This window comes from Exiguobacterium sp. s16 (assembly GCF_018618115.1).
Classification (GTDB): domain Bacteria; phylum Bacillota; class Bacilli; order Exiguobacteriales; family Exiguobacteriaceae; genus Exiguobacterium; species Exiguobacterium mexicanum_A.
Genome location: NZ_JACSLM010000002.1, coordinates 345,486 through 400,220, shown reverse-complemented (window position 1 = coordinate 400,220; position 54,735 = coordinate 345,486). Strand labels below are relative to the sequence as shown.

The following is a 54,735-nucleotide window of genomic DNA, read 5'->3' as shown; positions in this document are numbered from 1 at the left end:
GTCGCCCGGGCTTCCATTAAAGGCGTAGACCCAGCCCGACGATTGACCGGCCGACTTCTCTTGAATGCCGTCGATCGCCGTCACGTATGTCATCTCTCCGCTACCGACCGATTCGATGTCGAGTTCAGTCGCTTCAAGGGCATCGAGCACTGTCGCCCCGTCCTCTAAACAGACGCTCTTCTCATGGAACAACGTCTCCTCGGTCGCAGCATCATAAACGGAAATCGTCGGTTCGACGTCACAGGCCGCATCTCCGTTCGTCGTTTCTTCCCCGCCGCATGCGGTCAAAAGTGGGACGAGTAAACTCATCAGGAGCAGTTTTTTCATTGGTCGGTCAAATCCTCTCGTTGATGGATAGAATAATTGTATAGAATCGTATATTTTTCACCAGTCGTCCGGCCTTCTTGACTGAGCCCAGACAATTGGATGCTGTTGGCGAGCACAGGTTCTCGTTGCAACCAGAACTTGACGAGCCGGCGATCACGATTGATCATGAGCATCGACTCGTTCTCGAACGTGTACATGTCGTACAGGCCGTCAAACGAGAACTGGAGAAGCGGCGCGTCGACTCGGTCCGCAAATTCAGACCAAGGCGTGTCGCGTACGGCATCGAGCATATGTTCAAAGTCGACGAGCTTCTCGAAAAACGCACTTCCCGAATCCATGTTCAGTTCGTCGACTTGGCGATACGACAACTCACCGGACTCGTCATAGTTGATTCGAATCTGTTGAAACGAGTTCGAGCGCTCGACCATGAGCAAATATTCGAGCGAGCGGAGTTCCCCGTCCTCGGTGAACACCATCTTGCTTCGGTCGAGTTTAATCGAGTCACTATTGATGCGACGTAAGATATTGTCCGTCATCCGGTCAAATGTCTCGTCTTGAATCGACACCGCCCCGATTTGTTGCGACTCGGCCCGGAACTCAGATTGATCAAACAACGGGACGAACAACAAGACGATGAAGAAAAAGAAGCCGACGAGCGCACCGTACCATTTATAGCGGCTATTTCGTTTCGGAAAAAACAAGAATGACATGAGAAAACCGATGGGGATATGGAACCCGCCAATCGGGAACGACACGATTCCGAGCAAAGAGAAAAATAAAAATTTAAAGAAAAAGTTCGGTTCGGGTTCTTTCAGTTGATTCAAGCGTAAACCTAGCAACGTACTGATGACAAAAAATCCAAGCCATACGTATAGTTGTACTGTCACGTTAATCCCCCACTGTAAACTCGAAGAAGTCGCTGGCGACAAAACTGTCTTTGAAGACGGCTCGGACTTCGTCTAAAAATTCATCATCTCGACCTTGATAGCGGGCCGAGATATGGGTGACAATCAAGCGTCCGGCTTGAACCGTCTTCGCGAGCGTCGCCGCCTCGACCGTCGTCGAGTGACCATATTGACGGGCGAGCTTTGCCTCTTCGTCCATGAACGTCGCCTCGTGGACGAGCACATCGACGCCTTCGGCGAGGACGACCGCGTTCGGACAAGGAATCGTATCCCCCAGAATCGCCACGATCGGTCCACGGACCGCGTCAGTGACGTATTCTTTAGAGAGATAGGTTTCTCCTTCAAACTCGAACGTCTCCTCTTGCTTGATCGTCCGATAGATCGGTCCGCTCGGAATCCCGAGCGCCTTCACTTTATCGACGAGAAGCGCACCCGGCCGTGCCGGTGCCTCGATCCGGAATCCGTACGATGGAAAACGATGGTCCAATCGTTTGACCTTGACGAGATGACCGTCCTGTTCGAACGTATCGCCGTCCTCATACTCGACGATCGACAAGTCATAACCGAGATACGACCCGGTCACTTTCATCGTCAACTCGAGCCACTTCTTGATGCCTTTCGGTCCGTAAAGCGTGAGCGGGCTCGACCCATCGAGCGCTGAACGCGTCGACAAGAAACCGGGCAGGCCGAACACGTGGTCACCGTGGAGGTGGGTCACCCAAACGGCCGAGACTTTGCGCGGTTTGACTTTTGTGTGGAGCATTTGGTGCTGGGTCGCTTCCCCGCAATCGATGAGCCACGTCTGTTTCGAAAGCGTGAGCGCCAGACCGGAAACGTTCCGCTGTTTCGAGGGCATGCCAGATCCGGTTCCTAAAAATTGTAACTTCATAAATAATTTTGTCCTTTCTTCTAGTGCATTCCATGCTATACTGTAGGCAATCGTTGATAAAGGATGTGATCCGTGATGAATAAAGTTGAACATTCCGACTCGATCTATGAACTGATCCGGGAACGGGCGACTTCAATGAATCGCAAACACCAACAAGAACTAGGCACCTCAATCCACATTCACGACATAGCGATGGAACTTCACTGTTCAGACGAACTCGTCTTGGAATCATTGGAATTCGCCGCATAATCACTCGAACACATAGGAAGAGCCGACATCGCGTCGGCTCTTTTTCACTTCGTTTTCGGTGTCGCGACGTGCTCGACAATTTGAACGACATATTCAACCAACTTGTATAGCTCGACGAGCGGCATGCGCTCGTTCGTCGTATGAATCTCTTCATAACCGACAGCGAGGTTAACGGTCGGAATCCCGCCCCCAGCGATGACGTTCGCATCTGACCCTCCACCTGAATGTAAGATTCGTGTCGGGCGTCCGATGGCCGCTGCCGCCGCTTTCGCGACTTCGACGACTTCGTCGCCTTCTTCGAACTTGAAGCCCGGGTACATGATGTCGATGTCGACTTCGGCTCGGCCACCATGTGCCGCTGCCGCCTCGACGTAAGCTTGTTTCATCGACTCGGCTTGGGCTTCCATCTTCTCGTGGATGAGCGAGCGCGCTTCGGCGAGCACCTCGACGTAATCGCAGACGATGTTCGTGGCACGTCCGCCTTCGAACCGTCCGATATTCGCTGTCGTCTCGTCATCGATTCGTCCAAGCTTCATCTTCGCGATCGCTTTCGCCGCGATTTGAATGGCCGAGACCCCTTTCTCAGGCGCGACACCGGCATGCGCCGTCTTACCGTAAATTCTAGCGTTCACTTTCGCTTGTGTCGGGGCAGCGACGATGATATCGCCGACCGGGCCGTCCGAGTCGAGCGCGAAACCGAACTTCGCATCAATTTTCGACAAGTCGAGTACTTTCGCCCCGACGAGACCTGACTCTTCGCCGACCGTGATGACGAATTGGATTTGACCGTGCGGAATCGCTTGTTCCGTCAAAACACGGACCAGCTCAATCATCGCCGTCAAACCAGTTTTATCATCAGCGCCGAGGATGGTCGTCCCATCCGTCACGACGTAGCCATCTTGAATACTCGTCTTGATCGCTTTACCTGGTGTGACCGTATCCATATGCGCCGTGAAATAAATCGGGTCGACGCCTTGTTTCGTAGCAGGTAGCGTGATGATGAGGTTGTTACCTGAATGAGCCGTTTTCGTCGATGCGTCGTCCTCGTAGACGTCACATCCGAGCTCAGTGAAGACCGCCTTTAAATGCTCACAGATGACTGCCTCTTCTTTCGTCTCCGAATCGATGCCGACCAACTGTAAAAATGTGTCAAGCACCCGTTTCTCGTTTACCATGAAAACATCCCTCCATCCAAACATTTCTAGGTTATTATAACAAACTCGTGCCGTTTGCACGAACCTTTTCCATTCTGTACAATGAGGACAAACACATTTGGAGGAACGTCATGAGTAAGAAACAGAAAAAGCGACAACGCATCATTCAAATCGGTGTCGTCGTCATCGTATCCATCTTTTTATTGAGCACGTTTTTGTCGGGGATGGCCATGTTCCTGTAACAATAGGATATAGCGCTCTTTCAAAATCAAGTAGCTCTTCACATCAGACAAAATATTGAGCAACGATGAACGTACCTCAAATTCCTCACGTGACGTGGGGAGGGGTACGTTTTTTCGATAATGCTCAATCGTCTCCTCGAGCTCCCGCAAGAACGTCGAGGCGTCGGCTTGTTGGTTGACGTTGTCGCCGACGAGTCGAAGGAACGTCGCGACCGGTTTGGCTTCATTGACGACGAGTGTGATTTCCCGTGAGTTCTCAGCGATGCGTTTCAAGATGTCATATTGCCGCTCCCGCATTCGGAAGTACAAGTAATCCATGTCCTCGTTCCGCTTCCCGATCGAATTCCCCATCCGGCGGAGCGCAAGATCTTTTCCTTGCTTCAAATAATCGCGTGTCTTCAACAGCATCATCGAATGGTCGTTATAGACGCCGGTCTCGACACATGCGGCCACATCATAAAAATGTACGGCGAGCGCCCGGTCGATATTGTCCTTGATGCGTTCGATCTCTTTATCGAGCGTCGGCATATACATGTTGACGACGAGCCCGACCCCGACCCCGATGGCGATCAACAACAACTCGTTCACGAACAAATCGAGTGAGAACTGTCCTTCCGTATACAGATGGGTCAGGATGACGACACTTGTGATCATGCCATCTTGCAGTTTGAGCTGTTGTACGAGCGGGATGAACATGACAAAATAAAGTGTGAGCGTCGCTGGCGAATAGCCGAGCAAGGTGAACATCAACGCACCCATGCCGATGGCAATCAAGCTGGCCATGACCCGTTCATAGGAGGCCCGAAACGACTTTTTCCGCGTCTCCTGAATACTGAGGATGGCGATGATGGCCGCGAAGACGTAATAGTCGAGATGGATCGTCTCCGAGATAAGCATGGCAATCCCGGCGGCTGCCGCCGTCTTGAGCGTACGTGATCCGATTTTCATAATATCTCCTCCTCTCTCACAAAATTGTTCACTAGTTTCTTCCGTTTGGCAATCCATATGTTTGGAAGTGATCGTATTGAAAAGAAAGAAACGCGGCGTGATCCCGACGATTCTCACGCTCGCTCTCGCCATATCCGGTTTCCTTTGGCTCCAAGATCGTCCGAGCGGGTCGTATACCGTTCAGACCTATGACAACGGGGACGTCTCGACCCGGTCGTTCGAGTCGCTCGATGAGGCGCGCGCCTACATGGAACGCGGGGGCAATCGCGCCCTACTCGATGCGTCGGGAGACGTCATCGATTTCACGGGTACTGGAATCGCGGTCACCCCGACCGACCGAATCACAAACCTATATCAGGACGCCGAGTTTAAGAAACGGCAGTCCTATGTCGCCGGTGGAACACGTCTCCGTCTCATGCAAACGGGCGACAAGCATTTGTTGGTAAATATCTCTGGGGCCGATGTCTACGTGAAGCCGGCCGACATGACGCTTTACCCGGACGCTGTCGTCGAGCGGCGCGGCTTCTATCAGATACAGGACGGACAAGTGTTCCATACCGTCGAGGCGAACGGCAATTTGGCCGGGACGTTTCTCGTCGGACCGGCACCGCAACAGTCGTCCGACCGATATTACACGGAGGACGTACGCGACGTGTTCGATTCGCCATACCAATTCGCTTCAATCGCGTCGAAGGCACCGTATTCGGCTCGCGAGCTCGACGCATTCCTCGAATCACTCGACGATAGCCCGCTCGCTGGGAAAGGCGACGCCTTCAAGGACGCCGAGGCCGAATTCGGCATCAACGCCTTGTTCCTCATGGCTGTAGCCGGACACGAGTCCGGTTTCGGTACGTCTGCCATCGCCCGTGAAAAAAATAACTTGTTCGGCTTCCAAGCGACCGACAACGATCCGAGCGGAAATGCGGCCTCTTATCCATCCGTCGAGGCGAGCATCGATGCGGCGGCTCGTTTATTCGCCGAGAAGTACGTGACCGGAGATTACGACCGCGGTCCGTTTCCGGGCAATAAACAAGAAGGCGTCAACGTCTTTTACGCCTCGGACCCATATTGGGGCGAGAAAGTCGCCGGGACGATGTATCGCATCGATCGTGAACTCGGATTGACCTATTTCAAACAGCTAAAATGACGGCCACGGCGGCCGTCATTTTTTTTGCAGGAATCCCCCCTTCGCTGAGCGAATACCTAAATGAACGACCATTCATTCCAAAGGGGGATTTGTATGAAAACGATTTGGATCACAGGTGGCTCATCGGGGATGGGCAAGGCGATGGCGCTAAAATTCAAAACCGAGGGTTGGAACGTCGCCATCAGCGGCCGCAACGAAGAGCGGCTACAAGAAGCGATGGGCGAACTGGAGGCCATCGGGGCCGGAGCAGCGATGGCCGTGCAACACGATGTGCGTGACTACGAGGCGTGTTCACAAGCACTCGATCAAATCAGCCAACGGTTCGGACCGGTGCATGCGCTCGTCAATAACGCAGCCGGCAACTTCGTCTGTCCGACGCTCGACTTGACGCCGAACGGCTGGACGAGCGTCATCGACATCGTCTTGAACGGGACGTTCAATTGTACCCACGTCCTCGGCAAACATTGGGAACGGGAGCAACTGCGGGACGGCTCCATCATCAACATGGTCGCCTCCTACGCCTGGCAAGCGGGCGCCGGTGTCGCCCCGAGCGCCGCCGCCAAGGCCGGGGTGCTCAATTTGACGCGGACGCTCGCCGTCGAATGGGGGTATCAGTTCGGGGCACGCGTGAACGCGATCAGCCCGGGCCCAATCGAGCGGACCGGTGGTGCCGACAAACTCGCCGTCCACGTCATAGAAGTCGAGCGCATCCGTCGTAACGTGCCGCTCGGACGGTTCGGCACACCCGAAGAGATTGCCGACCTCACCTATTGGATGGCGTCGGACGAGATGCGCTATTTGAACGGAGAATGTATCTCGCTCGACGGCGGCCATTGGCTCAATAAACATCCGTTCTAACCGAAAACGGCCGAGGAGATTCCTCGGCCGTTTCATATGTCTTGTCCCGTCCATTCCGCTTCGAACCTGTCCAAAAATGAGACCATGAATGCGTGGCGTTCCCGAGCAATCTGTCGTGCCCGTTCCGTATGCATCCCATCCGCGAGCCGGAGCAACTTATCATCGAAGTGGGCGACCGCACTTGTCGCATCGTTCGGGTCATATAAAGCCGTTCCGCGTGACCCCGCGAATTGGAACGTGCGGGCGATGCCGATCGCCCCAATCGCGTCGAGTCGATCCGCATCTTGCAGGATGGCACTTTCCAACGTCGATGGACTTCTATGTTTCGAGAACGATGTCTCGCCGATGATCGTCAGGACGTGCGCCCGTCGATTCGGGTCGAGCGCTAACGTGTCCAAGTGACGCGCGACGAGCCCCGCCTCGCGACCGAGCTTCTCATCCTCGACGTCGTGCAAGAGCGCCGCAAGCGTCAAGACAAGCCGATCGACGTCTCCCCCTTCGGCGAGATGCATGGCTAAGCGGCGCACCCGCTCGAGGTGGGCCATGTCATGACCGGTATAGTCCCCGGCATGCAGCGCCGCCACGTACCGTTCGGTCTCGAGCACCGCTGGATGACTCATCAAATCTCGATCGTCGTGTTCGGCTCGATCAAGAGGCCGCGTTGGTGCAGTTGATCGCAGAAAGCCTGTGCGTCTTGTTTGATGGGTGGGAACGTGTCGAAGTGAATCGGTACGACCCGTTTCGCTTGGAGCCAGTGCGCGGCATCGAGTGCGTCGACCGGTCCCATCGTGAAGTTGTCACCGATCGGGAGGAACGCGACGTCGATATCGAACCGCTCCCCGTACAGTTTCATGTCCGAGAACAGGGCCGTGTCCCCGGCGTGATACACCGTGAGCGCCTCTGTCTCGATGATGAACCCGCCCGGCATACCCATGTAGATCGGGACGTCCCCCATATCAAGACTCGAGCTATGGAACGCCTGCGTCATCGTGACGCGACCGAACGAAAACGAATGTCCGCCCCCGATGTTCATGCCGTGGACCGAATAGCCTTTTTTCTCATAATATGTCGCCAGTTCGTGCGTCGCGACGATTGTCGCACCCGTCTGTTTCGCAATCAGTTCCACGTCTTCGATATGGTCGAAATGAGCGTGGGTGAGCAGGATATAGTCTGCTTTGACGCTCGCCGGATCGACGTCCGTGTGCGGATTGCTCGTCAGGAACGGGTCAATCAAAACGGACGTCCCGTCGATATCGAGTTGTACGGTTGCATGGCCATAGTATGTGATCTTCATAGAAATCCTCCCTTTCTGTTATCAGATGGAATCTTTCACTTATAATACTTTTTCTAAGAAGCGTTTTGCGCGGTCGGTCTGCGGATTGAGGAGCAGGTCGGCCGGTTTGCCTTCTTCCATCAAGATACCTTCGTCGAGGAAGAGGACGCGGTCCGCCACTTCGCGGGCAAAGCCCATCTCGTGCGTGACGACGACCATCGTCATCCCTGAATCGGCGAGTCCTTTCATGACGTCGAGCACTTCGTTGACCATCTCTGGGTCGAGCGCCGACGTCGGCTCATCGAACAACATGACGTTCGGCTCCATGGCGAGCGCCCGGGCGATCGCGACCCGTTGCTTCTGTCCACCCGACAGTTGGCTCGGGTAAGCGTCAATCTTCTCCGATAATCCGACGCGTTCGAGGAGCTTTTTAGCTCGTTCGATCGCTTCGGCCTTGCTCACTTTCAAGACGTTAATCGGCGCGTACGTCAAGTTGTCGAGTACGTTCATATGCGGGAACAAGTTGAACTGTTGGAACACCATGCCGATGTTTTGACGAGCCTTCGAGACGTTCGCCCCTTTTTTCGTGAGCTCATAGCCGGCGACGCTGACCGTGCCGGACGTCGGCACTTCAAGCATGTTCAAGCAACGGAGGAACGTCGATTTCCCGGAACCGGACGGACCGATGACGGCGACGACTTCCCCTTTCTCAATCGATGTCGTAATTCCTTTGAGGACCTCGAGGTCACCAAATTGTTTGTATAAATCCTTTACTTGTATCATCTGCCATCACTCTTTCTAAGCCGTTTTTCTAGACGTTGACCAAGATACGTCAACACCATCACTATTGTAAAGTATATCACACCGGCAAACAGGAGCGGTTCAAAGTAGATCGCCTTTTGCCCACCGACGATTTGCGCCCGACGCATGATGTCGAGCACACCGACCGTCGAGACGAGCGCCGATTCTTTCGTGAGCGTGATCATCTCGTTGACGAGGGCCGGCAAGATATTTTTGAACGCCTGCGGCAAGATGATTGACCGCAGTTGTTTGACGTACGGGACGCCGAGGGCATCCGACGCTTCCCACTGTCCTTTATCGACCGCTTGAATCCCGGCCCGAATGATTTCCGAGATATACGCCGCCGAGTTGAGTGAGAAGGCGATGACGGCCGATTGGTACGGCGTCGTGATATAACCGGTCAATTGCGGCAACCCGAAGTGGATGATCGCGAGTTGCAAGATGAGCGGTGTCCCGCGGAACACGGCCGTGTAGGCGTGCCCGATGAAGTTGACGAGACGGTTTGGGACGATCTTGAATGTGGCGACGACGACCCCGAGCGTGATCCCGAGCAAGGCCGAGACGAGCACGACTTGAAACATGACCGGGATCCCTTCGAGAATATACGGTATAGAATCATAAATCCGACTAAAATCCATTGTGAGTTCCTCCTAAAAAAAGGCTGACTGATATTTTCAGTCAGCCTTCTTCAATCTTTATTCAGCTGGTGCTGCTTCTTGTTCGAACCATTTTTGTGCCAACTTCTCGATGTCTCCTGAATCGATCATCTTGTTCAATTCTTCATTGAATTGATCGCGAAGCTCATCGTCCTTACGGAAGGCGGCGGCAGAACCGGCCTCTTCTTCATCGACGATTTCAAACGTTGAAAGTTCGCTGTCTTGGTCGAGGTATTTCTTCGCGACCGTGTCCTCGATGACCATTGCATCGATGCGACCAGTCTTGATTTCCTGGATGATCTCCGGGATCTTGTTCAAGGCGACAATTTCAGCGCCCGGGATTTGTTCTTTAGCGATCCCTTCTTGAATCGAACCAAGTTGGACCCCGACTTGTTTCCCGTCTAAATCTTCAAGCGACTGGACGGCATCCCCTTTTGACAAGATCAAGTTTTTCGCAGTGAAGTAGATGTCTGAGAAATCAGCGTTCTCTTTTCGTTCTTCTGTCGGTGTCATACCTGCCATGACGAAATCGACACGGCCAGCGTTCAGCGCCCCGAGTAGGCTACCGAAATCCATGTCTTCAATTTTCAATTCATAGCCCATATTCTCGGCCACTTGCTTGGCGATGTCGATATCGAAACCGACGATCTCGTCGCCGTTCGCCGTATCGACGAACTCATATGGGAAGTAGTCCGCACTCGTCCCCATGACGATGACTTTATCCTCCTCATCGGTCGACGTCGAACCTCCTTCGTTCACGTCTGCCCCACAAGCTACCGTGAAAGCGGCAAGACTTGCGATACATAATGCTAAAAAACCTTTTTTCATGTTCATCGTCCCTTTCTTCTATATAGGATAAAATTATCAGAACTTTAACAAAATTATGACATATATGTGAATAGTGCTCAACTGTTCTTCGACTCATCATATGTCCGACTTGTTCTTCAACCACTATATACACATAATTATTACTTGTAAAGTATATTCATGCATAAAATATAAAAAAATACGGTCACATTCGCTCGTAAGCAAAATAAGTGACCGTACCGTTGTCGCGAGAGCCGTAGGGCTGCACCCGTTTGACCGACGCGATCGGGATGGCGCTATACACGTGGGGATAGCGTTCCCCGTCCTCGTCAAACTCGTAGTGGAGCAGGCTGCCGAGACGTCCGACATGGAACGAGACGAGCACGACTCGCTCCCCATGATAATGTCGACGCACGAATTTGCCGATCTGTTGCGGGGTGCAACAACGAATATAACCTTCCGTCTGGAGGGTTGGTTCATTGATCTCGCCGCGCGACAAAGCAATCGTATATTCGGCCTCGCTCATGATTTTGACGACTGGTTCCATCTCATCGATCCCTTCTTAAGGAAAAGCGCAAAGGCAAGGCCTCTGCGCTCACTTCTTAGGCGTAGTAAATATCGAACAACGTCTGTAACTGCTCGACGAGCTCTTCGGCCGTCGATGACTCGATCGTGCTCCGTTCGACCATCGTGACGATATTGCCGTCTTCTAACAGCGCGATCGATGGTGACGACGGGGCGTAACCTTCGAAGTATTCACGGGCCCGGTCCGTCGCTTCACGGTCTTGACCCGCGAACACAGTCACGAACTGGTCCGGTTTGACGCCTTCCATCTTGTTCACGTACGCTGCTGCCGGACGAGCGATGCCACCAGCACAGCCACATACCGAGTTGACGAGCACGAGCGTTTTGCCTTCTTTTGTTAACGCCGCGTCGACTTCTTCCGGTGTCGTGAGTTCTGTGTACCCTGCAGCGCGTACCTCATTGCGAGCTTGTTCGACTACATCTTGAAAGTATAATTGAAAATCCATATTGTTTCCCCTTTCGACTTGCGTCTGTTCTTTCTTATTTTACGTCTAGTGGATCGGTTAGGACAAGTCTATCGCTCAATTGTCCTTCGAGGAACGGTGTCGCGTTCAACAGCGTCTTGAAGGCCACATAACGGGCCCGCGCTTCAGCGGTCGCTTCCCGGTTCGTCAAATAGGCCCGGATGAGGATGTTCTTCGGCGTGTGCTCCATATCGATGAACTCGAGCAGTTGCGCCTCATAGCCGACGAGTCCAAGTAATTCGGCCCGAATCGAATCGGTGGCGAGCGCCGCGAACCGTTCTTTGATGAGCCCATGCTGCAACATGACGTCGAGGCTCGGCGCCTCGAGTTGACGATTCAATTCTTTTTGACAACAAGGGACGCTCAAGATGACTTTAGCTCCCCAGCGAACGGCCCGGGCGAGCGCCATGTCCGTCGCGACGTCACAGGCATGAAGCGTGACGACCATATCGACCGCCGTCTCGCCTTCGAACTCGTTGATGTCCCCGACGAGAAACTCGAGGCGCTCATAGCCGAGGTCACGGGCAATCCCGGCACATTCTTCGATGACTTCTTTCTTCAAATCGAGCCCTGTGATATGGACGTCATAGCCTTTCATTTCATGCAAGAAGTGATAGAGGGCGAACGTCAAATATGACTTCCCTGAGCCGAAATCGAGAATCCGGACGGTCCGGTCGGTCGGTAAATGTTTGATTGAGTCTTCGATAAATTCGAGGAAGCGGTTGATTTGTTTGAACTTGTCGTATTTTTGACGCTTCACTTTTCCGTCCTCGGACTGGACGCCGAGGCGGATGAGGAACGGTACCGGTTCATCGAGCGGTAACAAATACTGCTTCTCGCGGTTATGGCTCAGCTTCACTTGTTTGACGGCAGTCTCACGTTCTTTGAACGTTACTTTGAACTTTTTAGACAGTTGAAAGTGGACCTCGGACGCCGTCAACTGGAACTGACCTTGGCGGAACGTCTCGAGCAATTCATCGAGCTCGATGACCGCCTCGTCCGGTGTGAGATTTTTATGTTTCATCACCCGTTCAAATTGGTATTCGAACTGTATATGGTACTCGCCTTTCAACAGGACCGGCTTCAATTTGACCCGGCGCAAATCGTTCGACTTTTGACGCGGTTGGCTGACTGTCGCCGTCACGAGCTCGTTCTGGCGAATCACATCAGCGAGTCGCTGTTTTAACTCTGTATATTCCACTGCGTTCATCCTTTTTTCAATAGTTTCGAAACTTTTAGTCACGTGTATTCGTACATACTATTACACGAACACGTGCAAACGTCAAAGGAGGATTATTGTATGTTCAAAAAGTTATTATCATCGATTGGGATCGGTGCCGCGACGGTCGATACACGGCTCGCGGAGAACGCCTGTGTGCCAGGCGGGACGCTCGATGGTGTCGTCCATATCAAGGGCGGCAGCACCGAGCAATCGGTCGACCGGATTTACATCTTCTTCAACACGCTCTATAAGCATGAGGTGAACGACAAGACAACGTACTCGACGTTCACGATTGAGAAGATTTTGTTGAACGAGGCGCCGTTCATGATTGGTCCCGAAGAAGTGAAAGAAATCCCGTTCACGATCGACGTGCCGTTCAACACGCCGATTTCGGTCAGCCAATCGAAATCGTGGATTGAGACCGGTCTCGATATCGCCCAGGCCGTCGACCCGAAAGACGAGGACTCGATTCTCGTCAAACCGAACCACGCTCAACAGGTCGTCCTCGACGTGCTCGATGACATCGGTTTCCGCTTGAAAAAAGCTGATACGGAGATGCTCCCGGCCCGCCATCGTTCCGGCCGTCTCCCGATTGCCCAAGAACTCGAATATTCACCGAACGGCACGAGCTATGGACGCAAACTCGATGAGCTTGAAGTCGTCATGCTCCAAACGGAGTCGTCTCTAGACTTATTGATTCAAGTCGACAAGAGCGTCCATAATCTCGGCAGCCTGTTCGCCGACTTGACGGGGACCGACGAGTCGACGCACCGACTCAGCTATACGAACACCGAGCTCGCCTCGCCCGAACGGATTCGCCGCGATCTCGAGGCATTGATTGAACGTTCCATCTGAACCATGTTGCCACGGACAATTCCCGTGGCTTTTTTTATTTTTCATATAAAAAGTCCTGCCTTCGACTGAAGGCAGGACGTGAATCAATAGAGCGTATACGTGTCTGGATCGATCGATTCGAGCGATTGCTTGATCGCCTGCAAGAATTGACCGGCGACGAGACCGTCGAGGACACGGTGGTCGACCGACATACACAAGTTGACCATGTCACGCGCCGCGAACATCCCATTCACCCAAACCGGACGTTTCACGATCGACTCGACCGACAGGATGGCCGCTTGCGGATAGTTCAAGATCGGTGCCGATTGAATCGAACCGAACGCACCCGTGTTGTTGATCGTGAACGTGCCGCCGCGCATCTCGTCCGCTTTCAAACGGTTGCCGCGGGCACGGGCCGCCACGTCTTGAAGGGCGACAGCGAGCCCTTTGATGTTCTTCTCGTCCGCATGTTTGATGACCGGGACGTAGAGGGCGTCGTTCGCTGCGACGGCGACCGACAGATGGATATCTTGATGGACTTTGATGTGATCGCCCGCCCATTCCGAGTTCATCATCGGATGTTTTTTCAACGCCTCGATCGCCGCCTTCATGAAGAACGGCATGAATGTCAGTTTGACACCTTCCCGCTTGAAGAACTCGTCTTTCAACTTGGCCCGCGCTGAGACGAGGTTCGTCACATCGACCTCGATCATGAGCCACGCATGCGGGGCCTCATGTTTCGAGCGGACCATGTTGTTGGCGATCGCTTGACGGACACCGGCTGTCGGAATCAATTCGACGCGGTCCGTTGAGACGTCAGCAGAAGTCGTAGCAGCTGGCGTTACAGCCGGGGCAGCAACTGTTTCAGGCACTTCGAGCTTCACTTGGGTCATCGTCTCTTGGACTGGCGCCTGCGTCGCCGCTTCCGGTTTGACCGGACGGCCTTCTGACAAGTAGCGGAGGACATCTTTGCGCGTGATGCGACCACCGAGGCCGCTGCCGTCGAGCTCGTTCAAGTCAATCGCGTTCTCATTGGCGAGTCGGATGACGGCCGGCGAGAAACGGCCGTTATTCTGTTTTCGTGGTGCGGCCGACGCTACAGTGACCGCTTGCTTCGTCTCGACCGGGGCCGCTTCGACTTGTGCCGGTTCTGCTACCACTTCTGCTTTCGCTGGCGCCGAATCGGCACCTTCGACTTCCATGACGAGGACCGGTGTGCCGACGGCGACCGTGTCCCCTTCACTGATTAAAATCTGTTTCACGACACCGGCACTCGTCGCCGGAATCTCAGCGGTTACTTTATCGGTCATGACCTCGGCGAGCGGCTCATACTCCTCAACGCGGTCACCTGGTTTGACGAGAAACGTTGTGATCGTCCCCTCAGTGACACTTTCCCCGAGCTGTGGCATTTTAATTGTCTGTTCCATATGACCCCTCCTTAAAAGGCGGCGAGCTGACGTGCCCGCTCCGCAATTTTTTCAGGGGATACGATGAAGAACTTCTCCATCGGTGGTGCATACGGCATCGACGGAACGTCCGGTCCCGCCAGACGTTCGATCGGCGCATCGAGTTCAAATAGTGCTTTCTCAGCGATGATGGCCGCGACTTCCCCGATGATGCTGCCTTCTTTATTGTCCTCGGTGACGAGGAGCACTTTCCCGGTTTTCTTGACGGCTTCAACGATGGCGTCTTGGTCGAGCGGATAAATTGTGCGCAAATCGAGGATGTGCGTGCTGACCCCTTCGGTTTCAAGCATCTTCGCCGCTTCCTGGGCCATGTGGACGCACAGACCGTACGTGATGATCGTGATATCGTCACCTTCCCGCTTGACGGCGGCCTTGCCGATCTCGACCGTATACTCTTCGGTCGGGAGTTCCGACTTCAATAGACGATACGCCCGTTTGTGCTCAAAGAAGAGGACCGGGTCATTCGAACGAATGGCTGCCTTGAGCAATCCTTTCGCATCGACCGGATCGGACGGGATGACGACTTTGAGTCCAGGCGTCGAGTTGAACATCGCCTCGACCGATTGAGAGTGATAGAGCGCACCATGGATCCCGCCGCCGAACGGTGCACGGATGACCATCGGGCACGTCCAATCGTTATTTGAACGATAGCGGATTTTCGCCGCTTCCGAGACGATTTGGTTGACCGCCGGCATGATGAAGTCGGCAAATTGCATTTCGGCAATCGGACGCATGCCATACATGGCCGCCCCGATCCCGACACCTGCGATTGCGCTCTCGGCGAGCGGCGCATCGATGACGCGGTCCTCGCCGTACTTCTCAATCAAGCCTTGGGTCGCGCGGAACACACCGCCTCGGACACCGACATCTTCCCCGAGCACGAAGACGTTCTCATCGCGTTCCATCTCTTCATGGATCGCTTCATTGATCGCTTCAATAAACGTTTTCATCACATTTCCTCCTCGTACACATGGTCCATCGTCGATTCAGGAGACGCATATGGTGCCTTGTCGGCGTACGCAGTCGCCTCATTGACTTCACGATCGACGTTCGCCTCGATCTCTGCGAGTTCTTCCTCGGTCATGACGCCATCCTCAATCAAACGCTTCCGGAACAATTGATTCCCGTCGCGATTTTTAAGGTCAGCCAACTCTTCGACCGAGCGGTACGCTTTGTCATCGTCATCCGACGAGTGCGGTACGAGACGTTCGACTTCGGCTTCGATGAGCGTCGGGCCTTCGCCGCGAAGAGCGCGGGCGCGGGCTTCTTTCACGGCGACATAGACGGCAATCGGATCCGTCCCATCGACCGTGACGCCCGGCATCCCGTAACCTTTGGCGCGGTCCGATACGCGCTCACAAGCGAGTTGCTTCGAGAGCGGTACCGAGATGGCGTATTTGTTGTTCTCACAGAACAAGATGACCGGTAGCTTGTGGACACCGGCGAAGTTCGCACCTTCGTGGAAGTCACCTTGGTTCGATGAGCCTTCTCCGAACGAAACAAACGTGACGAGTTCTTCTTTTTTCAGTTTGGCGGCGAGCGCCACACCGACCGCATGCGGTACTTGCGTCGTCACCGGAGACGAGCCCGTCACGATGCGGTGCTGTTTTGAACCGAAATGCCCTGGCATCTGACGACCGCCCGAGTTCGGGTCTTCCGCCTTGGCGAACGCCGACAACATCAAGTCGCGAGCCGTCTGTCCGAAGTGGAGGACAACGGCGACATCGCGGTAATACGGGAGAATATAATCCGTCCCTTTTTCGAGCGCGAACGCTGCCCCGACTTGGGCCGCCTCTTGTCCTTGACACGAGACGACGAACGGGATTTTTCCGGCACGGTTCAATTTCCACATGCGCTCATCGATTTTACGGGCGCGGACCATCGTCTCGTACATCGCACCGAGGTCTTGTTTTGTCAATCCTAGTTCCTCATATGAATTCACAGTCATCTGTTCCATTCTGTTTCCTCCTTAGGCGTGAATCGGTAATCCGTCAACGGCCAGTGCCGCTTCTTGGAACGCTTCGCTCAGCGCCGGGTGAGGATGGACGAGTTGGCCCATTTCCCATGCCGTGGCGTTCAAGACGAGAGCGAGTCCGCCTTCTGTGATCAATTCTGTCGCTTTTGGCCCGACGATATGCACACCGAGCAGGTCGTCCGTCGTCTTGTCGGACACGAGCTTGACGAATCCGTCCGCCTGTCCTTCGATGCGGGCCTTGCCGAGACCGTTGAAACGATACGTGCCCGTCTTCACTTCATGACCGGCCGCTTTGGCCGCTTCCTCGGTCATGCCGACTGATGCGACTTCCGGCACCCCGTAGACGCAACGCGGGATCAACGCATAATCGAGCGGAGTCGGCTCGTGACCGAGAATCGTCTCGACCGCCTTCACACCTTCCGCTGAGGCGACATGGGCGAGTTGAAGCTTGCCGATGCAGTCCCCGATGGCGAAGATGTGACGTTCTTTCGTCCGATACTGCTCATCGACTTGGATGACACCGTTCTCGACGACAATCGATGTGTTCTGTAACCCGAGATGTTCCGTATTGGCGACCCGTCCGACCGAGACGAGCACACACTCGACCGAGAGCGTCTCTTCGCCGACCGCGAGCGAGACGGCATCGGTTGCTACTTCTGTACGCTCCGGATCGACCGTCACGTTCTTTTTCACTTTGACGCCGCGCTTTTTGAGCAGCCGTTCGACTTCCCGTGACACCGCCTTGTCTTCGAGCGGCAACAGTCGCTCTCCGACTTCGATCAAGGTGACGTCAACGTCGAGGTCGATGAGCATCGAGGCCCATTCGACACCGATGACCCCACCGCCAACGATGGCGATCGATGCCGGCAACTGTTCGAACTGGAGCAGGTCGTCCGAGTTTAAAATCCGTGTATGGTCAAACGGCAGACCAGGCAGTTCGCGCGGAATCGACCCCGTCGCGATGATGAGCTGGTTCGGCAAGATGAGCTCAGACTCGCCCGAGCTGTCCTCGACCGCGACCGTTCCCGGCTGCGGCGAGAAGATGCTCGGCCCTAAAATCGAGGCCTTGCCGCGGAATACCTCGATCTTGCCTTGTTTCATCAAGTGCTCGATGCCTTTCTCAAGCCCTGCGACCAAATCGCGTTTGAACGACTGGGCGCGTTCCATGTTGAACGTGACCGTTCCCGTCTCGACGCCGTAGGCGCTCCCATGTTTCGCCGTCTGATAGACGTGGGCCGCTTTCAACAACGCCTTCGTCGGGATGCAGCCTTTATGTAGACATGTCCCGCCGAGTTTCTCGGCCTCCACGATTGCGACAGTTTTACCGGCTTGGGCCGCCTTGATGGCCGCGACATATCCGCCAGGACCGCCGCCGATGACGACGATCTCAAATTCTCGTGCCATGTGTATCCCCCTCATATTCTCGAACTGCTTCTTCTTGTCGGATGGCCCGGAGTGCGCCTTCGGCGAGTGCCTTCAACTCATCTTCACCAGGATAGATGTGGACCGGCGCCAAATAGCCGACGCGCGCACTGATTTGCTCGGTCAGCCAAGTCGAATAGGCGATGCCGCCCGTCAACAGAATCGCGTCGACGTCACCAAATAAGGTGGCGCCATGTTTGGCGATCTCTTGGGCGACCCGGTACGCCATCGTCTCGTAAAGGAGTGCGGCTTGCTCATCACCGTCTGCCATCCGCTGTTCGATCTCGATCGCGTCGAACGTCCCGAGGTGGGCAAACAGACCTCCGTGTCCGACGATTTTCTGTTTCATTTCCGACTCTTTATACCTGGTACTATAACATAGTTCTACTACCTGTCCAACAGGAATCGAACCGGCTCGTTCCGGCGCGAGCGGTCCGTCGCCATCGAGTCCGTTGTTCACATCGATGACCGTCCCTTTGGCATGGGCGCCAACCGTGATGCCGCCTCCGAGGTGAGCGATGATCAGGTTAAGCTCTGTGTAATCGCTTCCATTTTCGGCTGCAAAACGCTTCGCGACCGCCTTTTGGTTCAAGGCGTGGAAGATGCTGCGTCGGTTGATTTCAGGCATTCCCGTTGGTCGCGCGAGCGGTCCTAGCTCGTCGACGACTACTGGATCAACGATAAAATTTGGTACTTGAAATAACTCGCCGAGCTTGTGGGCGAGCAAACCGCCTAAGTTCGAGGCGTGCATGCCGAAACGTCCGCTCGCCAAGTCTTCCCGCATGAGCGGATTGACGGCGTACGTCCCCGACGTCATCGGGGCAAGCAAGCCACCGCGACCGACGATCGCGGACAAGTCCTCGCCCGCGATGCCCGTCTCGGCCAACAAGGCCCGTACTTCCCGTTCCCGATGCGAAAGTTGCTCCGGAATTGACAATCCTGTGACGTCGGCCCCATGACGGACGGTCCGAGACATGATCTCGACCGCTCCGTCAAACAAGCCGACCTTCGTCGAAGTCGAACCAGGGTTGATGGCAAGAATGAGCTGTCTTGTCATTTTAGCGACCACCTAACAGACTCTTTTCGACTTTCAAGAACTGGCTGCGTGAACGTGCCATCATCTGAATGCGCTCTTCAGCCATCTTCTCGGCCGCGACGTGGGTCGGTACACCGTCCCGTTCGGCAATCTCGAAGACGCGCTGCATGTTGTCGTAAATGAGCTCGACTTTCTTCATCGCCCGCTCGCGGTTATAGCCTTCGAGCTCGTCGGCCACGTTGATGACACCGCCCGCGTTGATGACGAAGTCTGGGGCGTAAAGGATACCGCGCTCCTCGAGCACGTCCCCGTGACGATCCTCAGCGAGCTGGTTGTTCGCCGCTCCGGCGACGATTTGGGCTTTGAGCATCGGAATCGTCTTGTCATTGATGACCGCACCGAGCGCACACGGGGCGAAGATGTCACAATCGACCGCATAAATCTCGTCCGGCTTGACGACCGTCGCGCCGAAGTCCGTCTCGGCCCGTTTGAGCGCCTCTTCGTTGATGTCGGTGACGACCAAGTGTGCCCCTTCTTCATGTAAGTGGCGGCACAAGTTATAGGCGACGTTCCCGACCCCTTGGACGGCGACCGTCTTGCCAGCAAGTGAGTCCGAGCCGAATTTCCATTTGGCTGCCGCCTTCATGCCGCGGTATACGCCATACGCCGTCACCGGTGACGGGTTGCCGCTCGATCCGAACGCCGGGCTGACACCGGTCACGTAATCAGTCTCCATGTGAATGAAGTCCATATCGGCGACCGTCGTATTGACGTCCTCGGCCGTTATATAACGGCCGCTGAGCGATTGGACGTAACGGCCGAACGCCCGGAACAGCGCCTCGGACTTGTCCGTCTTCGCATTCCCGATGATGACGGCCTTGCCGCCACCAAGGTTAAGTCCCGCTGCCGCGTTCTTATACGTCATCCCTTTGGCGAGACGGAGAACGTCCGTGAGCGCTTCTTCTTCTGAAGCGTAGTTCCACATCCGCAGCCCCCCGAGAGCCGGTCCGAGCGTCGTATCATGAATCGCGATAATCGCCTTCAATCCCGACGCCTGATCTTGACAGAAGACGATTTGCTCATAGTCTTCAGCCTGTAAGACGTCGAAAATGCGAAAGCGTGGTTCCATGTTAGTTTCCATCATTGATGATTCCTCCATATGCGTAGTTTATTTTTTGGCGTGCAGTAATGCGAACGCGAGTGAGTACAGCTTGGCCTCGGCCGTATCGGCCCGACTCGTCAAGACGACCGGGGCGGCCGCGCCGACGACGATGGCCGCCACACTTGCTCCGGCAAAGTACATCATCGACTTATAAAGGACGTTGCCGACCTCTATGTATGGGACGAGCAATAGGTCGGCTTGTCCGGCGACGTCGCTGGCGATGCCTTTTTGTTTGGCCGCGACCATGTCGACGGCGTTATCGAGCGCGAGCGGCCCGTCGACGATACAACCTTTGATTTGTCCGCGCCGGTTCATCTGACTGAGCAGTGCGGCGTCCAGTGTCGCCGTCATCTGCGGATTGACGACTTCGACCGCCGCGATGGCGGCCACTTTCGGCGACGCGTAACCGATGTCATGCATCGCCGCCACGGCGTTATGAATGATGTCGACTTTTTCATCGAGTGTCGGCGCGATATGGATCGCCGCGTCGGTCACCCCGATCAGCCGGTCCCGATTCGGGATTTGGAACAAGGCGATATGGCTGAGCGTCCGGTTCGTCCTCAGCCCCGTCTCCCGGCTGAGCACGGCTTTCATGAACGTCGACGTCGCGACCATTCCTTTCATGAGCACATCGGCTTCCCCCGTTTTGACGGCGAGTGTGGCCCGTTTGGCAATCTCTTTGTCGCCTTTGACGTGGATGATGTCGACCGCGTCCTCGTCGATGCCGTGATCATCACACAATCGTTTAATCTCTCGGGCCTCCCCGATCAGTTTGAACCGAGATAATCCGTGATCGGTCGCGAGCTTGACGGCGCGGATGACTTCTACGTCGGCCGCCCCGGCGATCGAGACGGTGCGCCCGTTCAGTTGTTTCGCTTGTTCGAGCATCCGTTCAAAATTCATGCGTGTCCCCCCTTGCCTGTCTTCACTTACTATCATGCAAGATTGTTTCCATTTTTGAAAGCGCTTTAATCGGTTGCGTATTACGCACATTATTGCATGGTATGAAAAAAAGTGCAGGTAATTTATTGCAGACGTTCAAGTTTATTATACAGCGTTCGGATCGAGATGTGTAATCGACGAGCCGCTTCCGACTTGTTGCCGTCCGCTTCCTCGATCGCCCGTTCAATCAAATCTCGTTCGTAACGTGCGACGGCGTCTTGCAAGGAGAGCGCGTCGGTCGGTCGTGTCGACGGGACACGGGCCGAGAGTTGAAGATGGTGCGGGGCGATCCACTGTTCGCTGCTCGCCATATAGATCATCGCCCGACCGAGCACGTTCTCGAGTTCTCGGACGTTGCCTTTCCAGTATTGGCTCTTCAACAGTTCGGTCGCCTCACGGTTCACACCGCGCACACTGCGGCCGTACTCTTGATTCAATTTACGGACGATGCGCTCACAGAGCGGCTCGACTTCTTCAAGCCGGTCCCGGAGCGGCGGGATATGGATCGGCATCCGATTGATCCGATAGTACAAATCTTCACGGAACGTCCCATCGGCCACTTTTTGTTCGAGGTCGGCATTCGTCGCCGCGATGATGCGTACGTCGACCGGGATCGCACTCGTGCCTCCGACCCGGACGATCTCATGCTCCTGAAGGACGCGGAGCAACTTGACTTGGACGTCGACCGGCAACTCACCGATCTCATCGAGGAAGAGTGAACCGCCATCGGCCTCTTCGAAATAACCGACCTTGCCGCCTCGTTTCGCCCCGCTGAAGGCACCGTCCTCATAACCGAACAGTTCGCTCTCGAGGAGCGTCGGTGAGATGGCGGCGCAGTTGACGCGGACGAACTTTTTATATTTCCGCGGAGACTCTCCGTGGATCGCATGGGCGAACAACTCCTTACCTGTTCCCGACTCACCTCGGATCAGGACGGTGACAGGTGTGACAGCGGCGAGACGGGCCTGGTCGATGACGAACCGCATCGTATCGCTCGTCGCGATGATATCGGCGAACTGATATTTCGCCTCGAGGTTTCGGATTCGTGTCTTTGCTTCTTGCAACTCGTCCCGGAGCGCCCGAATTTGGGACACGTCGCGAATGACGCCGACCGAGCCGCGCAGTTTCCCTTCAACGATGATCGGTTCGGCGTTGACGAGAATGTCGCGCCGCGTCGCACCGATTTGCATCCGGATGTCACGGACACCTTGGCCTGTCGAGAGCACTTTCAAATGGACGCTCTCCTGCATGCCGATATCGGCCGTCGCCGGCTTATCGACCACGTCTTCTTTTTTGAATCCCGTCAATCGGGTATAAGAAGGGTTGATTAAAATCGTATTCCCGTTATGGTCGGCGACGGAGATTGCCTCACTCGTACAGTCGATGATTGCCTCGAGCATCTGTTGGTTCTGTTTCAGGCGTTCGACGACGATACGGATGAACTCCCCGGGCAAGACGACCGCGTCCGCAAAATGTTCTTTCAACTCATCAAACGTCTCAGAGCGTCCGGTCGTCTCAATCACGAAATCGAGACGTGTTGCAGCACATACCCGCCAATCCCCCGCCGTCATAATCCCGTGGTTGCGCGCGAGCTGCACGCCTTCGGCCATCGCTTCCGGGTCGATGACGGCGACGACGGTGACGAGCGGCGAGTCGAGCAACATCTTCAACACCTCGGTCCCGCCTTTCCCCGCACCGACAATCATCAATCGTTTATTCATTCTAATATCCCCCATTTTACCGTTCTGCATCCATGCTACTGAACCTGAACTGATTTCGCAACCTCACAAAAAAGGCCGTGTCGAGCTATGTATTTTCTGTTAAAATAATGAGTGTTAAGGAGGAGATCCTATGCGTATCATCGCACTGCTGATCTTAATCATCCCTGGCCTACTTGGTGTCTATGGCATCAAGTTGCTTCGCGACAGTTTCTTCCTCAAAACGAGCGTCCCATTCTCTTGGATCGAGTCGGTGGCAGCCGCCTCCATGCTCCAAGGAACGTTCGGGCTGTTGATCGCGATGGGCGGGATTGGTTTTGTGGCAGGTTATATCTTCAATCGTGACAAGAAAACAGGCAAAGTCCCGCGAATAGATTCTTGAACACAAAAAAAGGTTCCCTAACTTGACTTCATTTCAAGTGCGGAACCTTTTTATTCGTATTGAATTGTGATCACTACGGATGATCTCCTCTCCTACTTGCTACAATCTTGTGACATGAGGTCCAATGGTCTTCTTAATGAAGAAGTTTGAAAGAAATTAGTAACTGCCGTCTTGCGTGAACGGAAACGTACCCATTCGAGTTACTAACAAATAGTCATCGGGTCATGTCGAACCATCCATCGTGAAGTCGAACGCTTGCCATAAACTGTTCAACGGTTGACAACACTCCTTTTGGTCAACTGAACGATTCGTTTTCCCCGAACACGGTCCCTAGCTTCGAACCGATGCCGGAATCGCCTCGCGAATGAGCGTACGTCGCGACCTCTCGTCGGGACGATGACGATTTGAGATGTCGTTCCCACCTCTGAGCTATTGACGGATAGCGGTCCGAGATGATTTCTTGCTCTAACCTGTTCCGGAACACGTTAGAAAGCGTTCATCTGACGCTCGTCCAAGTAACTTGGTACACCTTTATTATAACAAGTTCCGGTAATTTTGCAAGCGCTTTCTTTCACAATATTAAAGAAAATCAGGAGGAGAACCCCCTGATCGGTCATTGCTGTTTAAACGATTGATACGTGACGAAATATGAAATGAATTCAGAGTTTTTCGGACTGCGCTCGCGCTCAGGCCGGCCATCGAACATCTCATGGTCGCGCATCCCGTTCTCCCAGGCCGTCTTGATGGCATGGCGCATCGCTCGCTCGACACGGGACGACGTCGTCTCATGCTCTTTCGCGATCATCGGATACAGTTCCTTCGTGATCAATCCGAGCAGCTCTTGACGCTCTCGGACGTAGACGACGGCTTGACGAATATATTTGAACCCTTTGATGCGCGGTGAAATCCCGAGTTGTTGCAACAACAGCGAGATATCGAGTTCTTCTGGCGACATCGGCTCGAACCAGCGGCGAGTTCGCGGATTTTCGTGATCAATTGTTGAATGTTGAACGGCTTGACCAAAAAGTAAGAAGCGCCGAGTTGAACGGCCTGTTTCGTCACTTCATCTTTCCCGAACGCACTGAGCATGATCACTTCCGGTTTGGCGTGAGCCAATTCCGTCTGTAACCGTTCGAGGACGCCGATGCCGTCCAGGTGCGGCATGATGATGTCGAGCAGCAGCACGTCCGGCTGGTGTGTCTTGACGACGTCTAAGCATGCCTCGCCGTCGTAGGCGGTCCCGACGACTTTTAAGTCGTCCTCGGACTCGAGTTGGCGGGTCAACAAGTCGACGATTTCTCGATTGTCGTCCGCGATGCATAATGTGATCAATTAAGACACCCCTTCGATAAACTTCCGTTTTAATTGGAGAGACATAGTAAGCAGTTCCTCCACATGTTGTTTCGTCAAATCCGTCATCTGCGCCCCGGCGATCATGCGCCCGAGCTCATCGACTCGTTCGGCATGACCGAGCGTGGAGACGTTCGTCTTCGTGCGGTCATCCGTCTCCGTCTTCGTGATGTACAAGTGCTGATCCGCCATGGCGGCCACTTGAGCCAAATGGGTGATACAGAGCACTTGTGAGCCGACCGACAGACGGAAGATCTTCTCACCCATCGCTTGGGCGACCCGTCCTGAGACACCCGTGTCCACTTCATCGAAAATGATCGACGCGACGCCGACCGTTCGCGAGAAAATCGACTTCAAGGCGAGCATGACGCGGGACAATTCTCCACCGGAGGCCACTTTGGCGAGCGGCTTGAAAGGCTCCCCGACGTTCGTCATCATATAGAATTCGACTTGATCGAGCCCGTCCGCCTTGAACGGCCCTTCTTTGAACCGAACTTCGAACTGGGTCTTCTCCATATACAATTCTTTCAATTCACGCTGAATCGCCTTCTCGAGCTCGGTAGCCGCTTGTTTACGGGCCGCCGATAGTGCCAGCCCGGACGTACGTACTTTTTGTTCGAGCTGGGCGAGCCGGTCCGATAGTTCTTGCAAATGTTCTTCCCGATTCGTCATCGATTTTAACTCATCAGCAATTTTTTCCCCGTACGTGATGACCTCGTCGATCGTGGCCCCGTATTTCCGCTTCAACTGTTGGAACAAAGCGAGCCTCGTCTCGATCTCATCGAGCCGGATCGGGTCGAATTCGAGCGAGTCGAGCTGGTCACGCAACTGAAATTTCGCTTCTTCGAGCAAGAAGTAAGCATTCGAGATCGTCTCGGCCATCGGCGCGAGCGATGTCGACAATGCGGAGGCTTCCTCCATCTCGCGCATGGCGATGCCGATCTGGTCGAGCCCTTTCGCCTCATCCGCGACCGCCTCATACGATAACCGGACGTGCTGATGAATCCGTTCAAAATTGGCGAGCTCGTTCCGTTCCTCCGTGAGCGCCTGTTCTTCACCGACTTTCAACTCGGCCGCCTCGATCTCATTCGTCTGGAACGCGAGCAAGTCCATGCGTTGGGCCAACTCTTGTTCACTTTGACTCAACCGTTTCAACTCATCGGCGACGTTTTTCCAATCGACGTAAGCCTCGCGATATCGCTCGAGGAGCGGGGCGAGCTCGGCTTCGGCAAAGCTGTCCAAAATACCGAGATGGTACTCGGCATCCATCAAGTGCTGATGCTCGTGCTGGCCATGGATATCGACGAGCAGTCGGCCGAGTTCGCGTAGCGTCGACAACGGCATCATCTTGCCGTTGACACGGCAAACGCTCTTTCCGCTGCTATGTAAGTCGCGGCGTAAAATGACGGTCCCTTCTTCGATCTCGATCCCGTATTGGGTCGCCGCCTCGAGGATCGGGTGGTCCGGTTCGACGATGAACAGCCCTTCGATCTCCGCCTTGTCTTGACCGTAACGGACGAACTCGCTCGAGCCGCGTCCCCCGACGAGCAAACCGATGGCGTCGAGCAAGATTGACTTCCCGGCCCCGGTCTCCCCTGTCAATACGGTCATCCCACGTTTGAACGTGATATTCAGTTCATCGATGATCGCAAATTGTTTGATCGATAGTTCTGCTAACATACGATAATTCACCTCATAACATTCCGAGTAGTCGTTCGATGATTCGTTTCGCCTGGTCTTCGTCACGGGCGATCATCAAAATCGTGTCGTCTCCACATACCGTTCCGATCAGCTCGTCCCATGACAAATGATCGATCAAGACACCGATCGCATCCGCATTGCCCGGCAACACTTTCATGACGACCAAGTTTTGAGCCGAGTCGACCGAGACGAAGCTGTCACCGAGGATCCGCTTCATCTTGCCGTACGGATTGAAGCGTTGATCGGCCGGGAGACTATACTTATAGCGACCGTCGTTGAGCGGCACTTTCACGAGATGAAGTTCTTTGATATCCCGCGAAACTGTCGCTTGCGTCACCGGATAGCCGGAGCGGTGGAGCTCATCGACGAGCTCGTCTTGTGTCTCGATTTCACGATTGGTCACGATTTCTCGAATTTTAATCAAGCGCTGTCCTTTGTTCATACTCGCTGACACCTCATTTTATGTTTCGCATACTCAGTATCATTCTAAAGTATTGTCGAAAAAAGGTCTAGCTTTCGCGGGATGAATTCCCTGGATCGGCGAGCGGACACAAAAAAACTGCAGACAAGACGTCTGCAGCTCAAGCGTTCTTCTTCAATTGCGCGTGGGCGGCGTCGATGACCGCGTCCACATCGATGGCTGGGTCGACACTGCCGACACCGGTGAAACGGGCGAACAATAAGAACTCGATATTCCCATCCCCACCGGTGATCGGCGAGAAGTCGAGTCCCGCAACTTCGAACCCTTCCGAGGCGAAGTAACGGACCATGTCGTCGACGACCCGTTCATGGATGGCACGGTCCCGGACGATGCCTTTCTTGCCGACATCGGCCTTCCCGGCCTCAAATTGCGGTTTGACGAGCGCCATGACGATGCCGTTAGGCTTCAAAATCGTCTTCAACGGCGGAATCATGAGCCGAAGCGAGATAAATGAGACGTCAATCGTCGCAAAGTCCGGCGCCACCGGAAACTGGTCCGCGGTCGCATGGCGGAAGTTCATCCGCTCCATGACGACGACACGGTCATCGCTCCGCAGTTTCCACGCCAACTGGTTATAGCCGACGTCGACGGCATACATTTGCGTGGCCCCGTTTTGGAGCGCACAATCGGTGAAACCGCCTGTCGATGAACCGATATCGATGCCGATGTTACCAGCCACATCGAACGGGAAGACTTGGAGCGCTTTTTCAAGCTTCAGACCCCCCCGTCCGACGTATGGCAACACTTGGCCTTTCACTTCGAGCGGGATGTCGTCAAACACTTTGTCCCCCGCCTTATCGAGCCGTTCGGTCCCACTATAGACGAGCCCGGCCATGACAGACCGCTTCGCCTTCTCTCTCGTCTCCGCTAACCCGCGGTCGACGAGGAGTACATCTAATCTAGTTTTCTTTCGTTTTTCCATAGTTCCTCACACATTCTGTCGATTTGTCACTTGAACGAACTGCTGAACCGAGTCAGCGATTTGCGTCGGACGGAGCCCGATTTCTTCGAGCAATTGATTGACGCCGCCGTGTTCGATATACCGGTCCGGAATGCCAAGTCGGAGCACACGCGGGAACTGCCCGGCATCGCTCGCATGTTCGAGCACACTGCTGCCGAAACCTCCGGCGAGCGCCGCTTCCTCTAACGTGACGAGCGGGATGCCTTCCGCGTATAAAGCGGAGAGCATGACGTCGTCGAGCGGTTTGATCGTCCGAGCGTTGATGACACGGACGCTCACTTGTCCTTCAAGCAGTGCACGCACTTCAAGCGCGTCTTGCACTTGTGGACCGAACGTCAAGATGGCGACATCCGTTCCGTCCGCGACCGTCTCCCAGACGTCGAGCGGCAATTCGCGGAGCGTCTCGCTCATCGGTGTCCCGATTCCTTCGCCGCGCGGGAAACGGACGGCGATTGGACCGTCATCATACTTCAGCGCCGAATAGACGAGATGTTGCAATTCCTCTTCGTCTTTCGCCATCAAGATGCGAATGTTCGGCACGTGGCGCATAAAGGCGATATCGAACACGCCTTGGTGCGTCTCCCCGTCCGCTCCGACGAGACCAGAACGATCGATCGTGAAGACGACGTTCAAGTTTTGACGGCAAATGTCGTGCACGAGCTGATCATAGGCGCGTTGGAAGAACGTCGAATAGATCGAGACGACCGGCTTCAAGCCTTGTGTCGCCTGTCCTCCGGCCAATGTGACCGCATGTTGCTCGGCGATGCCGACGTCAAACATCCGCTCCGGGAATTGCTTGTTGAAGCAATCAAGTTTCGAGCCGACGCTCATCGCTGGTGTGATGAGTGTCACGCGCTCGTCCGTCTCGGCGACTTTCGTGATCGTCTCAGCGACGACCTTCGAATAGCTCGGTCCTTTGACCTTGCCTTTGATGACTTCTCCCGACTCGATTTTATACGGTCCGAGACCGTGCCACGTGCCGACACCATCGAGTTCGGCCGGACGATAGCCCTTGCCTTTTTTCGTGATGACGTGAACGATGACCGGTCCATCGATTTTCTTGGCGTACTCGAGCGTCTCGAGCAGGTCGCGTAAATCGTGACCGTCCGTCGGTCCGAAGTACGTGAATCCGAGCTCTTCGAAGAACGTCCCTGGGATGAGCGCTGATTTCAGCATATCCTTCACGCGTTCCCCGCTCCGTTCGAGCGAGTTGCCGACGATCGGGATATGTTTGATGAGCGTCTCGACTTCCTCACGGGCGTGTTTCAGTTTACGTGACGACCGCATCCGGCCGAGCATATTGTGCATCGCACCGACGTTCGGCGCGATCGACATCTCGTTATCGTTCAAGATGACGATGACGTTTTGTTTCTCGGCGCCAATATGGTTGAGCGCTTCGAGCGCCATTCCCCCAGTGAGCGCCCCGTCCCCGATGATGGCGATGGCCCGGTCGTTCGAGCGTCCTTTCAACTCGTTCGCGATGGCGATTCCCATCGCGGCCGATAAGGACGTCGAGCTGTGCCCCGTCTCCCAGACGTCATGATCGCTCTCACAACGCTTCGGGAAGCCGCATAAGCCGTTGTATTGACGGAGCGTATCGAACTGACTCGTTCGTCCTGTCAAGATTTTGTGGACGTACGCTTGATGCCCCACGTCCCATACGAGTTGGTCTTTCGGACTGTCAAATACACGGTGCAAGGCAAGCGTCAATTCGACAACCCCTAGGTTTGGTCCCAAGTGCCCTCCCGTTTCAGCCAATTTTTCAATCAAAAACCGTCTGATGTCTGCGCCGAGCGCTTCTAACTCGGGTACCGACATCTTTTTTAAGAATGACGGGTCTTGAATGGATGTCAAGTCCATGATGACCATCCTTTCTCCTGTCTTATTACTGATTCGTACCTTACATTTTACAAGAATGTGTCCATAGATGCTATACATTCACAAAAACAAAGGTGACACGATGTGCTCATCGTGTCACCGAGATTAATGATTGCGTCGTACGACGAAGTCGAGAAGCTCCCGTAAAAGCGGGGCCTCGACCGAAAGTTCGGCCAGTGCGGCCTCACTTTCCGTGACTTCTTGTTCCAGCGCTTTTTTCGCTCCATCGAGACCGAGCAGTTTCGGATACGTCGCTTTATCGTTTCCTTCGTCCGAACCGACCCGCTTCCCGATGAGCGCCTCGTCTCCTTCGACGTCTAAAATATCATCTTGGATTTGGAAGGCGACCCCGAGGTGTTTTCCGAACCGTGCGAGCGCCTGACGATCCGTCTCGGAAGCGTCCGAAAGGATGGCCCCCGCTTCAAGGGCATACACGAGAAGCGCCCCAGTCTTCCGTTCATGGATCGATTGCAGAGTCGACAGTGTCACACCGCTCCGTTTTTCAGCGAGCATGTCATCGAGCTGACCGCCGACCATGCCGGCGCTGCCTGCCGCTTCACTGAACCGTGTCATGAGGGCGACGACTTTCGTCGCTTCCAAATCGGCCCGTGCGATGAGATGAAACGCATCCGTCAGCAAGGCGTCGCCTGCGAGAATCGCCGTCGCCTCATCGAACTGACGATGGTTCGTCGGACGCCCGCGACGGACGTCATCGTCATCCATCGCCGGAAGGTCATCATGGATGAGCGAGTAGGTGTGGACCATCTCGAGGGCGACGGCCGCTTCATGCCCGAGCGCCCGCGGACGGCCATATGTATCGAGGACGGCATAAAGAAGGGCCGGACGAATCCGTTTCCCCCCCGCCTCGAGGGAGTATGTCATCGATTGAAACAAGCGCTCCGGCATCAGAGACGAATCGAGCAAGCGACGCGTCGCCTGTTCGACCTCTTCTTTCCATGCCTGTAGATGGACCTGCACGCTCATACGGTCCCTCCTTTTTCACGGAGCGTCCCGTCGAGTTCAAGAATTTCGTCCATTTTTTGTTCCGCCGCCGTCAATTTGGTCTGACAGAGGGCAGACAATCGTACGCCTTCCTCGTAAAGGGTCATCGCTTCTTCAAGGGCGACTTCTCCCGTCTCGAGTTGTGTCACGATTTCCTCGAGCCGGGCGAGCGCCGCTTCAAACGTCAGTTCTTCTTGTTTCTTCGCCATCGTGTCTCTCCTTCACTTCCGCGACGGCATGGCCATCCCGAAATCGGATCGTCACCAGGCCGTCATGTAGTTGTTTGACATCTTTCACGTACGTCCCGTCCTGTTCGACGAACGTGTATCCTCTCGCGAGCACGGCGAGCGGGCTGACAGATTGCAATCGTCCTGCCAACTGTGCGAATTGACCCGCCGGTCTCTCGAGAGGTCGAATGCGTTCTAACCGTCCTTCATATTGCCGGAAACGGTCGTCTTGCGTTCGGAACACTTGCATCAGATTGCGGACGTCGAGGCGTTGGGACGACGCTGCGAAACGGTGCCGCGCGTGCGTCACTTGTTTCGTGGCACTCTGTTCGAGCCGAATCTCGGCCTGGGCGAACCGCTCTCGCTTTTGAATGATCGTATAGCGGGGCGACTTGAGGCCGTAACTGTTTTTCATGCGCTCGACACGTTCGCGAAGCGAGGCCATTTGCGTCGTCACGACCCGCGTGAGTGCGCGACTTAAACGCTCCACATCTTTTCGTTGCGCTTCGATCGTTGCCGTCGCGAGCTCCGCCGCTGCTGTCGGAGTGGCAGCCCGTACGTCGGCGACGAAATCAGCCAACGTAAAATCTGTCTCGTGACCGACGGCCGAAATGACAGGAATCTCGGAGTGGTAAATCGCTTCAACCACGACATCCTCGTTGAACGCCCACAATTCCTCGATCGATCCACCTCCGCGTCCGACAATCAATACATCGCAGTCGGTGCGTTCATTCATCCACCGAATCGCACTCGCCACTTGTGGAGCGGCTTGTTCACCTTGGACTGCGACAGGAGCGAACGTGATGGCCACGTGCGGTGCCCGCCGTCTAAGCGTCGTCGCGATATCGTGCAAGGCTGCGCCTTTCGGAGACGTGATGATCCCGATGCGCTCAGGGAAAGCCGGTAGCAGACGTTTCCGTTCCGCCGCGAACCAGCCTTTCGCCTCGAGCTCACGTTTCCTTGCCTCATAGCGTTCGAACAAGATGCCGATGCCGTCTTGCCGCATGAGCTCGACGTACAATTGAACATCACCGGTCGACTCATACATCGTCACTCGAGCGACGACGACCACGTTCATCCCGTCCGTAGGTTCAAAGTTGAGCGTGCGGGCATCTCGTGAGAACATGACCGCCTTCATGCGGGACGATTCGTCTTTCAGTGTGAAATAGCAGTGCCCTGAGGCGTACCGTTTAAAGTTCGAGATTTCGCCGATGACGGCGACTTGTTGCAACACCGGGTCACCGTCGAGTTGACGTTTCACATAACGGACGACTTCAGAGACTTGAATCGGATTAGCCACGTGAGGCGACCTCGACCGTATTGTGCATGAGCATCGTGATCGTCATCGGACCGACACCACCCGGAACCGGGGTGATGGCACCAGCGACGTCGCGGACACCATCAAAGTCAACATCTCCGACGAGACGGCTGTCGACGCGGTTGACACCGACATCGATGACGATCGCTCCCGGTTTGACCATCTCGTTCGTGACGAGACCGGCCCGACCGACGGCGACGATCAAAATGTCGGCTTGACGCGTCATCGCACCGAGGTCGACCGTTTTCGAGTGACAGTATGTCACCGTGGCCGACTCGTTCAAAAACAGCATCCCGACAGGTTTCCCGACGATTTGGCTGCGACCGACGACGACGACGTGTTTACCGACGAGGTCAGTCTGTGTCTTGACGAGATGGAGAATTCCGTGCGGCGTGCACGGCAACAGTGTCTCGAGACCGAGCATCATCTTCCCGACGTTGGTCGGATGGAACCCATCCACATCCTTGTCTGGCGAGATGCGCATGATGACACGGTTCTCATCGATATGCTTCGGTAGCGGCAATTGAACGAGGATGCCATGGAGCTCGTCGTCCTCGTTCATCGAATCAATCAGTTCGAGCACTTCACGTTCCGAGATCGTCTCATCGAAACGAATCACTTGTGAATCGATCCCGATCTCAGCTGCTGCCCGTTCTTTACCCCGGACGTAGCTGTGGCTCGCCGGATCATCCCCGATTAAAATGACTTTCAGTTTCGGAACGATGCCGCGCGCACGAAGCGCACTGACCCGTTCTTTCAACGTTTCCCGATATGATGCTGCGATTTGTTTCCCGTCGATCACTACTGCCATCTCTCTCATCCCCCGTTGTTTTAGGTTTCTCTGTAGTTGGTGTGGTGTCTTCTCTATTTGTATGACGCGTTTCTCTCTCTTCGTTTACGCTTTGATAATGTTGCCGAGGACGCCGTTGACGAGCTTGGCCGCTTCTTCGTCGGCGAACGACTTGGCGAGTTCGACCGCCTCGTTGATCGTCACTTTGTCCGGAATCGTCTCGACATAGAGCAACTCGTACGTCGCCATGCGGAGAATCGTCCGCTCGACGTTGCCGAGGCGATCGAGTCTCCAGTTTTTCAAGTTTTCGACGAGCAGTTCGTCAATTTCGTCTTTCTTTTCTAACGTCTCAACGACGAGTTGTTCGTAGAATGGATCCGAATCCATACCGTCGAGGGCGAATTCGATGGCCTCGTCCACCTCAAGTTTTGATACTTCGATTTGAAAAAGCGTTTGAATCGCTTTCTCTCGTGCTTCATGACGTTTCATTCAGATACTCTCCTTTTGCATGCTTTCATTGTGATAGTTTAGCATAAAGCCTCCATAAATTCAGTACAAAAAACCAGGAAGCCCAAATAATGTTCGGGCTTCCTGGTACGGTTCATTTTGTGAGCGTCATTTCTTTTTCGACAAATTTCGTGTCGAACGCGCCCGCTCGGAAACGTTCGTGCGCCATGACTTGTTGATGGAATGGAATCGTCGTATGAATGCCCGATACCGTGAACTCATCGAGCGCGCGAAGCATCTTCGCGATCGCCTCTTCTCGCGTCGGGGCATGGACGATCAACTTCGCCACCATCGAATCATAGAACGGCGGGATGACCGCACCTGCGAACAGACCGCTGTCGACCCGGACACCCATACCGCCCGGCACGATGTACTGATCAATTTTCCCAGCCATCGGACGGAAGTCAGCAAACGGGTCCTCGGCGTTGATGCGGCACTCGATCGAGTGTCCGCTGAACGTGATGTCGGCTTGACTGATCGCGAGCGGATGACCGAGCGCGACCTCGAGTTGTGCTTGGACGAGGTCGAAGCCGGTGATCATCTCGGTGACCGGATGTTCGACTTGGATTCGCGTGTTCATTTCCATGAAATAGAACTCGTTCGACTCCGGGACGTAGATGAACTCGATCGTACCGGCACCAGAATAACGGATCGCTTTGGCCGCTTTCACGGCCGCATCTCCCATCGCTTGGCGCGTCGCCTCATCGATCGCCGGCGACGGTGCCTCCTCGATCAGCTTCTGCATCCGGCGCTGAATCGTGCAGTCACGTTCTCCGAGATGGATGACGTTGCCGTACTGGTCGGCGAGCACTTGCACCTCGACGTGGCGGAACGACTCAATGTACTTCTCGAGATAGACGTCGCCGTTGCCGAACGCCTGCTTCGCTTCTTTACGAGTATCCGTGAGCCCTTTGACAAGCTCTGTCTCATCATAGGCGACACGGATTCCGCGTCCACCGCCTCCGGCCGTCGCTTTGATGATGACCGGATAACCGATTTCACGGGCGAGTTCGACCGCTTCCTCATCGGTCACGACACCGCTCGATCCCGGGACGACCGGAACGCCCGACTCGATCATCGTTCGCTTCGCTTCGTCTTTAATGCCCATCTTCCGAATCGCATAACTGCTCGGTCCAACGAATTGGATGCCGCACGCCTCGCTCATCTCGGCGAATTCGGCGTTTTCGGCCAAGAAGCCGTACCCCGGATGAATCATCGTCGCATCGACCGCACAAGCGACCGATAGGATGTTCGGGATATTCAAGTATGAGTCTTTGGACGGGTTCGGTCCGATGCAGTACGCCTCGTCGGCGAGACGGACGTGCAACGCTTCACGGTCGGCCTCGGAGAAGACGGCGACCGTCGGAATGTTCAACTCTTTCGCGGCCCGGATGATCCGGACCGCAATTTCTCCACGGTTTGCAATGAGTAGTTTCATAGACACCTCACTTCACGCTGAAGAGCGCTTGACCATATTCGACTAAATCGCCGTCAGCGACGAGCATCTCGACGATTTCTCCGCTGATTTCCGCCTCGACGTCATTGAACAGCTTCATCGCTTCTAAAATACAGACCACTTGTCCAGCTTCGACGCGATCGCCGACTTGGACGTAGGCCTCCTTGTCCGGTGCCGGGCGCGAATAGAACGTCCCGACCATCGGCGACGTGATCGTCCGTAGGTTGCTCGGGGCCGCTTCCGGTGTGACTGCTTGCTCCGTCTGAGCGGCCGGTGTAGGTGCAGCGACCGGCGCCGCTTGGGCGGCTGGTGTATGATGGGCGGCGAGTTGCGGGGCCGCTTCTTTTTTCAATGATAGTTTAAATTCTGACGTCTCAAGCTCCAGCTCGTGGACGGACGTCTGATCGAGCATTGTGATCAGCTCTTTAATATGTTCGATTTGCATGAAATAACCCCCTGTTTATACCTGGTACTAATCTCTACTCTACTATAACTGGTCAGACCAGTGAATGCAACGACAAAAAAAGGGCCCCTTCCGAAGAATGGACACCCTTTGTCTTACCCGTTATAGCGGCCCGTGAACTCGCCTGTGCGCGTGTCGACCGTTACTTTTTCGCCTGGCTCGATGAAGAGCGGCACTTGAATGATGTGGCCCGTTTCGACCGTCGCATTTTTCTTCACGTTCGATGCCGTGTCACCTTTGACGCCTGGATCGGCCTCGACAATCGTCAAGACGACCGTCGTCGGGAGCTCGATGCCGAGAATCTCGCCATCGTAGTCAGCGATGCTCACTTCCATGTTTTCAAGCATGTACGGGAGCGCCGCTTTCACTTGCTCGCCCGTGAGTTCGAGCTGCTCATACGACTCGGTGTCCATGAACACGTACGTGTCGCCCATCGGGTAGAGGTACTGCATACGCTTACGTTCGATGTGGGCACGCTCGATGCGCTCGCCGCCACGGAACGTCGTCTCTTGAATCGCCCCCGTGCGCAAGTTACGCATCTTCGTACGAACGAAAGCCGCGCCTTTACCCGGCTTGACGTGTTGGAATTCGATGACTTGCCAAATCGATCCGTCCGACGTTTTGACCGTTAAGCCTGTTTTTAAATCGTTAACTGATACCATGTTGATTTCCTCCTAAGATGAGCTGAGACTCAAGCCTCAATCGTAATTAACTCTTTTGGCGACTGCGTGAGACGGAAATTGCCAGTCTCAGTGATGACGATATCGTCCTCGATGCGACATCCGCCGATTCCGGCGATGTAGATGCCTGGTTCGACCGTGACGACCATCCCCGGTTCGAGCACCGTCTCCGAACGGAATGACAACCCTGGCGCCTCATGGACTTCCATGCCGAGACCGTGTCCCGTCGAATGCCCAAAGTACTCACCATAACCGGCTTCTTTGATCACATCACGCGTCAACGCGTCCGCCTCGATTCCCGTGATCCCGGCTTTCGTGCCTTCGACACCCGCGAGTTGTGCGCGGAGTACCGTATCATAGATGTTGCGCAACTCGTCTGAGATCTCTCCGACGGCGAGCGTGCGCGTGATGTCCGAGCAGTACCCCTGATAGTAAGCCCCGAAGTCGAGTGTCACGAGTTCGCCTGCCTCGATGACCTTATCACTGGCCACACCGTGCGGCAATGCCGAGCGATGGCCCGATGCAACGATCATATCAAACGACGACGAGTCGGCTCCTTGAGCACGCATGAACATCTCGAGTTCATTCGCGACCTCTTTCTCTGTCCGGCCCGGGCGGATAAACGACTGGATATGGGTGAACGCCGCATCCGCAATCGCCGCAGCTTCCTTCATTATCTTAATCTCTGACTCATCCTTAATCAAGCGTAGCTTTTCGACGATGCCTGATGTCTCGACGAGTTCGGCGTTGACGTCTTTTTCATACGTCCGGAATTGCCCGACCGTCATGTCATCTTGCTCGATACCGAGGCGTGCGACCGCTTCCCGGTCCACGACTTCTGCGACCGACTTGATGAGCGATGTCTTGTGTTCAATGATGTCGAACCCTTTCACTTGGCTCGCGGCCTGTTCCGTGTAGCGGAAGTCGGTGATGAAGCTCGCCGACTTTGGCGTGATCACAAGGACGCCACTCGACCCGGTGAACCCCGACAAGTAGCGGATGTTCTCCCGTTTCGTCACGAGCAATCCGTCAATTCCGTTCGCTTCTAGCTGAGCTTGCAGTTTGTTGACCCGTTCAATCATGTCGATTCCTCCAATGTTCGATCAGCGCCTGCAACGCGAGCGTGTAACTCGTCAACCCGAAGCCGCTGATGACGCCGAGACAGACGCCGGCGAGCTTGGATTCATGACGAAACGACTCTCGTGCATGCACGTTCGAGATATGTACTTCGACGACCGGGGCCTTGATGGCGGCGATGGCATCTCGAAGCGCGATTGACGTATGTGTATACGCCCCGGCGTTGAAGATGACCCCCGCATAATCGTACGCTTCGTGTAGCGCGTCGATCAGTTCGCCTTCATGGTTGGATTGGACGAACGTCAACTCGACGTCATCTGGCGCGGCGAGCAACAGCTCCGCCGTCAGTCCCTTCAACGAGACGTCACCATATACGTCCGGTTCACGTCTCCCGAGTAGATTCAAATTCGGCCCATTCAAGACGAGTATGTGCACAAGTCTTCCCCCCTGTTCGTCAAGTCGCCTCTATTGTAACAAATTTAACGGTTGTAGCGACAATTGACGTTCATGTGGTTTCGTTTTTTAGGTGAATCACGGTATAATTCAACTATATAACTGTAGGAATCGAGGAAATGCCATGAAAACTAAACCACTGATCCCCGTTGGAGGGCAAGCGCTTGTGGAAGGCGTCATGTTTCAAGGACGCGCCGAGAGTGCCTCGGCAATCCGCCGGAAGGACGGATCCATCGAGACGTTCGAGCAACCTCGCATCCTCGTCCCCTGGGTCCAATCGTTAAAGAAAGTCCCGTTCCTGCGCGGCGTGGTCGCCTTATACGAATCGCTCAAAAACGGTTCCGCCCACATGAACTTCGCCAGTGATCGCTATGACGTCGACCCGAGCGAGGACGAGGCGACGAAACCGGATGAGAAGAAACAGAACATCTTGATGGTCATCATGATCGCGGTCGTCGGGATCATCTCGTACGTGTTCGGCAAGCTGATTTTTAACGTCACACCGGCCCTGCTCGCCGCCATGTTCCAAAGCGTGCCCGCATTGTCCGGTCACGTGATTCAAAACCTCCTCGAAGGGGGAATAAAATTAGTATTGCTGCTCAGTTACCTCTATTTGATTTCCTTGACACCGCTCATTCGACGCGTGTTTCAATATCACGGCGCTGAACACAAGGTCATCAACTGTTATGAGTCCGGACGACCGATCACCGTCGACAACGTCCGCTCGAGCTCACGCCTCCACTATCGCTGTGGGTCAAGCTTCATCCTGTTCACCGTTTTCGTTGGCATCGGCGTCTATATGGTCGTCCCGATCGATCCGCTCTGGGTCCGACTCGTCAGCCGCATCGCCTTGTTACCGGTGGTCATCGGCATCTCGTTCGAGGTGCTCCAATTCACAAACCGTTTTCGTGAACATCGCTTCCTATCCGTCCTCGGCAAGCCGGGACTATCGCTACAGCTGTTGACGACGCGTGAACCAAACGATGAGCAAATCCGCGTCGCCATCGAGGCTTTCGAAACATGGGAACGTTCAGAACTAGGTCAACCGGCCGCGCAAAGAGAGGGATAAAGAGGAGGAAAGCACCATGATCAGACAAAGAATCGGTACGACCGCTGCCACGATCGTGTTCATCTTAGGCTTCATCGGAGTCGGACATATGCTCGCGACCGACCCCGGTCGCTTGTTCAGACAGTTGCTCTTCATCGGTATTTTCGGGTTAATCTTCTATGTGATTTACCGTGTGTTCATGGCTCCTAAAATCTCAGCCGAGGATATGCGGTACCGGAAGACCGCTCAGGCTTCCAAAAAACGGATGCAACGTCCCGGTGCGAACCCTAAAGTGAAACCGTCCGCGACGACGAAAAAGAAAGCGAAACCTGGTTCAAACGTGACGAAACTCTCGAAGCGCCCGGCTCGTTCGACGCATCGTAGCGACGCCCCTCACCTCACCGTCATCGAGGGGAAGAAAGGCAAGAAGAAAAAGAAAGCGAACATGTGAAAACGAACCAGATCGCCACGGGCGACCTGGTTCGTTTTTTATCGTGATTCGGAAGTCAGTCCGTTTCAACGAAACCGATATACGGTAGATTGCGATACTGTTCGGCGTAGTCGATACCGTACCCGATGACGAACTCATCCGGGATCTCGAAGCCGACGTAATCGGCGTCGAGCGTGACGAGTCGGCGGGCCGGCTTGTCGAGAAGTGTACAAATCTTCAATTGCCCCGGTTGATGTAACGTCATATGCTGACACAAGAATTTAAGCGTCTGTCCCGTGTCGATGATGTCTTCGATGATGACGACGTACTTCCCTTCGACATCGAGGTCTAAATCTTTCCGGAGTTGGACGTTCCCGCTCGAAGTCGATTTCTTCCCATAAGAAGACGTCGCCACCGTATCAAGTTGGACACTGCCCGTCATCTGTCTCATCAAATCAGCCGCAAAGACGAGCGACCCTTTCAAGACGGCCACGAGGACGATTGGTGTCCCGGCCGCATCCCGTTCGATTTGTTCAGCGAGTTCCGCCACGCGCTGTTTGATTTGTGCTTCGTCAAACAGTTTCCCTTTGATTTGAATATCCATCATGTCGGCGATTGTTCGCCGTCACCCCCTTATCATTCTTACCAGCACCCATTCTATCACAAAAACAACTCAAAAACAGACTAAAATTCAATTAAAACGTTTTATCGTTCGGTTCTAGAGGCGTTTTGATAAAAAAAGACCGCTCCCGAATCGATTCATCGGTCGCGGTCATCTAGACTCACTCATCGTCGTTCGTATTCAGTTCTTGAAACGCGCGAAACTGGGCCATCAGTTCGGGCTTATCTTCAAAAAATTCGACGAACTGGGTCATGCAGTCAAGCGTGTTCGAGCTCAAATGGTGCTCGATCCCTTCGACGTCCTCGTAGACATGGGCCTCGTCGACACCGATCAAACGTAAAAATGATTCGAGCATCGCATGACGCTCGACGAGTCGTTTCCCGATTTTTTGACCTTTTTTCGTCAACATGAGTCCTCTATATTTCTCATAAATCAAATAGTCTTCCCGGTCGAGCTTTTGCACCATTTTCGTGACAGAGGAGGGATGCACCCCTAAATGTTCGGCGATATCGGACACGCGGGCGTATCCTTTCTCGACCATTAGCAAATAAATTCGTTCTAAGTAATCTTCCATACTCGGTGTCGGCATGGGCGTAGCCTCCCCTTATGTTCCGTTCTGCAACCTCTATTTTAACGCAACCACCTAGAAACCGAAAGCAGAACAGGTAAATCCATCAGTCAATCATTGTCTCATGACCTTAAATTCTTTATAATGGATGTTGGTGAAACTTAATAGAGAAAGGGAGAACATCAATGGGAATCGAAACTATCCTCGTCATCATCCTATGGGCTGCGCTCATCGCATACATCGTCTGGCGTTTCTTGCCGGCACGCGGTTTGAAGAAAATGAAACAAGAAGAGTTTCGTGCGTCGCTCCGTAAAGGACAATTGATCGACGTCCGTGAACCGAACGAGTATAAGGGAGGCCACATCGTCGGCGCCCGTAACATCCCGGTCGGCCAATTGAAACTACGCATGAAAGAACTTCGCAAAGATCAGCCGATCCTCATGTATTGCCAAGGCAAGTCGCGTTCGAACCAGGCGGCCAAATTGCTTATGAAAAATGGTTATACCGACATTTACATGCTCGATGGCGGCTTCAAAAACTGGAAAGGGAAAGTCAAAAAAGGCTGACCCGGACCCATACGTCCACTCCTCACTCCGAGGAGGGACGTTTTTTTATTTCCAGAAAAATACCCGCTCACGAATAGTGAGCGGGTTCGGATTCAATTGATTGACGACGGTTGGCGTCGTTCGTATTTGAGCACTGGTTTCCGAGCCGCAAGCGTCTCGTCCAGGCGTTTGACGACCGTCGTATGCGGGGCCGTCTGAACGATTTCCGGATTCTCTTCCGCCTCTTTGACGATTTGGAGCATCGCATCGCAGAAGGCATCGAGCGTCTCTTTCGACTCCGTCTCCGTCGGTTCGACCATGATGCACTCCTCGACGTTGAGCGGGAAGTAAATCGTCGGTGGGTGATAACCGAAATCGAGCAAGCGTTTAGCGATATCGAGCGTCCGAACGCCGAGTGCTTTCTGACGTTTTCCAGACAAGACGAACTCATGCTTGCAGAACGTGTCATACGGCACATCGAACGCATCTTTCAAGCGGGCGAACATATAGTTGGCGTTCAATACCGCTTCGCGTGAGACGCGCGTCAACCCTTCCGCACCCATCGTCTTGATGTAGCTATAAGCCCGGACGTTGATCCCGAAGTTGCCATAGAACGGTTTGATGCGACCGATCGATTGCGGACGATCATAATCGAGCGTGAAGCCAGACTCAGAGCGGCGCGCGATCGGCGTCGGCAAGTACGGAATCAAATCGCGTTTCACCCCGACCGGACCAGAACCCGGACCGCCACCGCCGTGCGGCCCTGTGAACGTTTTGTGCAAGTTCAAGTGGACGACGTCGAAGCCCATATCCCCAGGACGGGCGATGCCTAGAATCGCGTTCGAGTTAGCGCCGTCGTAATACAGTTTGCCGCCGGCCTCGTGCACGACTTTGGCAATCTCTAAAATATCAGCCTCGAACAAACCGAGCGTGTTCGGGTTCGTCAGCATGAGCGCTGCCGTATCCGTCCCGACTTTCGCTTTCAAATCCTCCAAATCGACGAGCCCGCGCTCATCCGACTTGACCGTCACCGTCTCGAAACCGGCGACGACGGCCGAGGCCGGGTTCGTTCCGTGTGCCGAATCAGGCACGAGTACTTTCGTCCGTTCCATATCACCGTTGTGATGGTGGAACGCCTTGATGAGCATGAGACCGGTCCATTCCCCATGGGCCCCGGCTGCAGGTTGCAGGGTCACTTCATCCATGCCAGTGATCTCAGCAAGTTGTTCTTGCAGATCGACCATGAGCTCGAGCGCCCCTTGAATCGACTCGACCGGCTGCAACGGGTGAATATGGGCGAAGCCAGGAAGTCGGGCCATGTCTTCATTCACTTTCGGGTTATATTTCATCGTGCACGAACCGAGCGGATAGAAACCGGAGTCGACTCCGTGGTTACGTGTCGAGAGCGACGTGTAATGGCGTACGACATCGAGTTCAGACACTTCTGGCAGTTCGGCCGCCTCTTGTCGAACCATCGAAGCCGGCAAGAGCGTCTCCAAATCGACTTCCGGTACCGTCGGCGTCGGCAAATTGTAGCCAGTCCGCCCCTCACGTGACACCTCAAAGATAAGCGTTTGTTCGTGTTGCATCAGTTCATCCCCCCAACCACTTCAACAAATAAATCGATTTCTTCTTTCGTCCGAAGCTCCGTCGCACAGAGCAACATCTGGGTCTGACGGTCCGTTTCATACGTCCCGAGCGGCAAACCGCCGATGATACCATTGTCGAGCAGGTGACGCGATACTTGCTCCGCATCGATTCCGAAGTCGACAACGAACTCGTTGAACATCGGTCCCTCATCGATAACCGTATAGCCGGCCGCTTTGAGCGTTTCTTTCATGTAATGGGCCGTTTGAATGTTACGGACGGCCATGTCACGAATCCCGTACTTCCCGAGTGCGGACATCGTGATCGATGCTGCGAGCGCATTGAGCGCTTGGTTCGAGCAAATGTTCGACGTTGCCTTGTCACGACGGATGTGCTGCTCTCGGGCCTGAAGCGTCAAGACGAAGCCGCGCTTGCCATCCTCATCGACCGTCTGTCCGACGAGACGACCCGGAAGTTTGCGCATGAGCGCTTTTTTGACGGCGAAGTATCCACATGACGGGCCGCCGAAGCTTTGCGGAATCCCGAACGGTTGGGCGTCACCGACCGTGATGTCGGCCCCGAGCGCACCCGGCGACTCCAAAATCCCGAGCGCGAGCGGATTGCTCGAGACGACGAACAAGGCGCCGGCGTCGTGCGCTGCTTTCGCGAGGGCTGACAAGTCCTCGACGCGTCCATAAAAGTTCGGATATTGGACGACGAGACACGAGGCGTCCGTCAAATCGATGTCTGACACGTCGGTCAATCCAGCGTTAACGTTCGTATATTCGACCGCGAGCCCTGGCCCACCGGCATACGTCCGGATGACATCTTTCGCTTCCGGATGGACCGCTCCTGAGACGACGACACGTTTTTTCTTCGTATGGGCACTCGCGAGATACGTTGCTTCAGCGAGGGCTGTGATGCCGTCGTACATCGACGAGTTGGCCACGTCCATGCCCGTCAATTCGCAAATCATCGTTTGGAACTCGAACATCGCTTGGAGTTCACCTTGCGAGATTTCCGGCTGATACGGCGTATAGGCTGTATAGAACTCGGAACGGAGAAGCATGTGGTTCATGACGCTCGGAGAGAGGTGATCGTACATTCCGGCCCCGAGGAAACTCGGAGTCGATTTCGTGTGCACGTTCTTCTCGGCGAGCTTCGTCATATGACGAACGAGGTCAACTTCCGGAAGCGGCGCACCGATGGCCGCTAAAGAAGCCGTCTCCCGGAGCGATGCTGGAATATCTTCGAGTAGGTTTTCAATCGACTCGACGCCGATCGTCTGCAACATGTCACGCTCATCTTGCTCTGTCATCGGTAAATAACGAAACTCCATTCTGTTCATTCTGAATCCCCCTGTATCATTTACGTTTATAGAACGGTGTTGGCACTCGTTCGGCTTCTATTTTTTTCCCCCGAACTTCTACGATAAAGTGTGTCGTCTCCGCGAAACGGCGGTCGACACGCGCCCAGGCGATCGATTCGTTCACCGTCGGCGGCATCGTGCCGGTCGTGACGACACCAATCGTCTCCCCGTCAACTTCGACCGTTGCCCCTTGACGGGCGATGCCGCGCCCGAGCAAGCGTAAGCCGATCAAGCGGCGCGGGATGTCTTCTTTTTGCTTCACGAGGGCATCCTTACCGACGAAATCGGTATCGAGTTTGACGGCAAAGTTCAAGTTCGCCTCGAACGGCGTGACCGTCTCATCGAGCTCGTGCCCGTATAATGGCAAGCATGCCTCAAAACGGAGCGTATCGCGGGCCCCGAGCCCGCATGGAGTGACGTTTTCTGTTTCTAACGCCGACCAGATTGTGGCCACGTCCTCGGCCCGGGCGTATAGTTCAAACCCGTCCTCTCCCGTATAGCCACTGCGTGAGACGATGGTCGACACGCCGGCCACGTCGCCGGTCATGAACCGGAAAAATTTGATGTCTGCTAGCGGCAAGTCCGTCAAGCGAGCCAGCACGTGTTCGGCCATCGGTCCTTGAATCGCGATTTGACCATAGGCGTCAGACTCATCGGTCACCGTGACGTCACCCGTCACATACTGACGAACGTGGGCCACGTCTTTTTCGATGTTCGAGGCGTTGACGACGAGCCAAAACGCATCTTCATCGAGTCGATAGACGAGCAAATCATCGACGACACCGCCGTTAGGCAAACAGAACAAGTTGTATTGGGCCTGACCAATCTGTAATTTCGAGACGTCATTCGTGACGAGACGTTGCACGCTCTCGAGCGCATCCGGACCTTCGACCCGAATCTCCCCCATATGCGACACATCGAACATGCCGACCTCGTTACGCACCGCCTGATGTTCTTCTTTAATCGATGAGAACATGATCGGCATCTCAAACCCCGCAAAATCCACCATCTTCGCCTTTACGGAAATCAAATCATACAAAGGCGTACGTTTTAACGATACTTTCTCCATATTATCCCCCAATCCCGAACGTAAATAATGTAATGCGTGAAATATTTCGTTTTCTATTCCACTTTATCAATTTTTTATGGCTATGCCTAGCTAAAATGGGCAAAAATAAAGAGGATGGAAAACGAAAACGTTTTCATCCTCATTATTTCATATTTTGGTCTCAGTGGAAACGTCTGGGCGTTCGATTCCAGCTGTCCGCTTAATTTCTTTTGTCAGTCCGATCGTCGCTTGCTTAAGCTCCATCGTCTCGTCTTTCACGTTAACGGAATAGGCCTTCATCTGCTTCACAGAGGCGTTGACCGTATCGACGTGTTGCTTGATTTCATTGACGAGACCTTGGATGACGTTCGCACGAATCTGGAAACGTTCCGTCAAACGGGTGACCCGCCGCACGTCCGTCTTCATCTTGTTACGGTACAATAAGAACCCATACAAACCGAGCCCGACTAGTGCGAGCACAATGATGCCGAGATTGATCCAAATCATGTATCTTCCTCCTTCAACCGATATAAGGTATGCGCGATTGCTTCTGTGCTGAGCGAGGCGTCAAGCACGTGATCGGCACGCGCGTAGAGCGGCCGCCGACGTTCGTACAACGCTTCGACGGCCGCCTTGCCGTGGCGCACGAGAGGCCGGTCCGAGTCTTTGATTCGGTCCCAACACATCTCATACGGTAGATCAAGTGCGATGACGACACCGTTTTCGCGCATCCAATCGAGATTTTCGTCTCGTTCGACGATTCCGCCGCCTGTCACGATATAGGCAGCGCTCGCCTGTCGCAAAATCTCACTTTCTTGCAGGCGAAACGCTTCCTCCCCGTAACGGTCAAAATATGCGGGGATGTCCATTTGGACGTCCATTTCGAACAGCTCATCCAAATCGACGACGTAATTCGATTTTTCAAGATATCGTTTTAAGCTTGATTTACCTGTACCCATAAACCCGATGATGTAAAACGGTTTAGTCATCGAAATAAATCACCTCTTTATGTCGTTCTCCGGTCTCAAGGCGAATCTCGACCTCGACCGTCCCGCTGCCGAGCGGTCGACAGTTAATCGTCCCGGTCGGTTTTGTCACCATGACGGCGGACGGACCACAGGACCGTTTGGCGACCATAACGTGTGATTCGAAGCGGATCGCCAAAATATCGAGCGCCAGTCGGTCGGTCGTTCGTTCCATATCAGTATACCAAAACATCGCTCCGCCGAGTAACCACGTCAACACGATTAACGTCGACATCACAAAGTATCCGCGCGCATGCACATCACGCTCTTCTCGCGGGGGCCGGTCGCGTCGGTCCACCGGATGCGAAAACCCTCTCCTACCGGTTCGACCTGATACGTCTCGATTCCTCTTAAAAATAGTAAATTCCCTCCCTCGTCTCCGACCATGACCAAATTGCGATTGATCTGTTTGAGCGTCCACGACCACGTTGTGTCGTCCGGGCGCACGTATGTGCCGACAAGACGTCCCGATTCGACAACGCAATCCCGGCTATCGAAAAGTTTTCGCACGATCAGTTGGGGCGTCGTCGGCACCATGTCACGTGGTTGCTCATAAAACGCCTGGCCGAGTGCCAACAAGTGAACCGTGAGTCCAACGAACAGCGGGATCAACAGCAACGTGAAGCTCACTTCAAGTAACGTGAACCCCCGCTCAAAGCGTCGGGAGACATAGGTCACCATCACAGATTTCTGTGCGTCCGCTCGGTTCGACCGCATCGTGCAACACCTCCCCTTGAAGCCGCTCATAACGCCGAACGGTCGTTTCGAGACGGTCGACCCGGTCCGTCGCGCCCTCGACAAAAGGTGCCACGACCCCGACCCACGCCAGGAGGAGCGCCAGGCTAAGGCAGATTTCCCAAAACGTGATACCTTGCTCATCTCCCTTCAACGCGAAGCACCTCCGGCTCATACGTCCCCATTCTAAACTTCAACGTCACCATCGTCGGTCCCGTATAAAACTTCCACTGCCCTGCATACGTCGCCGCTGTACGTGAGAAGACGATCTCACTCGTGGCCGGGAGACTCATCTCGACCCCATCGGGTACAACACGCGATGCGATCGGCGTCATCCCACAGGCGATTTGATAGCGCCGTTCTTTTATGTACCACCGTAGACGCGGCACACATGATTCATCGGCGGCGACGTATGGATATTGGCCAACCTCGTTGATATCGCTCACAAGTGCCTCGGTGAAATCAAACAAGGCCAATCGATCCATCGAACGGACGACCGGGGTCGTCATTAACAGCAGGAGCGACAAGATGACGAGGACGGATGCCATCTCGACGAACGTATATCCGTCTTGCCTCATTGTTTTGTCAACGTACCGGTCGTCGGGGCGTACGTGTAGACCATCGATTGACAACTATACTCGAGCGGACTCTCCGTCGAGGCCCGTTCGATGACCGCCAACGTCTCCGGATAGGATTTGTGTTCCGCATAATACAAGTTGATTTCCGACTCGACAATGCGCACACTCCCTTCACAACTGACACTGTCTGCCCGGGATTTCCCGTCTGACATCGAGGGAACGAGCAGTAACAGTAAAACCGAGATGATGAGTAAGACGGCAGCCATTTCAACGAGCGTGAACCCTTGTTCTGATTTGAATCGTGTCATGTTGTTGTTCCTCCTTGTTATAGTTGGGCCATGATCAATTTGACCGGCAAATAAATCGTGTAAAAAATCATTGTCACCATCATTGTCAAAAATCCGTATAATACCGGCTCGGCCTTGGTGATTAGTTGTTTCCAATACAATTCCATCTCTTCAAACACGAGATCACGATGCAACGTCATGATCGATCCCAGCTCACCACTCACCGTACCGACGCCGAAGAGACTGACGACCTCATGCTCGAGCAACCGTTCTTGCCGGGCCGCCTCTTCGAGTTCAAGACCGTCCGACATACGCTCATGGATCCGTCTCGCGATGGCCGCGACTTCCCCGTCACCCCGAGACAAACGCTCGATGATATGACGGACCGAACCTTGCCCTTCACTTAAGAGCGAGAGCTCACTGACGAACAAATACGTGACGTACAGCCGCCTGCCTCGTTCGACGACACGTAGCGGCACGAGCCGGCCGCGTCTCCCGTTCCAGTAGAGGGCCGCTCCGGTCACGAGCAAGCCGATGAATAGACCCGGGAAAAACCAACGGGACAACAGAATTGCGTTTACCCCATCTAGCGCCTCGACGTCCACCATCGACAGCAATTTCGGGAAAATATAGAGCGCATAAATCGCCCCGAGTCCGAGCAGCATCGTCAAAATCACGAGCGGATATCGCGCTAGCTGCTTGAGCTCTTGTTGCAGGTTTCGGCGCATCGTCGACAAGACGAGCACTTGCTCAAGCCCTTCTAAAAAGTGATGGCCCCGCTCCGCCGTGACGAGCATCTCGCGCATTCTTGGGTCGGTGACGAGTCCCGAGAACACCTCGGCGAGCGGCCGACCTTGCTCGAGTTGAAGCCGCATGTCCCGAATCACTTGTTTTGCTCTCCCTCGTTCATGAAGCTCAAGTGTTTCGAACGTCTTTTTCAATCCAACACCCCGGGCCTGCAGCCTGAGAAAGCGACGGATCGTGAACAAGTCTTTACTCATCTGGTCTCGGACCATGAACAGCTCACCTCCTCTTCGCGGTGCAGGATGCACCAATGACGGGCGACCTCCATCTTGCCGACGAGCTGTTCGAGCCGATGTTCGCCGTCCTCGACACTTGCCGTATGGAACGTCGCGATCGTCAAATGGCCACTGAGCGCCGCGTCGTGTGCCACCCGCAACTCCTCGCTCGTCCGGATCTCTCCGATGACGATGACGTCTGGGTCGGCCCGAAGTGTCTCTTTCAATAAACTGCGATGGTCAAGTCCCGCTTTCGGGTTGACCTCGAGTTGAATCACTCCCGGCACCTGCTTCTCCGGAGGGTTCTCGATCGTCACGATTCGGCGGCCGCCCAAACTTTGCAAAAATGCGTAGAGGACCGTCGTCTTACCTGCCCCCGTCGCGCCGCCAATCAATAACAATCCTTGCCGGAGCATAGCCAACTTCAAAAAGCGGTTCACATCCTCATCGTCTAGCAACTCGGACAACTGAAACGAGGCGTTCGGGAGTCGCCACGACATAAGCGTATGGTCGAATGAAGGTAAAAACGTGACCCGGATCGCGTCCTCCGTCCCGACGTACATACCAGACTGAGGCACGCGATGATCCGTTTCCGTTAGCGAGCACCAATATTTCATATGTAACGTCAACCGTTCGTAGTCAAACCGTGTCATCGACTCCAGTCGATGCAAGAGCGTCCCGTGGCGAACTTGAATCATCACCTCGTCTCCGTATGGCATAAAATGGACATCGCTCGCATTCAAATTTCGCGCCGCTCCCACGACACGCTCGATCACTCGTTTCATCTCCACCACCTCAATAAGAGCATAAAAAAAAGCCCACTCCTTGGAAAGTGGACTTGTGTCAGGATACGTTTGCAGTTGTTGATTCGAAACGGCGGGCATACGCCTCGATTGTCGCTTTGTCATAGCCGACAATGACTTCGTTGCCATCCGTCAAGATTGGACGTTTCAATAGTTTCGGGTTGTCGCTCATCAATTTGAGCAATTCACTTAGCTTCAAATCTTCGACGTCGATGTCGAGTTGTTTGAACGCCTGACTTCTCGTCGCGAGAAGCGAGTCGACACCGTTTTCACTGAGTGCTAACAGCGTCATCAACTCATCTACCGTCGGGGCGTTCCGGAAGATATGGCGCTCGCTCACCTCGAGGTGTTGCTCTTGTAAAAACGCTTTCGTCTTACGGCATGAGGTACAGCTCGGATACGTATAGAACATCAATTCATTTGCCATTTTAATACCTCCTTTGAAGTTGAGAACCAATTCGTTCGATGTGTGTAAATCGATTATACAACCTTATACCCGTTTTGTACATAGTTTGTACAAGTTTTTTTATTTTTTTGTACAAGTTTGTACAACCTAATTATTTCACATATTTTTCACGATTATTTTGCTCAATTCACACGTTTCCATAGCATTTTTCTGAATGTGTTGGTAAAATAGTGAATGAGAATGGAATAATGCACGTATGGGGGGATTAACATGGCGAGAATGTTCCGTGTCCTAGGCTTTTGGACTGGGTTGATCGCGGCGCTTGCTTTCGTAGGCGCACTCGGTGGAGATCAAAGCAGTAGCGAACATAGTGGTGACTTCGTCGTAATGGGTCTTGTCTTTTTAGCTCAAACTATTTTCTTCGTCGCACTAGGCTACTTGAAACTCACTGAAAAAACGTATGTATACGTGTTCGGCGCGTATTTGACTGTCTTCTTCGTCGTCTTCACGTATTGGAGTAACTTCCAAATGTAAAAAAAGATTGTCTCCTCGTGAGACAATCTTTTTTTGATTCATCGCTCGAAAAATGGATTCGTCCGAATTTCGGCCTCGAGCGTCGTCTTCGGCCCATGTCCAGAATAGAGCACGGTCTCGCCTGGTAACAGCTGTCGCATCCGATCGATCGATCCGAGCAAAGTGGCCTGGTCGCCACCGTATAAATCAGTCCGTCCGACCGACTGTTTGAAAATCAAATCCCCACAGAAGGCGATGCGTTCAGTCGGGATGTGGAGCGTGACGCTGCCCGGCGAATGACCAGGCGTGTGATGCAACTCAATCGTGAAGGCACCGATTTCGAGCGTTTTACCTTGATAGACCCGTTCGGCTGGACGCATCGATGCGCTCGGCAGATGGAACTTCGCCGCCCCGTTCTTCTCGTCGTCCATCAGCCACGTCCGTTCCGCTTCATGGACGTACACCGGTACGGCGTAACGATCACGCAGGGCATCGATGCCACCGATATGATCGAAATGGGCGTGTGTCAACAAGATGGCGTTCAAGCCACCGAAGCGTTCGACCGCCTCAAAGAATTTCGGATCGTCCGTACCTGGGTCGACGATGAGGACCGTCCCGTCTTTCTCGAGCACGTATCCGTTCTCTTGGGCCAAGCCCGATGTGATTTTTACAATATTCATTCAGAACACCTCCACATCCCATTCTAATCGATATTGTGGCAAAATTGTAGCGGAGGCTTTCTTTGCTCGACAGCGTGTACATTATCGGATAAAATAATAATGATATTTCAGTGAAATTTTTATGAATTTCATGACGTATAATAAAGGGGGAACTCGTCATGCATTTGTATGAACCATTTGGATGGATCTCGCTCATCGTTGCACTCGTTGCAATCTGGGGAATGGCCCGTTCGTTTAAGAAACGCCAATTCTTTCCACTGGCTTTCGCCGCGGTCACTGTACTCGTATTTGGATTCTTCGGCGTCGCGACATTGATTTACGGTGGAATCCCAGGCTAATGAGCATGAAGACGACCTCGGTCGTCTTTTTTTGTATAACAAACAGCGCCATCCCGGCTTAGCCGGGACGGCGCTGTTTGTTACTGTTCGGTCTGTTCTTTGAAACGAAGCAGATCCGAATAAATCAAGTCATCATTCATTTGGAGAATCTTCTCTGCTTCTTCACTATCCGGTCCACAAAGTGAAACGTCCTCAACGACTTCACCACTCGAGGCGTCATAGCATGTCGATTGCGTCCAGACATACTCCTCAGTGATAACGGTGCCGTCACGGAAGATGGCGCGGCTCGTCCGGTCTTCCGATAACAAGTCGCTACCGAATCCGACCGTGTCCGACGTGTCGATTCCGAGCAAGTGAAGAATCGTCGGTTTCATGTCGACATGACTGCCGATCGTGTCATGTACTTCGCCCTTGGCTTGTCCCGGTAAGTGGACCGCGAACGGGACCGCTTGGAGCTTGGCGACGTCGTATGGCGTCAACTCGTCTTTCCCGAGCAGGTCGGCCATCGCGTCGTTATGGTTCGTCGAGATGCCGTAATGGTCACCGTAGACGACGAAGATCGTGTCATCCCACATGCCGTTCGCCTTCAACTCATCGATGAACAACCCGAGCGCGTAATCCTGATACGCGAGCGCCTGCGGGAAGTTGTTGAGCGTCGTCGAGTTCGTCTCGAATTTCGGGACGAGCTCATAGTCTTCGCTCGGCATCGTGTACGGGAAGTGGTTCGTGAGCGTGATGAACTTCGCGTAGAACGGTTCTGGCAACTCTTCAAGCATCGGGATCGACTGTTCGAAGAAACTGTCGTCGAGAAGTCCCCACTCCGTCATATCCTCGGGGTTACCGAGGTCATAACTCTTCTCGTCGAAGAATTGATCAACGCCGATATTTTTATACATCAAGTCCCGGTTCCAGAACGACTTGTTGTTGGCGTGGAACACGGCCGAATAATAGTTGTCTTCCTTGATCAATTCAGGAAGCGCCTGATACTCGTTGTCGGCGTTCGTGAAGTAGACGGCACCACGCGGGAGGCCATAGAGCGAGTTATCGAGCGCGAACTCGGCATCTGACGTCTTCCCTTGTCCGACCGTATGGTAATAGTTCGGCCAGTAGTGGGACTCTTCGATCAATTTGTTCAAGTTCGGCGTGATGTATTCGCCGTTCGAGGCCTTCATGTTGTGCGTGAAGTTTTGGGCCGACTCGAAAGAGACGACGATCACGTTTTTGCCTTTATATTTCCCGAAGTAGTCCGGGTTCGGTGCCGCGTAATGTTGACGGGTGTACTGTTCAATCTTTGCAAGCTCCGACCCATCGGCCATCGCTTTTTGAGCCGATGTCTTCGTTTGAAGCATGGCGTCATAGACGTGGAAGTTGAACGTCCCGATATTCTTGACCAACAGCTCCCGGTCGAACGAACGCGTCAACAGTTCAGGACGTTCCGTTTCAGCGAGCGACAAGTTGAACAAGAAGACGACGACCGCCGTCGCGAACGTCACGAGCGCTCTGCGATGGGAAGCAGCCGTTGCTGTCGCATTAATGCGCCAGAGGATGAACGGCAAGATAAGGACGTCCCCAAGGATGATCAAATCTTTCCACTCCAACAGTGACGTGAACGACGTCGATAACGTCTCCATGTTCGACGGTTGCAAAATGACCGGCATCGTCAAGTAGTCGGTGAACTCGCGGTAATAGACGGCGTCTGCGAATAAGATGAATGACGCCGCGGCATAGAGCATGTACAATACCCATTTCTGCTTGTTTCCTTTAAAGAAGAAACTGAAGGCGAATAGGAATAAAGTGGAGCTGATCGGGCTGATCAGCAAGATGAATGCCTGGGCGGTGTTTTCAATCGGGATATTGAAGAAAAATTGGTAAACTACGTACGTCTTCGTCCAAAGTAATAGCGAAAAGATCCAAAATAACCGATATTCTTGAAACGAAGCGCGGACCGTATCATTCAGTCGCATAGTAAGCTTCGAAAAGCTCTGAGATGACTTCATCTGACGGCCTCCTCCTCTGTTCAACGGGTGACGAGCTCAAACGGAGTCCGTCCCCCTATTTTTTTTATAAGTCCAGTAAGCTTGTTATCCATTTCACGTACGATAACAGTCCGGTATCAAGTCCAAATCTTACCCCTTTTTTAACAAAAAATCAACTCTGTCATTACAAATTTTACATTATCCCATACCCGTTCCATATGAAAAACACGCCTGCGTCAAGACGCAGGCGTGCATGGACAATTATTAGACACGGGTTGGCAAGAAATGTTTGCGGGCGAGCCAAGCACACCCGATGACACCGGCGTCGTTCTCGAGTTCCGCAATTTTGAACGTGGTCGAGGCGTAGACGCGTTCAAGCGCGAACCGTTTGAACTGCTCATCGAGCGGTTCAAGGAGCGCTTCACGCGCTTTCGAGACCCCTCCACCGATGACAATCATCTTTGGATTCAACGTGTTGGCGATATTTGAGATCGTTAGGCCGAGATATTCGGTCATCTCTTCGACGACTTCTGTGGCGACGGGATCGTTCGCCTTGAACGCTTCAAACACGTCACGTGCCGTCACTTCTTTCAACTCGTTCAACGACGTCGTCCGATTTTTTCGTTTTTGGAGCGCCAAGCGGGCGACACCTGTCGCCGAAGCGATCGTCTCGATGCAACCTTTGCGTCCGCAACCGCACATGACGGCTTTCGACTCGTCACGTTCAACAGTGATGTGACCAATCTCTCCAGCCATCCCTGCTGCCCCGTGGACGATGTTTCCATTCGTGATGACACCGCCACCGACGCCCGTGCCGAGTGTAATGGCAAGGAGTTCTGACGCGCCTTCACCGGCACCTTTCCACATCTCACCGAGTGCGGCGGCGTTCGCGTCGTTCTCTAGGACGGCCGGCAATCCCACGGCTTTCTCAAACTCGCTGACGAGCGCAAAGTTTTTCCAACCGATGTTCGGCGAGTATTCGACGACACCCTCGGAGAAGTTGATGAATCCAGGTGCCCCGATTCCCGCACCGGCGAACTCCTCTTTCGCTTTGCCCGATTTTTCTAGATAAGCCTCGAATGAAGCAGCGATATCAGTCGGAATATGTACCCCGTTTTCTCGAATGTCCGTCGTGATCTCCCATTTGTCAGAAATGATCCCGTTCATATCTAAGACGGCCATTTTCACCGTCGTCCCACCAATGTCGATTCCTAATAACCACTTCATCTGTTCCACTCCTCATCTCGATTAAATCGCTTTCATCCCATAGTTTACACTATTAAACCCCTAGTGCAAACCTTTGCACTAGGGGTTTTTCTGTCAATCTATTGAATTTTTCAATTCATGCGT

General features: G+C 54.1%; 66 protein-coding genes (2 of these 66 running past the window's edge). 10 read left to right on the top strand and 56 right to left on the bottom strand.

The annotated features are described in order from the left end of the window. The 3 genes in view from KNP86_RS05540 to rnz are tightly spaced (at most 1 nt apart) and all read right to left on the bottom strand, a layout consistent with a single transcriptional unit that may run on beyond the window. Window positions 1–327, bottom strand: the 5' portion of a protein-coding gene (locus tag KNP86_RS05540; RefSeq protein WP_138859296.1) for a DUF4430 domain-containing protein. Its footprint begins 84 nt before the window's first position; only the first 327 of its 411 coding nucleotides appear in the window; its start codon is at window positions 325–327; its stop codon lies off the left edge, out of view. Then, a complete protein-coding gene (locus tag KNP86_RS05535; RefSeq protein WP_138859295.1) occupies window positions 324–1,214 on the bottom strand; it encodes a hypothetical protein in 891 nt (296 codons plus the stop codon). The genes KNP86_RS05540 and KNP86_RS05535 overlap by 4 nt, the downstream gene beginning before the upstream one ends. A 1-nt stretch (window position 1,215) precedes the next feature. Then, window positions 1,216–2,121, bottom strand: coding sequence for a ribonuclease Z (rnz, locus tag KNP86_RS05530; RefSeq protein ID WP_214753149.1), 906 nt, complete (start codon window positions 2,119–2,121; stop codon window positions 1,216–1,218). Between the two features lie 75 nt (window positions 2,122–2,196). Here rnz and KNP86_RS05525 point away from each other — a divergent pair, with 75 nt between their 5' ends. Then, window positions 2,197–2,370, top strand: a complete 174-nt coding sequence (locus tag KNP86_RS05525) for a hypothetical protein (RefSeq protein ID WP_167491781.1) — start codon at window positions 2,197–2,199, stop codon at window positions 2,368–2,370. Between the two features lie 44 nt (window positions 2,371–2,414). On the opposite strand, the gene KNP86_RS05520 is transcribed toward KNP86_RS05525, so the two are convergent. Beyond that, the gene (locus KNP86_RS05520) at window positions 2,415–3,545 is read right to left on the bottom strand and encodes a M20/M25/M40 family metallo-hydrolase (protein ID WP_214753147.1); all 1,131 of its coding nucleotides are present in this window, start codon (window positions 3,543–3,545) and stop codon (window positions 2,415–2,417) included. A gap of 179 nt (window positions 3,546–3,724) precedes the next feature. Beyond that, the gene (locus KNP86_RS05515) at window positions 3,725–4,714 is read right to left on the bottom strand and encodes an aromatic acid exporter family protein (RefSeq protein WP_034777929.1); all 990 of its coding nucleotides are present in this window, start codon (window positions 4,712–4,714) and stop codon (window positions 3,725–3,727) included. Between the two features lie 67 nt (window positions 4,715–4,781). On the opposite strand from KNP86_RS05515, the gene KNP86_RS05510 reads away from it, so the two are divergent. Both KNP86_RS05510 and fadH read left to right on the top strand, forming a co-directional pair. Beyond that, the gene (locus KNP86_RS05510) at window positions 4,782–5,861 is read left to right on the top strand and encodes an N-acetylglucosaminidase (protein WP_353048159.1); all 1,080 of its coding nucleotides are present in this window, start codon (window positions 4,782–4,784) and stop codon (window positions 5,859–5,861) included. A 93-nt stretch (window positions 5,862–5,954) separates the two neighbouring features. Further along, window positions 5,955–6,719, top strand: a complete 765-nt coding sequence (fadH, locus tag KNP86_RS05505; protein WP_371815273.1) for a 2,4-dienoyl-CoA reductase — start codon at window positions 5,955–5,957, stop codon at window positions 6,717–6,719. A gap of 32 nt (window positions 6,720–6,751) precedes the next feature. Here the strand turns inward: fadH and KNP86_RS05500 are convergent, their stop codons facing one another. From KNP86_RS05500 to KNP86_RS05465, 8 genes are all read right to left on the bottom strand, one after another. Further along, window positions 6,752–7,339: an HD domain-containing protein gene (locus tag KNP86_RS05500; protein ID WP_214753143.1), complete on the bottom strand. Its 588-nt coding sequence runs from the start codon at window positions 7,337–7,339 to the stop codon at window positions 6,752–6,754. After that, a complete protein-coding gene (locus tag KNP86_RS05495) occupies window positions 7,339–8,013 on the bottom strand; it encodes a metal-dependent hydrolase (RefSeq protein ID WP_034777938.1) in 675 nt (224 codons plus the stop codon). Before KNP86_RS05495 ends, KNP86_RS05500 begins: the two co-directional genes overlap by 1 nt. Before the next feature lie 39 nt (window positions 8,014–8,052). Next, the gene (locus tag KNP86_RS05490; RefSeq protein ID WP_034777940.1) at window positions 8,053–8,775 is read right to left on the bottom strand and encodes an amino acid ABC transporter ATP-binding protein; all 723 of its coding nucleotides are present in this window, start codon (window positions 8,773–8,775) and stop codon (window positions 8,053–8,055) included. Continuing rightward, window positions 8,772–9,431, bottom strand: coding sequence for an amino acid ABC transporter permease (locus tag KNP86_RS05485; RefSeq protein WP_034777942.1), 660 nt, complete (start codon window positions 9,429–9,431; stop codon window positions 8,772–8,774). Before KNP86_RS05485 ends, KNP86_RS05490 begins: the two co-directional genes overlap by 4 nt. Before the next feature lie 57 nt (window positions 9,432–9,488). Continuing rightward, window positions 9,489–10,277, bottom strand: a complete 789-nt coding sequence (locus tag KNP86_RS05480; protein WP_214753400.1) for a transporter substrate-binding domain-containing protein — start codon at window positions 10,275–10,277, stop codon at window positions 9,489–9,491. Between the two features lie 184 nt (window positions 10,278–10,461). Further along, entirely contained in the window at window positions 10,462–10,803 is a 342-nt protein-coding gene (locus KNP86_RS05475) for a DUF952 domain-containing protein (protein WP_021067681.1), read from the bottom strand. Window positions 10,804–10,858: 55 nt separating this feature from the next. Further along, on the bottom strand, window positions 10,859–11,287 hold the full coding sequence (locus KNP86_RS05470; protein ID WP_034777946.1) for a BrxA/BrxB family bacilliredoxin: 429 nt from the start codon (window positions 11,285–11,287) through the stop codon (window positions 10,859–10,861). 34 nt (window positions 11,288–11,321) lie between these two features. Further along, the gene (locus tag KNP86_RS05465; protein WP_214753141.1) at window positions 11,322–12,506 is read right to left on the bottom strand and encodes a class I SAM-dependent methyltransferase; all 1,185 of its coding nucleotides are present in this window, start codon (window positions 12,504–12,506) and stop codon (window positions 11,322–11,324) included. A gap of 99 nt (window positions 12,507–12,605) precedes the next feature. On the opposite strand from KNP86_RS05465, the gene KNP86_RS05460 reads away from it, so the two are divergent. Then, complete coding sequence (locus KNP86_RS05460) at window positions 12,606–13,382, top strand: sporulation protein (protein WP_214753139.1); 777 nt, start codon at window positions 12,606–12,608, stop codon at window positions 13,380–13,382. Between the two features lie 83 nt (window positions 13,383–13,465). Here the strand turns inward: KNP86_RS05460 and KNP86_RS05455 are convergent, their stop codons facing one another. From KNP86_RS05455 to KNP86_RS05420, 8 genes are all read right to left on the bottom strand, one after another. Continuing rightward, entirely contained in the window at window positions 13,466–14,788 is a 1,323-nt protein-coding gene (locus tag KNP86_RS05455) for a dihydrolipoamide acetyltransferase family protein (RefSeq protein WP_214753137.1), read from the bottom strand. 11 nt (window positions 14,789–14,799) lie between these two features. Further along, entirely contained in the window at window positions 14,800–15,777 is a 978-nt protein-coding gene (locus KNP86_RS05450; RefSeq protein ID WP_214753135.1) for an alpha-ketoacid dehydrogenase subunit beta, read from the bottom strand. Continuing rightward, on the bottom strand, window positions 15,777–16,775 hold the full coding sequence (locus KNP86_RS05445) for a thiamine pyrophosphate-dependent dehydrogenase E1 component subunit alpha (protein WP_034779950.1): 999 nt from the start codon (window positions 16,773–16,775) through the stop codon (window positions 15,777–15,779). The genes KNP86_RS05450 and KNP86_RS05445 overlap by 1 nt, the downstream gene beginning before the upstream one ends. A 21-nt stretch (window positions 16,776–16,796) precedes the next feature. Further along, a complete protein-coding gene (lpdA, locus tag KNP86_RS05440) occupies window positions 16,797–18,206 on the bottom strand; it encodes a dihydrolipoyl dehydrogenase (RefSeq protein ID WP_214753133.1) in 1,410 nt (469 codons plus the stop codon). Beyond that, window positions 18,190–19,281, bottom strand: a complete 1,092-nt coding sequence (buk, locus tag KNP86_RS05435; protein ID WP_214753131.1) for a butyrate kinase — start codon at window positions 19,279–19,281, stop codon at window positions 18,190–18,192. The genes lpdA and buk overlap by 17 nt, the downstream gene beginning before the upstream one ends. A 1-nt stretch (window position 19,282) precedes the next feature. Next, a complete protein-coding gene (locus tag KNP86_RS05430; protein WP_214753129.1) occupies window positions 19,283–20,404 on the bottom strand; it encodes a Glu/Leu/Phe/Val family dehydrogenase in 1,122 nt (373 codons plus the stop codon). Between the two features lie 24 nt (window positions 20,405–20,428). Next, on the bottom strand, window positions 20,429–21,325 hold the full coding sequence (gene yqiS / locus KNP86_RS05425) for a phosphate butyryltransferase (protein ID WP_138859278.1): 897 nt from the start codon (window positions 21,323–21,325) through the stop codon (window positions 20,429–20,431). Window positions 21,326–21,447: 122 nt separating this feature from the next. Then, entirely contained in the window at window positions 21,448–23,085 is a 1,638-nt protein-coding gene (locus KNP86_RS05420) for a sigma 54-interacting transcriptional regulator (protein ID WP_214753127.1), read from the bottom strand. Window positions 23,086–23,215: 130 nt separating this feature from the next. On the opposite strand from KNP86_RS05420, the gene KNP86_RS05415 reads away from it, so the two are divergent. After that, window positions 23,216–23,464: a DUF2627 family protein gene (locus KNP86_RS05415; protein ID WP_034777970.1), complete on the top strand. Its 249-nt coding sequence runs from the start codon at window positions 23,216–23,218 to the stop codon at window positions 23,462–23,464. Between the two features lie 613 nt (window positions 23,465–24,077). Here the strand turns inward: KNP86_RS05415 and KNP86_RS15660 are convergent. From KNP86_RS15660 to aroQ, 16 genes are all read right to left on the bottom strand, one after another. Beyond that, window positions 24,078–24,386: a sporulation initiation factor Spo0A C-terminal domain-containing protein gene (locus tag KNP86_RS15660; protein WP_251130448.1), complete on the bottom strand. Its 309-nt coding sequence runs from the start codon at window positions 24,384–24,386 to the stop codon at window positions 24,078–24,080. After that, window positions 24,290–24,796: a response regulator gene (locus tag KNP86_RS05410; RefSeq protein WP_251130430.1), complete on the bottom strand. Its 507-nt coding sequence runs from the start codon at window positions 24,794–24,796 to the stop codon at window positions 24,290–24,292. Before KNP86_RS05410 ends, KNP86_RS15660 begins: the two co-directional genes overlap by 97 nt. Next, the gene (gene recN / locus KNP86_RS05405) at window positions 24,797–26,494 is read right to left on the bottom strand and encodes a DNA repair protein RecN (protein WP_214753125.1); all 1,698 of its coding nucleotides are present in this window, start codon (window positions 26,492–26,494) and stop codon (window positions 24,797–24,799) included. It abuts the gene before it with no gap. 13 nt (window positions 26,495–26,507) lie between these two features. Next, window positions 26,508–26,957 carry a transcriptional regulator AhrC/ArgR gene (ahrC, locus tag KNP86_RS05400; protein ID WP_021067696.1) on the bottom strand — a complete coding sequence of 150 codons (450 nt, stop codon included), beginning with the start codon at window positions 26,955–26,957 and terminating at the stop codon, window positions 26,508–26,510. A gap of 139 nt (window positions 26,958–27,096) precedes the next feature. Further along, window positions 27,097–27,918 carry a TlyA family RNA methyltransferase gene (locus KNP86_RS05395; RefSeq protein ID WP_214753123.1) on the bottom strand — a complete coding sequence of 274 codons (822 nt, stop codon included), beginning with the start codon at window positions 27,916–27,918 and terminating at the stop codon, window positions 27,097–27,099. Window positions 27,919–27,924: 6 nt separating this feature from the next. Beyond that, a complete protein-coding gene (dxs, locus tag KNP86_RS05390) occupies window positions 27,925–29,817 on the bottom strand; it encodes a 1-deoxy-D-xylulose-5-phosphate synthase (RefSeq protein ID WP_214720373.1) in 1,893 nt (630 codons plus the stop codon). A 123-nt stretch (window positions 29,818–29,940) separates the two neighbouring features. Continuing rightward, the gene (locus tag KNP86_RS05385) at window positions 29,941–30,819 is read right to left on the bottom strand and encodes a polyprenyl synthetase family protein (protein ID WP_034777978.1); all 879 of its coding nucleotides are present in this window, start codon (window positions 30,817–30,819) and stop codon (window positions 29,941–29,943) included. Next, complete coding sequence (gene xseB / locus KNP86_RS05380) at window positions 30,816–31,046, bottom strand: exodeoxyribonuclease VII small subunit (RefSeq protein ID WP_034777980.1); 231 nt, start codon at window positions 31,044–31,046, stop codon at window positions 30,816–30,818. The genes KNP86_RS05385 and xseB overlap by 4 nt, the downstream gene beginning before the upstream one ends. Next, window positions 31,015–32,364 (bottom strand): exodeoxyribonuclease VII large subunit, encoded by a 1,350-nt coding sequence (gene xseA, locus KNP86_RS05375; RefSeq protein ID WP_214753122.1) that lies wholly within the window; start codon window positions 32,362–32,364, stop codon window positions 31,015–31,017. Before xseA ends, xseB begins: the two co-directional genes overlap by 32 nt. Continuing rightward, window positions 32,357–33,193 carry a bifunctional methylenetetrahydrofolate dehydrogenase/methenyltetrahydrofolate cyclohydrolase FolD gene (gene folD, locus KNP86_RS05370; RefSeq protein WP_138859271.1) on the bottom strand — a complete coding sequence of 279 codons (837 nt, stop codon included), beginning with the start codon at window positions 33,191–33,193 and terminating at the stop codon, window positions 32,357–32,359. Before folD ends, xseA begins: the two co-directional genes overlap by 8 nt. A gap of 84 nt (window positions 33,194–33,277) precedes the next feature. Then, entirely contained in the window at window positions 33,278–33,661 is a 384-nt protein-coding gene (nusB, locus tag KNP86_RS05365) for a transcription antitermination factor NusB (protein ID WP_034777985.1), read from the bottom strand. 112 nt (window positions 33,662–33,773) lie between these two features. Beyond that, window positions 33,774–35,117: an acetyl-CoA carboxylase biotin carboxylase subunit gene (accC, locus tag KNP86_RS05360; protein ID WP_034777987.1), complete on the bottom strand. Its 1,344-nt coding sequence runs from the start codon at window positions 35,115–35,117 to the stop codon at window positions 33,774–33,776. Window positions 35,118–35,124: 7 nt separating this feature from the next. Further along, window positions 35,125–35,580: an acetyl-CoA carboxylase biotin carboxyl carrier protein gene (accB, locus tag KNP86_RS05355; protein WP_138859268.1), complete on the bottom strand. Its 456-nt coding sequence runs from the start codon at window positions 35,578–35,580 to the stop codon at window positions 35,125–35,127. 113 nt (window positions 35,581–35,693) lie between these two features. Then, a complete protein-coding gene (efp, locus tag KNP86_RS05350) occupies window positions 35,694–36,260 on the bottom strand; it encodes an elongation factor P (RefSeq protein WP_021067706.1) in 567 nt (188 codons plus the stop codon). A 29-nt stretch (window positions 36,261–36,289) separates the two neighbouring features. Beyond that, window positions 36,290–37,357: a M24 family metallopeptidase gene (locus tag KNP86_RS05345; protein ID WP_138860291.1), complete on the bottom strand. Its 1,068-nt coding sequence runs from the start codon at window positions 37,355–37,357 to the stop codon at window positions 36,290–36,292. After that, window positions 37,353–37,790 (bottom strand): type II 3-dehydroquinate dehydratase, encoded by a 438-nt coding sequence (gene aroQ / locus KNP86_RS05340; protein ID WP_214753120.1) that lies wholly within the window; start codon window positions 37,788–37,790, stop codon window positions 37,353–37,355. The genes KNP86_RS05345 and aroQ overlap by 5 nt, the downstream gene beginning before the upstream one ends. A 142-nt stretch (window positions 37,791–37,932) precedes the next feature. On the opposite strand from aroQ, the gene KNP86_RS05335 reads away from it, so the two are divergent. Beyond that, a complete protein-coding gene (locus KNP86_RS05335) occupies window positions 37,933–38,877 on the top strand; it encodes a DUF1385 domain-containing protein (RefSeq protein ID WP_214711441.1) in 945 nt (314 codons plus the stop codon). A 16-nt stretch (window positions 38,878–38,893) separates the two neighbouring features. Beyond that, a complete protein-coding gene (locus KNP86_RS05330) occupies window positions 38,894–39,307 on the top strand; it encodes an SA1362 family protein (protein ID WP_034777995.1) in 414 nt (137 codons plus the stop codon). Between the two features lie 55 nt (window positions 39,308–39,362). On the opposite strand, the gene hpt is transcribed toward KNP86_RS05330, so the two are convergent. Further along, on the bottom strand, window positions 39,363–39,890 hold the full coding sequence (gene hpt / locus KNP86_RS05325) for a hypoxanthine phosphoribosyltransferase (RefSeq protein WP_034777998.1): 528 nt from the start codon (window positions 39,888–39,890) through the stop codon (window positions 39,363–39,365). 178 nt (window positions 39,891–40,068) lie between these two features. Further along, the gene (mntR, locus tag KNP86_RS05320) at window positions 40,069–40,497 is read right to left on the bottom strand and encodes a transcriptional regulator MntR (protein WP_034778001.1); all 429 of its coding nucleotides are present in this window, start codon (window positions 40,495–40,497) and stop codon (window positions 40,069–40,071) included. Window positions 40,498–40,661: 164 nt separating this feature from the next. On the opposite strand from mntR, the gene KNP86_RS05315 reads away from it, so the two are divergent. Further along, a complete protein-coding gene (locus tag KNP86_RS05315; protein WP_131436617.1) occupies window positions 40,662–41,042 on the top strand; it encodes a rhodanese-like domain-containing protein in 381 nt (126 codons plus the stop codon). Between the two features lie 92 nt (window positions 41,043–41,134). On the opposite strand, the gene gcvPB is transcribed toward KNP86_RS05315, so the two are convergent. From gcvPB to KNP86_RS05250, 13 genes are all read right to left on the bottom strand, one after another. Next, complete coding sequence (gene gcvPB, locus KNP86_RS05310; RefSeq protein WP_214753118.1) at window positions 41,135–42,610, bottom strand: aminomethyl-transferring glycine dehydrogenase subunit GcvPB; 1,476 nt, start codon at window positions 42,608–42,610, stop codon at window positions 41,135–41,137. Then, window positions 42,610–43,947: an aminomethyl-transferring glycine dehydrogenase subunit GcvPA gene (gcvPA, locus tag KNP86_RS05305; protein WP_214753398.1), complete on the bottom strand. Its 1,338-nt coding sequence runs from the start codon at window positions 43,945–43,947 to the stop codon at window positions 42,610–42,612. Before gcvPA ends, gcvPB begins: the two co-directional genes overlap by 1 nt. Before the next feature lie 25 nt (window positions 43,948–43,972). Beyond that, window positions 43,973–45,046, bottom strand: a complete 1,074-nt coding sequence (gcvT, locus tag KNP86_RS05300) for a glycine cleavage system aminomethyltransferase GcvT (RefSeq protein ID WP_214753116.1) — start codon at window positions 45,044–45,046, stop codon at window positions 43,973–43,975. A gap of 147 nt (window positions 45,047–45,193) precedes the next feature. Further along, a complete protein-coding gene (locus tag KNP86_RS05295) occupies window positions 45,194–45,532 on the bottom strand; it encodes a hypothetical protein (RefSeq protein WP_034778008.1) in 339 nt (112 codons plus the stop codon). Further along, entirely contained in the window at window positions 45,529–46,014 is a 486-nt protein-coding gene (locus KNP86_RS05290) for a shikimate kinase (RefSeq protein ID WP_251130429.1), read from the bottom strand. The genes KNP86_RS05295 and KNP86_RS05290 overlap by 4 nt, the downstream gene beginning before the upstream one ends. After that, complete coding sequence (locus KNP86_RS05285) at window positions 46,007–46,285, bottom strand: hypothetical protein (RefSeq protein WP_214753114.1); 279 nt, start codon at window positions 46,283–46,285, stop codon at window positions 46,007–46,009. The genes KNP86_RS05290 and KNP86_RS05285 overlap by 8 nt, the downstream gene beginning before the upstream one ends. Next, window positions 46,285–46,767, bottom strand: coding sequence for a prepilin-type N-terminal cleavage/methylation domain-containing protein (locus KNP86_RS05280; RefSeq protein WP_214711437.1), 483 nt, complete (start codon window positions 46,765–46,767; stop codon window positions 46,285–46,287). Before KNP86_RS05280 ends, KNP86_RS05285 begins: the two co-directional genes overlap by 1 nt. Next, window positions 46,703–46,939 carry a hypothetical protein gene (locus KNP86_RS05275; protein WP_214711436.1) on the bottom strand — a complete coding sequence of 79 codons (237 nt, stop codon included), beginning with the start codon at window positions 46,937–46,939 and terminating at the stop codon, window positions 46,703–46,705. The genes KNP86_RS05280 and KNP86_RS05275 overlap by 65 nt, the downstream gene beginning before the upstream one ends. Continuing rightward, a complete protein-coding gene (locus KNP86_RS05270; protein WP_138859259.1) occupies window positions 46,926–47,363 on the bottom strand; it encodes a prepilin-type N-terminal cleavage/methylation domain-containing protein in 438 nt (145 codons plus the stop codon). The genes KNP86_RS05275 and KNP86_RS05270 overlap by 14 nt, the downstream gene beginning before the upstream one ends. After that, complete coding sequence (locus tag KNP86_RS05265; protein ID WP_034778021.1) at window positions 47,360–47,671, bottom strand: prepilin-type N-terminal cleavage/methylation domain-containing protein; 312 nt, start codon at window positions 47,669–47,671, stop codon at window positions 47,360–47,362. Before KNP86_RS05265 ends, KNP86_RS05270 begins: the two co-directional genes overlap by 4 nt. Before the next feature lie 17 nt (window positions 47,672–47,688). Continuing rightward, window positions 47,689–48,666, bottom strand: coding sequence for a type II secretion system F family protein (locus KNP86_RS05260; protein ID WP_034778022.1), 978 nt, complete (start codon window positions 48,664–48,666; stop codon window positions 47,689–47,691). After that, window positions 48,648–49,454, bottom strand: a complete 807-nt coding sequence (locus KNP86_RS05255) for an ATPase, T2SS/T4P/T4SS family (protein WP_214706164.1) — start codon at window positions 49,452–49,454, stop codon at window positions 48,648–48,650. The genes KNP86_RS05260 and KNP86_RS05255 overlap by 19 nt, the downstream gene beginning before the upstream one ends. A gap of 58 nt (window positions 49,455–49,512) precedes the next feature. Continuing rightward, on the bottom strand, window positions 49,513–49,899 hold the full coding sequence (locus KNP86_RS05250) for a Spx/MgsR family RNA polymerase-binding regulatory protein (protein WP_052090134.1): 387 nt from the start codon (window positions 49,897–49,899) through the stop codon (window positions 49,513–49,515). 249 nt (window positions 49,900–50,148) lie between these two features. Here KNP86_RS05250 and KNP86_RS05245 point away from each other — a divergent pair, with 249 nt between their 5' ends. After that, on the top strand, window positions 50,149–50,412 hold the full coding sequence (locus tag KNP86_RS05245) for a DUF2626 domain-containing protein (protein ID WP_021067727.1): 264 nt from the start codon (window positions 50,149–50,151) through the stop codon (window positions 50,410–50,412). A 38-nt stretch (window positions 50,413–50,450) separates the two neighbouring features. On the opposite strand, the gene KNP86_RS05240 is transcribed toward KNP86_RS05245, so the two are convergent. Then, a complete protein-coding gene (locus KNP86_RS05240) occupies window positions 50,451–51,071 on the bottom strand; it encodes an MBL fold metallo-hydrolase (RefSeq protein WP_034778027.1) in 621 nt (206 codons plus the stop codon). A gap of 158 nt (window positions 51,072–51,229) precedes the next feature. Here KNP86_RS05240 and KNP86_RS05235 point away from each other — a divergent pair, with 158 nt between their 5' ends. Next, complete coding sequence (locus KNP86_RS05235; protein WP_029595254.1) at window positions 51,230–51,409, top strand: DUF2759 domain-containing protein; 180 nt, start codon at window positions 51,230–51,232, stop codon at window positions 51,407–51,409. Window positions 51,410–51,489: 80 nt separating this feature from the next. Here the strand turns inward: KNP86_RS05235 and KNP86_RS05230 are convergent, their stop codons facing one another. From KNP86_RS05230 to KNP86_RS05220, 3 genes are all read right to left on the bottom strand, one after another. Beyond that, window positions 51,490–53,406 (bottom strand): LTA synthase family protein, encoded by a 1,917-nt coding sequence (locus KNP86_RS05230; protein WP_214753112.1) that lies wholly within the window; start codon window positions 53,404–53,406, stop codon window positions 51,490–51,492. Window positions 53,407–53,649: 243 nt separating this feature from the next. Beyond that, a complete protein-coding gene (locus KNP86_RS05225) occupies window positions 53,650–54,612 on the bottom strand; it encodes an ROK family glucokinase (RefSeq protein WP_034778031.1) in 963 nt (320 codons plus the stop codon). Window positions 54,613–54,705: 93 nt separating this feature from the next. Further along, on the bottom strand, window positions 54,706–54,735 hold the 3' portion of the coding sequence (locus KNP86_RS05220) for a YqgQ family protein (RefSeq protein WP_034778034.1). Its footprint extends 165 nt past the window's final position; 30 of the gene's 195 nt are visible here — the last part of the coding sequence; its start codon lies off the right edge, out of view; its stop codon occupies window positions 54,706–54,708.

Coding starts and splice junctions, on each gene's coding strand:
- rnz (WP_214753149.1), bottom strand. CDS start 2,121: ATGAAGTTACAATTTTTAGGAACCGGATCTGGCATGCCCTCGAAACAG.
- KNP86_RS05525 (WP_167491781.1), top strand. CDS start 2,197: ATGAATAAAGTTGAACATTCCGACTCGATCTATGAACTGATCCGGGAA.
- KNP86_RS05520 (WP_214753147.1), bottom strand. CDS start 3,545: ATGGTAAACGAGAAACGGGTGCTTGACACATTTTTACAGTTGGTCGGC.
- KNP86_RS05515 (WP_034777929.1), bottom strand. CDS start 4,714: ATGAAAATCGGATCACGTACGCTCAAGACGGCGGCAGCCGCCGGGATT.
- fadH (WP_371815273.1), top strand. CDS start 5,955: ATGAAAACGATTTGGATCACAGGTGGCTCATCGGGGATGGGCAAGGCG.
- KNP86_RS05500 (WP_214753143.1), bottom strand. CDS start 7,339: ATGAGTCATCCAGCGGTGCTCGAGACCGAACGGTACGTGGCGGCGCTG.
- KNP86_RS05495 (WP_034777938.1), bottom strand. CDS start 8,013: ATGAAGATCACATACTATGGCCATGCAACCGTACAACTCGATATCGAC.
- KNP86_RS05490 (WP_034777940.1), bottom strand. CDS start 8,775: ATGATACAAGTAAAGGATTTATACAAACAATTTGGTGACCTCGAGGTC.
- KNP86_RS05485 (WP_034777942.1), bottom strand. CDS start 9,431: ATGGATTTTAGTCGGATTTATGATTCTATACCGTATATTCTCGAAGGG.
- KNP86_RS05480 (WP_214753400.1), bottom strand. CDS start 10,277: ATGAAAAAAGGTTTTTTAGCATTATGTATCGCAAGTCTTGCCGCTTTC.
- KNP86_RS05475 (WP_021067681.1), bottom strand. CDS start 10,803: ATGGAACCAGTCGTCAAAATCATGAGCGAGGCCGAATATACGATTGCT.
- KNP86_RS05470 (WP_034777946.1), bottom strand. CDS start 11,287: ATGGATTTTCAATTATACTTTCAAGATGTAGTCGAACAAGCTCGCAAT.
- KNP86_RS05460 (WP_214753139.1), top strand. CDS start 12,606: ATGTTCAAAAAGTTATTATCATCGATTGGGATCGGTGCCGCGACGGTC.
- KNP86_RS05455 (WP_214753137.1), bottom strand. CDS start 14,788: ATGGAACAGACAATTAAAATGCCACAGCTCGGGGAAAGTGTCACTGAG.
- KNP86_RS05450 (WP_214753135.1), bottom strand. CDS start 15,777: ATGAAAACGTTTATTGAAGCGATCAATGAAGCGATCCATGAAGAGATG.
- KNP86_RS05445 (WP_034779950.1), bottom strand. CDS start 16,775: ATGACTGTGAATTCATATGAGGAACTAGGATTGACAAAACAAGACCTC.
- lpdA (WP_214753133.1), bottom strand. CDS start 18,206: ATGGCACGAGAATTTGAGATCGTCGTCATCGGCGGCGGTCCTGGCGGA.
- buk (WP_214753131.1), bottom strand. CDS start 19,281: ATGACAAGACAGCTCATTCTTGCCATCAACCCTGGTTCGACTTCGACG.
- KNP86_RS05430 (WP_214753129.1), bottom strand. CDS start 20,404: ATGATGGAAACTAACATGGAACCACGCTTTCGCATTTTCGACGTCTTA.
- yqiS (WP_138859278.1), bottom strand. CDS start 21,325: ATGAATTTTGAACGGATGCTCGAACAAGCGAAACAACTGAACGGGCGC.
- KNP86_RS05420 (WP_214753127.1), bottom strand. CDS start 23,085: ATGAATAAACGATTGATGATTGTCGGTGCGGGGAAAGGCGGGACCGAG.
- KNP86_RS05415 (WP_034777970.1), top strand. CDS start 23,216: ATGCGTATCATCGCACTGCTGATCTTAATCATCCCTGGCCTACTTGGT.
- recN (WP_214753125.1), bottom strand. CDS start 26,494: ATGTTAGCAGAACTATCGATCAAACAATTTGCGATCATCGATGAACTG.
- ahrC (WP_021067696.1), bottom strand. CDS start 26,957: ATGAACAAAGGACAGCGCTTGATTAAAATTCGAGAAATCGTGACCAAT.
- KNP86_RS05395 (WP_214753123.1), bottom strand. CDS start 27,918: ATGGAAAAACGAAAGAAAACTAGATTAGATGTACTCCTCGTCGACCGC.
- dxs (WP_214720373.1), bottom strand. CDS start 29,817: ATGGACTTGACATCCATTCAAGACCCGTCATTCTTAAAAAAGATGTCG.
- KNP86_RS05385 (WP_034777978.1), bottom strand. CDS start 30,819: ATGAGCGTGCAGGTCCATCTACAGGCATGGAAAGAAGAGGTCGAACAG.
- xseB (WP_034777980.1), bottom strand. CDS start 31,046: ATGGCGAAGAAACAAGAAGAACTGACGTTTGAAGCGGCGCTCGCCCGG.
- folD (WP_138859271.1), bottom strand. CDS start 33,193: ATGGCAGTAGTGATCGACGGGAAACAAATCGCAGCATCATATCGGGAA.
- nusB (WP_034777985.1), bottom strand. CDS start 33,661: ATGAAACGTCATGAAGCACGAGAGAAAGCGATTCAAACGCTTTTTCAA.
- accC (WP_034777987.1), bottom strand. CDS start 35,117: ATGAAACTACTCATTGCAAACCGTGGAGAAATTGCGGTCCGGATCATC.
- accB (WP_138859268.1), bottom strand. CDS start 35,580: ATGCAAATCGAACATATTAAAGAGCTGATCACAATGCTCGATCAGACG.
- efp (WP_021067706.1), bottom strand. CDS start 36,260: ATGGTATCAGTTAACGATTTAAAAACAGGCTTAACGGTCAAAACGTCG.
- KNP86_RS05335 (WP_214711441.1), top strand. CDS start 37,933: ATGAAAACTAAACCACTGATCCCCGTTGGAGGGCAAGCGCTTGTGGAA.
- KNP86_RS05330 (WP_034777995.1), top strand. CDS start 38,894: ATGATCAGACAAAGAATCGGTACGACCGCTGCCACGATCGTGTTCATC.
- hpt (WP_034777998.1), bottom strand. CDS start 39,890: ATGGATATTCAAATCAAAGGGAAACTGTTTGACGAAGCACAAATCAAA.
- mntR (WP_034778001.1), bottom strand. CDS start 40,497: ATGCCGACACCGAGTATGGAAGATTACTTAGAACGAATTTATTTGCTA.
- KNP86_RS05315 (WP_131436617.1), top strand. CDS start 40,662: ATGGGAATCGAAACTATCCTCGTCATCATCCTATGGGCTGCGCTCATC.
- gcvPB (WP_214753118.1), bottom strand. CDS start 42,610: ATGCAACACGAACAAACGCTTATCTTTGAGGTGTCACGTGAGGGGCGG.
- gcvPA (WP_214753398.1), bottom strand. CDS start 43,947: ATGGAGTTTCGTTATTTACCGATGACAGAGCAAGATGAGCGTGACATG.
- gcvT (WP_214753116.1), bottom strand. CDS start 45,046: ATGGAGAAAGTATCGTTAAAACGTACGCCTTTGTATGATTTGATTTCC.
- KNP86_RS05295 (WP_034778008.1), bottom strand. CDS start 45,532: ATGATTTGGATCAATCTCGGCATCATTGTGCTCGCACTAGTCGGGCTC.
- KNP86_RS05290 (WP_251130429.1), bottom strand. CDS start 46,014: ATGACTAAACCGTTTTACATCATCGGGTTTATGGGTACAGGTAAATCA.
- KNP86_RS05285 (WP_214753114.1), bottom strand. CDS start 46,285: ATGTCGACGTTAATCGTGTTGACGTGGTTACTCGGCGGAGCGATGTTT.
- KNP86_RS05280 (WP_214711437.1), bottom strand. CDS start 46,767: ATGCGGTCGAACCGAGCGGACGCACAGAAATCTGTGATGGTGACCTAT.
- KNP86_RS05270 (WP_138859259.1), bottom strand. CDS start 47,363: ATGAGGCAAGACGGATATACGTTCGTCGAGATGGCATCCGTCCTCGTC.
- KNP86_RS05265 (WP_034778021.1), bottom strand. CDS start 47,671: ATGACACGATTCAAATCAGAACAAGGGTTCACGCTCGTTGAAATGGCT.
- KNP86_RS05260 (WP_034778022.1), bottom strand. CDS start 48,666: ATGGTCCGAGACCAGATGAGTAAAGACTTGTTCACGATCCGTCGCTTT.
- KNP86_RS05255 (WP_214706164.1), bottom strand. CDS start 49,454: ATGAAACGAGTGATCGAGCGTGTCGTGGGAGCGGCGCGAAATTTGAAT.
- KNP86_RS05250 (WP_052090134.1), bottom strand. CDS start 49,899: ATGGCAAATGAATTGATGTTCTATACGTATCCGAGCTGTACCTCATGC.
- KNP86_RS05245 (WP_021067727.1), top strand. CDS start 50,149: ATGGCGAGAATGTTCCGTGTCCTAGGCTTTTGGACTGGGTTGATCGCG.
- KNP86_RS05240 (WP_034778027.1), bottom strand. CDS start 51,071: ATGAATATTGTAAAAATCACATCGGGCTTGGCCCAAGAGAACGGATAC.
- KNP86_RS05235 (WP_029595254.1), top strand. CDS start 51,230: ATGCATTTGTATGAACCATTTGGATGGATCTCGCTCATCGTTGCACTC.
- KNP86_RS05230 (WP_214753112.1), bottom strand. CDS start 53,406: ATGAAGTCATCTCAGAGCTTTTCGAAGCTTACTATGCGACTGAATGAT.
- KNP86_RS05225 (WP_034778031.1), bottom strand. CDS start 54,612: ATGAAGTGGTTATTAGGAATCGACATTGGTGGGACGACGGTGAAAATG.